The organism is Flavobacterium sp. W1B, assembly GCF_047344965.1.
In the GTDB taxonomy this organism is placed as follows: Bacteria; Bacteroidota; Bacteroidia; order Flavobacteriales; family Flavobacteriaceae; genus Flavobacterium.
Window position 1 is genome coordinate 2,537,546 of sequence record NZ_CP178845.1, and the last position, 57,671, is coordinate 2,595,216.

The 57,671-nt window shown below is 34.0% G+C and carries 47 protein-coding genes and 1 tRNA gene (2 of these 48 running past the window's edge); 28 read left to right on the forward strand and 20 right to left on the reverse strand.

The genetic code is table 11. From position 1 onward, the window contains the following. From ACMDB5_RS10975 to ACMDB5_RS10990, 4 genes are all read left to right on the forward strand, one after another. Positions 1-316, forward strand: partial view of a M14 metallopeptidase family protein gene (locus ACMDB5_RS10975; RefSeq protein WP_413998299.1) — the 3' portion only. 839 nt of this gene lie to the left of the window's left edge; the window shows 316 of its 1,155 coding nt (coding positions 840-1,155); its start codon lies beyond the left edge, outside the window; the stop codon is at positions 314-316. A gap of 77 nt (positions 317-393) precedes the next feature. Continuing rightward, on the forward strand, positions 394-873 hold the full coding sequence (locus tag ACMDB5_RS10980; RefSeq protein ID WP_072943262.1) for an Lrp/AsnC family transcriptional regulator: 480 nt from the start codon (positions 394-396) through the stop codon (positions 871-873). A 97-nt stretch (positions 874-970) separates the two neighbouring features. Beyond that, positions 971-3,556, forward strand: a complete 2,586-nt coding sequence (locus tag ACMDB5_RS10985; protein ID WP_413998300.1) for a phosphoenolpyruvate carboxylase — start codon at positions 971-973, stop codon at positions 3,554-3,556. A 10-nt stretch (positions 3,557-3,566) separates the two neighbouring features. Beyond that, positions 3,567-4,082, forward strand: a complete 516-nt coding sequence (locus ACMDB5_RS10990) for a DinB family protein (RefSeq protein WP_413998301.1) — start codon at positions 3,567-3,569, stop codon at positions 4,080-4,082. 5 nt (positions 4,083-4,087) lie between these two features. Here ACMDB5_RS10990 and ACMDB5_RS10995 read toward each other — a convergent pair whose 3' ends face one another. The 6 genes from ACMDB5_RS10995 to aroB all read right to left on the reverse strand — a co-directional run bounded on the left by ACMDB5_RS10995 (position 4,088) and on the right by aroB (position 10,979). Next, a complete protein-coding gene (locus ACMDB5_RS10995; protein WP_413998302.1) occupies positions 4,088-4,561 on the reverse strand; it encodes a DNA-deoxyinosine glycosylase in 474 nt (157 codons plus the stop codon). A gap of 5 nt (positions 4,562-4,566) precedes the next feature. Next, the gene (recQ, locus tag ACMDB5_RS11000; RefSeq protein ID WP_413998303.1) at positions 4,567-6,681 is read right to left on the reverse strand and encodes a DNA helicase RecQ; all 2,115 of its coding nucleotides are present in this window, start codon (positions 6,679-6,681) and stop codon (positions 4,567-4,569) included. 94 nt (positions 6,682-6,775) lie between these two features. Next, entirely contained in the window at positions 6,776-7,141 is a 366-nt protein-coding gene (locus ACMDB5_RS11005; protein ID WP_413998304.1) for a DNA primase, read from the reverse strand. Positions 7,142-7,151: 10 nt separating this feature from the next. Further along, positions 7,152-8,123, reverse strand: coding sequence for a deoxyhypusine synthase family protein (locus ACMDB5_RS11010; protein ID WP_413998305.1), 972 nt, complete (start codon positions 8,121-8,123; stop codon positions 7,152-7,154). A 99-nt stretch (positions 8,124-8,222) separates the two neighbouring features. Next, positions 8,223-9,620 (reverse strand): arginine decarboxylase, encoded by a 1,398-nt coding sequence (locus tag ACMDB5_RS11015; RefSeq protein ID WP_413998306.1) that lies wholly within the window; start codon positions 9,618-9,620, stop codon positions 8,223-8,225. 291 nt (positions 9,621-9,911) lie between these two features. Then, positions 9,912-10,979: a 3-dehydroquinate synthase gene (gene aroB, locus ACMDB5_RS11020; protein ID WP_413998307.1), complete on the reverse strand. Its 1,068-nt coding sequence runs from the start codon at positions 10,977-10,979 to the stop codon at positions 9,912-9,914. Positions 10,980-11,071: 92 nt separating this feature from the next. On the opposite strand from aroB, the gene ACMDB5_RS11025 reads away from it, so the two are divergent. Beyond that, the gene (locus tag ACMDB5_RS11025; RefSeq protein WP_413998308.1) at positions 11,072-12,244 is read left to right on the forward strand and encodes a proline dehydrogenase family protein; all 1,173 of its coding nucleotides are present in this window, start codon (positions 11,072-11,074) and stop codon (positions 12,242-12,244) included. A gap of 110 nt (positions 12,245-12,354) precedes the next feature. Here ACMDB5_RS11025 and ACMDB5_RS11030 read toward each other — a convergent pair whose 3' ends face one another. Continuing rightward, positions 12,355-14,142, reverse strand: a complete 1,788-nt coding sequence (locus ACMDB5_RS11030) for an ABC transporter ATP-binding protein (RefSeq protein ID WP_413998309.1) — start codon at positions 14,140-14,142, stop codon at positions 12,355-12,357. 206 nt (positions 14,143-14,348) lie between these two features. On the opposite strand from ACMDB5_RS11030, the gene ACMDB5_RS11035 reads away from it, so the two are divergent. From ACMDB5_RS11035 to ACMDB5_RS11050, 4 genes are all read left to right on the forward strand, one after another. Continuing rightward, positions 14,349-14,426, forward strand: a tRNA-Val gene (locus tag ACMDB5_RS11035). Positions 14,427-14,915: 489 nt separating this feature from the next. Then, positions 14,916-15,611, forward strand: coding sequence for a pseudouridine synthase (locus ACMDB5_RS11040; protein ID WP_413998310.1), 696 nt, complete (start codon positions 14,916-14,918; stop codon positions 15,609-15,611). Positions 15,612-16,022: 411 nt separating this feature from the next. After that, positions 16,023-17,165, forward strand: coding sequence for a helix-turn-helix domain-containing protein (locus ACMDB5_RS11045; RefSeq protein WP_413998311.1), 1,143 nt, complete (start codon positions 16,023-16,025; stop codon positions 17,163-17,165). Between the two features lie 155 nt (positions 17,166-17,320). Further along, on the forward strand, positions 17,321-19,702 hold the full coding sequence (locus ACMDB5_RS11050) for a TonB-dependent receptor domain-containing protein (RefSeq protein WP_413998312.1): 2,382 nt from the start codon (positions 17,321-17,323) through the stop codon (positions 19,700-19,702). Between the two features lie 255 nt (positions 19,703-19,957). Here ACMDB5_RS11050 and ACMDB5_RS11055 read toward each other — a convergent pair whose 3' ends face one another. The 4 genes from ACMDB5_RS11055 to ACMDB5_RS11070 all read right to left on the reverse strand — a co-directional run bounded on the left by ACMDB5_RS11055 (position 19,958) and on the right by ACMDB5_RS11070 (position 25,875). After that, complete coding sequence (locus ACMDB5_RS11055; RefSeq protein ID WP_413998313.1) at positions 19,958-20,470, reverse strand: ankyrin repeat domain-containing protein; 513 nt, start codon at positions 20,468-20,470, stop codon at positions 19,958-19,960. Positions 20,471-20,532: 62 nt separating this feature from the next. Next, positions 20,533-22,056, reverse strand: coding sequence for a catalase (locus ACMDB5_RS11060; RefSeq protein WP_413998314.1), 1,524 nt, complete (start codon positions 22,054-22,056; stop codon positions 20,533-20,535). 549 nt (positions 22,057-22,605) lie between these two features. Beyond that, positions 22,606-24,054, reverse strand: coding sequence for an FAD-dependent oxidoreductase (locus ACMDB5_RS11065; protein WP_413998315.1), 1,449 nt, complete (start codon positions 24,052-24,054; stop codon positions 22,606-22,608). A gap of 372 nt (positions 24,055-24,426) precedes the next feature. Further along, complete coding sequence (locus ACMDB5_RS11070) at positions 24,427-25,875, reverse strand: TlpA family protein disulfide reductase (protein ID WP_413998316.1); 1,449 nt, start codon at positions 25,873-25,875, stop codon at positions 24,427-24,429. Positions 25,876-26,292: 417 nt separating this feature from the next. Between ACMDB5_RS11070 and ACMDB5_RS11075 the strand changes: the two genes are divergently transcribed. Then, positions 26,293-27,303, forward strand: a complete 1,011-nt coding sequence (locus tag ACMDB5_RS11075; RefSeq protein ID WP_413998317.1) for an LLM class flavin-dependent oxidoreductase — start codon at positions 26,293-26,295, stop codon at positions 27,301-27,303. 10 nt (positions 27,304-27,313) lie between these two features. Here the strand turns inward: ACMDB5_RS11075 and ACMDB5_RS11080 are convergent, their stop codons facing one another. The 3 genes from ACMDB5_RS11080 to ACMDB5_RS11090 all read right to left on the reverse strand — a co-directional run bounded on the left by ACMDB5_RS11080 (position 27,314) and on the right by ACMDB5_RS11090 (position 30,795). Next, positions 27,314-28,246, reverse strand: a complete 933-nt coding sequence (locus tag ACMDB5_RS11080; protein WP_413998318.1) for a transglutaminase — start codon at positions 28,244-28,246, stop codon at positions 27,314-27,316. Between the two features lie 21 nt (positions 28,247-28,267). Next, a complete protein-coding gene (locus tag ACMDB5_RS11085) occupies positions 28,268-29,119 on the reverse strand; it encodes a substrate-binding domain-containing protein (protein ID WP_413998319.1) in 852 nt (283 codons plus the stop codon). Positions 29,120-29,274: 155 nt separating this feature from the next. After that, positions 29,275-30,795 (reverse strand): succinate CoA transferase, encoded by a 1,521-nt coding sequence (locus ACMDB5_RS11090; protein ID WP_413998320.1) that lies wholly within the window; start codon positions 30,793-30,795, stop codon positions 29,275-29,277. A 163-nt stretch (positions 30,796-30,958) separates the two neighbouring features. On the opposite strand from ACMDB5_RS11090, the gene ACMDB5_RS11095 reads away from it, so the two are divergent. Continuing rightward, a complete protein-coding gene (locus ACMDB5_RS11095) occupies positions 30,959-31,777 on the forward strand; it encodes a helix-turn-helix domain-containing protein (protein WP_413998321.1) in 819 nt (272 codons plus the stop codon). 81 nt (positions 31,778-31,858) lie between these two features. On the opposite strand, the gene ACMDB5_RS11100 is transcribed toward ACMDB5_RS11095, so the two are convergent. The 3 genes from ACMDB5_RS11100 to ACMDB5_RS11110 form a co-directional block, all read right to left on the reverse strand. Then, positions 31,859-32,728, reverse strand: a complete 870-nt coding sequence (locus ACMDB5_RS11100; RefSeq protein ID WP_413998322.1) for a nucleoside phosphorylase — start codon at positions 32,726-32,728, stop codon at positions 31,859-31,861. A gap of 52 nt (positions 32,729-32,780) precedes the next feature. Then, entirely contained in the window at positions 32,781-33,110 is a 330-nt protein-coding gene (locus tag ACMDB5_RS11105) for a translation initiation factor (RefSeq protein ID WP_413998323.1), read from the reverse strand. Positions 33,111-33,252: 142 nt separating this feature from the next. Continuing rightward, positions 33,253-34,203 (reverse strand): isopenicillin N synthase family dioxygenase, encoded by a 951-nt coding sequence (locus ACMDB5_RS11110; RefSeq protein ID WP_413998324.1) that lies wholly within the window; start codon positions 34,201-34,203, stop codon positions 33,253-33,255. A 175-nt stretch (positions 34,204-34,378) separates the two neighbouring features. On the opposite strand from ACMDB5_RS11110, the gene ACMDB5_RS11115 reads away from it, so the two are divergent. Beyond that, positions 34,379-36,355 carry a thiamine pyrophosphate-dependent enzyme gene (locus ACMDB5_RS11115; protein WP_413998325.1) on the forward strand — a complete coding sequence of 659 codons (1,977 nt, stop codon included), beginning with the start codon at positions 34,379-34,381 and terminating at the stop codon, positions 36,353-36,355. A gap of 128 nt (positions 36,356-36,483) precedes the next feature. Here the strand turns inward: ACMDB5_RS11115 and ygiD are convergent, their stop codons facing one another. Next, positions 36,484-37,362 carry a 4,5-DOPA dioxygenase extradiol gene (gene ygiD / locus ACMDB5_RS11120; protein WP_413998326.1) on the reverse strand — a complete coding sequence of 293 codons (879 nt, stop codon included), beginning with the start codon at positions 37,360-37,362 and terminating at the stop codon, positions 36,484-36,486. A gap of 263 nt (positions 37,363-37,625) precedes the next feature. Then, on the reverse strand, positions 37,626-38,519 hold the full coding sequence (locus ACMDB5_RS11125; RefSeq protein ID WP_413998327.1) for a LysR family transcriptional regulator: 894 nt from the start codon (positions 38,517-38,519) through the stop codon (positions 37,626-37,628). Positions 38,520-38,615: 96 nt separating this feature from the next. Here ACMDB5_RS11125 and ACMDB5_RS11130 point away from each other — a divergent pair, with 96 nt between their 5' ends. The 4 genes from ACMDB5_RS11130 to ACMDB5_RS11145 all read left to right on the forward strand — a co-directional run bounded on the left by ACMDB5_RS11130 (position 38,616) and on the right by ACMDB5_RS11145 (position 41,579). After that, the gene (locus ACMDB5_RS11130; protein WP_413998328.1) at positions 38,616-39,218 is read left to right on the forward strand and encodes an NAD(P)H-dependent oxidoreductase; all 603 of its coding nucleotides are present in this window, start codon (positions 38,616-38,618) and stop codon (positions 39,216-39,218) included. Next, a complete protein-coding gene (locus ACMDB5_RS11135; RefSeq protein ID WP_413998329.1) occupies positions 39,208-39,498 on the forward strand; it encodes a putative quinol monooxygenase in 291 nt (96 codons plus the stop codon). Before ACMDB5_RS11130 ends, ACMDB5_RS11135 begins: the two co-directional genes overlap by 11 nt. Before the next feature lie 62 nt (positions 39,499-39,560). Then, positions 39,561-39,782: a hypothetical protein gene (locus ACMDB5_RS11140; protein WP_413998330.1), complete on the forward strand. Its 222-nt coding sequence runs from the start codon at positions 39,561-39,563 to the stop codon at positions 39,780-39,782. 48 nt (positions 39,783-39,830) lie between these two features. After that, on the forward strand, positions 39,831-41,579 hold the full coding sequence (locus ACMDB5_RS11145) for a DUF885 domain-containing protein (RefSeq protein WP_413998331.1): 1,749 nt from the start codon (positions 39,831-39,833) through the stop codon (positions 41,577-41,579). Positions 41,580-41,628: 49 nt separating this feature from the next. Here ACMDB5_RS11145 and ACMDB5_RS11150 read toward each other — a convergent pair whose 3' ends face one another. Then, on the reverse strand, positions 41,629-43,173 hold the full coding sequence (locus tag ACMDB5_RS11150) for a hypothetical protein (RefSeq protein WP_413998332.1): 1,545 nt from the start codon (positions 43,171-43,173) through the stop codon (positions 41,629-41,631). Between the two features lie 155 nt (positions 43,174-43,328). Between ACMDB5_RS11150 and ACMDB5_RS11155 the strand changes: the two genes are divergently transcribed. From ACMDB5_RS11155 to ACMDB5_RS11210, 12 genes are all read left to right on the forward strand, one after another. Continuing rightward, entirely contained in the window at positions 43,329-44,504 is a 1,176-nt protein-coding gene (locus ACMDB5_RS11155) for a 2-isopropylmalate synthase (RefSeq protein WP_413998333.1), read from the forward strand. Positions 44,505-44,525: 21 nt separating this feature from the next. Beyond that, complete coding sequence (leuB, locus tag ACMDB5_RS11160; protein ID WP_413998334.1) at positions 44,526-45,644, forward strand: 3-isopropylmalate dehydrogenase; 1,119 nt, start codon at positions 44,526-44,528, stop codon at positions 45,642-45,644. Between the two features lie 282 nt (positions 45,645-45,926). Continuing rightward, complete coding sequence (gene ilvD, locus ACMDB5_RS11165) at positions 45,927-47,600, forward strand: dihydroxy-acid dehydratase (protein ID WP_413998335.1); 1,674 nt, start codon at positions 45,927-45,929, stop codon at positions 47,598-47,600. A 60-nt stretch (positions 47,601-47,660) separates the two neighbouring features. Continuing rightward, a complete protein-coding gene (ilvB, locus tag ACMDB5_RS11170; protein WP_413998336.1) occupies positions 47,661-49,355 on the forward strand; it encodes a biosynthetic-type acetolactate synthase large subunit in 1,695 nt (564 codons plus the stop codon). A 4-nt stretch (positions 49,356-49,359) separates the two neighbouring features. After that, complete coding sequence (gene ilvN / locus ACMDB5_RS11175) at positions 49,360-49,884, forward strand: acetolactate synthase small subunit (protein ID WP_413998337.1); 525 nt, start codon at positions 49,360-49,362, stop codon at positions 49,882-49,884. A gap of 14 nt (positions 49,885-49,898) precedes the next feature. Next, positions 49,899-51,365 (forward strand): ketol-acid reductoisomerase, encoded by a 1,467-nt coding sequence (gene ilvC / locus ACMDB5_RS11180; protein ID WP_413998338.1) that lies wholly within the window; start codon positions 49,899-49,901, stop codon positions 51,363-51,365. A gap of 494 nt (positions 51,366-51,859) precedes the next feature. Then, positions 51,860-53,767 carry an acetate--CoA ligase gene (gene acs, locus ACMDB5_RS11185; RefSeq protein WP_413998339.1) on the forward strand — a complete coding sequence of 636 codons (1,908 nt, stop codon included), beginning with the start codon at positions 51,860-51,862 and terminating at the stop codon, positions 53,765-53,767. 104 nt (positions 53,768-53,871) lie between these two features. Further along, positions 53,872-54,996, forward strand: a complete 1,125-nt coding sequence (locus ACMDB5_RS11190; RefSeq protein WP_413998340.1) for an NAD(P)/FAD-dependent oxidoreductase — start codon at positions 53,872-53,874, stop codon at positions 54,994-54,996. 11 nt (positions 54,997-55,007) lie between these two features. Then, positions 55,008-55,721: a methyltransferase domain-containing protein gene (locus tag ACMDB5_RS11195; protein WP_413998341.1), complete on the forward strand. Its 714-nt coding sequence runs from the start codon at positions 55,008-55,010 to the stop codon at positions 55,719-55,721. Next, positions 55,718-56,770, forward strand: coding sequence for a type III polyketide synthase (locus tag ACMDB5_RS11200; protein WP_413998342.1), 1,053 nt, complete (start codon positions 55,718-55,720; stop codon positions 56,768-56,770). The genes ACMDB5_RS11195 and ACMDB5_RS11200 overlap by 4 nt, the downstream gene beginning before the upstream one ends. 13 nt (positions 56,771-56,783) lie before the next feature. Continuing rightward, positions 56,784-57,212: a 3-hydroxyacyl-ACP dehydratase FabZ family protein gene (locus ACMDB5_RS11205; RefSeq protein WP_413998343.1), complete on the forward strand. Its 429-nt coding sequence runs from the start codon at positions 56,784-56,786 to the stop codon at positions 57,210-57,212. A gap of 47 nt (positions 57,213-57,259) precedes the next feature. Then, a protein-coding gene (locus tag ACMDB5_RS11210) for a beta-ketoacyl-[acyl-carrier-protein] synthase family protein (protein WP_413998344.1) crosses the window boundary here: on the forward strand, positions 57,260-57,671 show its 5' portion. The gene runs 863 nt beyond the window's last position; 412 of the gene's 1,275 nt are visible here — the first part of the coding sequence; its start codon is at positions 57,260-57,262; its stop codon lies beyond the right edge, outside the window.

Consider the following 57,671-nt stretch of genomic DNA (forward strand, 5'->3'; position numbering starts at 1 on the left):
TTATCTGAATATTCCTCAAAATAATATCGTTTTTTATGATTTTATATATAAAAATATCAATATAAATTATGATGGTATTGAAAAAATTACGAATTTTGCTTCACAATACAAAGAAGAGTTAATTGAAGGCAAAATTTGTTTCAATGCATATATTGTAGAGATTGGGGAATTGAAGGGTTGTTTTGGTCATTTTGAATACGATGCCAAAGGAGCACATTTTGAAGCAAGGTATGGTAAAGCTCCAATTCTAAATCAAAAAACCGATTTTTATTTAGATAATGACGTTAAATTTGTTAACGGATTGCTAAATAATTAATGATTTTGGTTTTTTTATCATTTTTATGCATAATTTTACACTTTGTTTTGGTAAATAATAATATTAATTAAGAAATTATGAGTAAGTTCCGTTTAGATGAAGTAGATCACCAGATCTTAGATATGTTGATAGATAACACAAGAGTTCCGTTTACGGATATTGCAAAGAAATTATTGATTTCTGCAGGAACTGTGCATGTTAGGGTAAAAAAAATGGAAGATGCCGGAATCATAATGGGATCCTCTTTGGTGCTTGATTACGATAAATTAGGGTATTCTTTTATAGCTTACGTTGGTGTTTTTCTTAATAATACTTCTCAAACAAAGTTTGTTTTAGAGCGAATTAATGAGATTCCTTTTGTAACTGTAGCCTCTGTAACTACAGGAAAGTTTAATATTTTTTGCAAGATTAGAGCAAAAGATACAAAGCATGCAAAGGATGTCATTTTTATGATTGATGATATTGATGGAGTATATAGAACTGAAACTATGATTTCATTAGAAGAAAGTATTAATGATAAAAAGCGTTTGATGCATACCATATTTAAGAACATGTAATATTCTTGAACGCTATATTTTTATATAACCTCAAGTTAGTTCTTGGGGTTATTTTTTTGTAAAATTATTAACTAACCAACCCAACTATAATCAAATTATGTATACCCTTCCTAAAATAGAGCGCTTTAATCAAAACGTTCTTTCTAAATATAATATTTATAATAGTGTTTTTATTACTTTGCCATTTGACGCTATAGATAATACAGGTGTTTTACTTCCTTTGTTTACAGATGTTTGTGAAAATGGCTTCAAAAAACAAAAAACACCTAAGGAAATTGTAGAATTTTTCTCTGAAAAATATTTGCACAGCTCTAATGAGGCTGATAAAATAGACTTAATGTTTCGTTTTATTCAGTATATCGAACGTCAAATTGTTTTATTTGATGCGGTTGAAGATGCGGCTTTTCCGGTTGTTAATAACATGGAGGGAAGAGGATCTTTGAGGGATATTAAAGAAAAAACGGATGCTCTAGACAAGAGAGAAGAGTTGATTGATTTTCTTGAAAATTTCAATGTTAGAACTGTTTTAACGGCTCATCCAACTCAGTTTTATCCTGGCGCAGTATTGGGTATCATCAACGATTTAACAGAAGCGATAAGAGAAAACAATCTATTTAGTATTAAACAGCTTTTGGCTCAGTTAGGAAAAACACCTTTTATCAAAAGCGAAAAACCAAATCCATTTGATGAGGCGGTCAGCTTAATTTGGTACCTCGAAAATGTGTTTTATAACACTTCGGGAGATATGGTTCAATATCTTCAGAAGAATATTTTTAACGGAGATTCAATTCAAAATTCATTAATTAAGCTTGGTTTTTGGCCGGGTGGTGATCGTGACGGGAATCCTTTTGTGACAACTGATATCACATTAAAGGTGGCTGAACGTTTGAGAACTTCAATTTTAAAGTGTTACTATATTGATATTAGAAATTTAAAAAGAAAGTTAACGTTCTCAGGAGTAGATGCTTTGATTGTTGAACTTGAATATAAGCTTTACAGGTCGGTGTTTTATTCTCGCGGAGAGATTTATATTACTTTAGAAGAGTTTAAATTGAAACTTAATGAGATAAAAACGATTTTAATCGAAGTGCATCAATCGCTTTATTTAGATGAGTTGGAAGCGCTTCTTATCAAAGTTAATTTGTTTGGTTTTCATTTTGCGACCTTAGATATTCGTCAGAATAGCAAAATTCATGACGCTGTGTTTAAAGATATTTTTGATTTTTATCTAAAATCAGGCGAATCTGTTTTTCCTGAGAATTATTATGAATTGAGTGAAGAAGAAAAATTCAAGGTTTTATCAAGTGCTAAAGGCGCTTTAAATCCTGATGATTTTCAAAATGAAATGACTCGACTGACTATTGAGTCGATTCAAGCGATAAAGCTTATTCAAGAGAAAAATGGTGAGTTAGGGGCAAATCGTTACATAATAAGCAATAACGAAAATGCACTCAATGTAATGGAAACTTTTGCGCTTATTCGTTTGAGTGATTGGGAAAATCCAACAGTTGATGTAGTGCCTTTGTTTGAATCGGTTGATGATTTGTTGAATGCACATAACGCTATGGAACAATTGTACAGCAATCCTGTTTATGCGAATCATTTAGTCAATAGAGGAATGAAGCAGACAATTATGCTAGGTTTTTCGGACGGAACAAAAGACGGCGGATATTTGATGGCAAATTGGAGTATTTACAAAGCGAAAGAAGAGCTTACGGCAATATCTAGAAAGTACGGAATAAAAGTTATTTTCTTTGACGGTCGTGGTGGGCCTCCGGCTCGTGGTGGCGGAAAAACACATAAGTTTTACGCTTCTTTAGGTCCAAAAATCGAAAATAATGAAATTCAGATAACGGTACAAGGACAAACGATAAGTTCTAACTTTGGAACATTGGATTCTTGTCGCTATAATTTGGAGAATTTATTGAGCGCTGGTGTTACAAATCAGGTGTTTAATAAAGATCAGAATAAATTATCAAGCGATGATAAGGAGGTTTTGGGTCAATTATCAGAATTAGGATATCAAAAATATTTGAATTTCAAGAATCATCCAAAATTCATTCCTTATCTGGAGCAGATGAGTACTTTGAAATATTATGCGAAAACTAACATTGGAAGCCGACCATCTAAAAGAAGTAAGTCGGAAAAATTAGATTTCAAGGATTTGAGAGCTATTCCTTTTGTTGGTTCATGGAGTCAATTGAAGCAAAATGTACCGGGATTTTTTGGAGTTGGTTCCGCCTTAAAACATTTTGAAGACTGCGGACAATGGGATAAGGTTCAGAATTTATATGATAATTCTATGTTTTTCAAAACACTGTTGGAAAACAGTATGATGTCTTTGGCAAAATCATTTTTTCCATTGACGGCTTACATGAAAAAAGATCCTGAGTTTGGAGCATTTTGGCAAATTATTTATGACGAATTTTTAGAAACAAAAAGATTGTTATTGAAAATTGCGGGGCATACTGAACTTATGGAAAATTATCCTGATGGTAAAGCATCCATTCAAGTAAGAGAACATATTGTATTGCCGTTGTTGACAATACAGCAATATGCTTTATTGAGAATTAATGAGCTAAACAAAGAAAAAACACCTGATGAGAACTTAATAAAAGTTTACGAAAAAATTGTGATGCGTTCTCTTTTTGGGAATACAAACGCAAGTAGAAACTCAGCTTAAAAATGAAGATATGAAATCAAATCAATTGCCGGTTAATGAATACGCCCAATATTATTCGGGTTATATTCAGGTTTTGGATAATGTAGACTTAATTGAGGAATTAGAAATTTGTCTGCACGATTTTATCCGATTTGTACAAAATATTCCGATGGATAAATTTGATTATCGTTATGCCGAAGGAAAATGGACGATAAAAGATATTATTCAGCATCTTATTGATGCGGAACGCGTATTTAGTTATCGCGCTTTGCGGATTTCTAGAAATGATAAAACACCTTTGCCGGGTTTTGAGGAAAATCTTTATGTAGATAATGCCAATGCTAATAAGAGAAAACTCCAGGAATTGCTGACCGAGATGGCTGTTGTGAGACAATCTACGTTGGCTCTTTTCAAAAGTTTTTCGGAGGAACAATTAAAAAGAATCGGACTAGCTTCGGATAATGCAGTTTCTGTTCGCGCTATTGGCTTTATTATTATTGGTCACCAAAAGCATCACCAGAAGATTTTTCAAGAAAGATATTTGTAAATTATTTAAAAACAATTGGACCAAATTTCCAGTTTTTTTTCAAAAGACATAGTATTAGCAGGACTTGTTGAAGGCATTACATAGTAAGTAATGCCTTCTATTTGTCCGAATTTTTTAATAAAATAGCGATGGCTCTCTTTTCCGTTAAAAATGATTTTTGTGATTCGTGGAAATTCCTTAAGCAGCGTTTCAAAATCATTTTCCTTGTAGTTTTTGATGTGAATATCCAAACTTCCTTTTCTTTCGCAATTTTCCAAAACATCCCATACTCCAATTTTGTTGGCTTGTAATACTTTTATTTTTTCCTCAAAAACCTCAGAAATGGGTAATTTATCAAATAAGGTATAGATTATTTTCCAAAAATGATTTCTTGGATGAGCATAATATTCCTGTTTTTCTAGAGAGGCAATCCCAGGCATCGTTCCTAAAATTAAAATTTCTGTTTGGGAATTTACAAAATAAGGGAACGAAGTTATCATTTGTATTAATTTGTGCTGTTTTCTTTTTCGATAATTGCCAAAGCCAATCTTATTTTGTCGTAAGCTATTTTTTCATCAAGATAATCAAAATAAGGTTTTAATACATTTGGGTTTTCGAGTTTTATTCGTGCCTTGGCAATTAGATCAACTTCGGCTTTAGAGACAAATTGGTACAAATCGATAGCTGCGCCATCCAGATATAATTTGGCCAAGTGCGACATAATGGTTCCTAGACTTAATTTTCTTTTTGAAGCAATTTCTTCAGGAGTTAAACCATTCTCGAATAACTGCAGGGTTTCTTTATAGGTGCTTGCTTCCTTTTTTTGTTTGACTGGCTTGTTTTTTTGAAAAGCAATGATTGCCTTTATAAATTCATCTCCATATTTTTCTAATTTCGCTCGTCCAACCCCGTCAATGCTAATTAATTCCTCTTCGCTCATGGGTCTGTTGATTTCCATTTGGCGCAAAGCGGCATCACTGAAAATCACATAAGCGGGAACAGCTTCCTCTTTGGAAATTTCATAACGCAATTTTTTTAGGGTTTCAAAAAGAGAATTGGAAATAGCTTTGCTTTTTAATTCCTTAAGAGCTGTTTTTTCGATATTAATTTTTGGAACGGTGGTGAGTTGTACTTTTTCTCCTTGAAATAATACTTCATGTGCTAGTGGAGTTAGTCTTATTTTATTTTGTTGATGAAAAGCAATTTCGCAAAGTCCCTGGTTGATCAATTGGATGATGTATTGGTTCCAATCATGCCAAGAAATATCGCTGCCCACAGCATAGGTTTTCAGATTTTGATATTCTTTTTCGAAAATGTAGGCATTTTTTGAACCTCTCAGAAAATCCACAATCACCGGCAATGGCTCCGATTCTTTTAAACGCATAATTGCAGATAGTGCTTTTTGCGCTACAACCGTACCGTCAAAAAAAGCGGGAGGATTTTTGCAAATATCACAATTACCACAATTTTCAGTGACCAATTCTCCAAAATAGGATAGTAATATTTTTCTGCGACAACTCAAGGCATCGGCATATTGCTTCATTCTTTCGAGTTTGGCAAGCTGCACTTCGGTATTTAAACCTTGAGAGGCAAATTTTTGCAATTGAATCACATCGCCATAACTTTCGAATAAAATGGTTTCTGAAGGAAGACCATCCCTGCCGGCACGTCCGATTTCCTGATAATAGCCTTCAATGTTTTTGGGTAAATTATAATGAATTACCCAGCGTACATTTGATTTGTCAATCCCCATTCCAAATGCAATGGTGGCACAAACCACTTGGCAATCATCGTTGATGAATTCATCCTGTGTTTTGGAGCGAACTGTATTGTCTAAGCCGGCATGATAAGCTTTCGCATTTATGCCGATTTTCTGAAGTTTCTCAGCAAGTTCTTCGGTGTTTTTTCTGCTTAGGCAGTAAATAATTCCGGATTCATTTGGTTTCTCTTTTATAAAATCTATGATTTGTTTGACTCTGTCCAATGCCGGACGAACTTCTAAACTTAGGTTTTTTCTATCGAAAGACGATATAAATTGTTTCGGATTTTTTAAGTTTAACTGTGAGCTAATATCCTTGCGTGTAGCCTTATCGGCTGTCGCAGTTAAAGCTAAGATTGGAGTAGAAGGGAAGCGGTTTTTTAGATAACCTAAGTTAGTATATGCCGGTCGAAAGTCATGCCCCCATGACGAAATGCAATGGGCTTCATCGATGGCAATAAGGCTTAGGGTAATTTGGCTGAATGCATTTTCTAAATAGGATAAACTTTCTGGAGCTATATAAACCAGTTTGACTTTATTTTCTATTAGATTCTGAATATTTAATTGCTGTTCTGCATCACTCTGGCTGCTGTTGATGAAACAGGCTTGAATTCCGTTGGCTCTCAAGCTGTCAACTTGATCTTTCATCAAGGCAATTAAAGGAGAAATGACAACGGTAATTCCGGGAAATAGCAAAGCTGGTAATTGAAAACAAATCGATTTTCCGCCACCCGTAGGCATAATTGCCAGGGTGTCCTGACCTGATAAAATAGTATTTATGATATTTTCCTGATTGGGTCTGAATTTTTCAAAACCAAAATTTATTTTAAGTGTTTCGTGTAATATTTGGGAAGCAATCATTATAGCGTATTAATTGTGTTCTTTTAGACAGAATCAAAAGTAGTTGAACTAAAAAAAGGAACTCTTTTGGAGTTCCTTTTGTATTTTAATGGGATTAATCGTCTTCCTCATCTTCGTCTTCATCATCCGTGTCTGGTCTGTCAAGATTTTCTTCCTCTTCGTCGTCATCGTCGTCCAAATCATCGTCCATGCCAAGTGCTTTCATTGGTGCAATCGGTTCGATAACGTCATCGATTTCATCATCTTCATCAAAGTTTTCTATACGATCAGCAAGTTTAGTACTTACTTTCACTAGGTAAATAGTGTCTTCAGTACGCACTTCAACAGCTTCAACTAATTCGTTTTTAGCATTTCTAAAACGGATTATATCCTCATCATCATATCCGTCAGGAAATTTTTCAACTAGTAAGTTTAAAATTTCATTTGTTAGTTTGGCATACTCAACAATAACTCTTTTCATAAAAATGGTATTATAAATCTAATAAATAAGCAAAAATTAAAGGTGCTACAATTGTAGCATCAGATTCGATAATAAACTTTGGAGTTTTGATATCTAATTTACCCCAAGTGATTTTTTCATTTGGAACTGCTCCGGAATAAGAACCATAACTAGTTGTTGAATCTGAAATTTGACAGAAATAGCTCCAAAATGGTACATCATGCATTTCCATATCTTGGTACAACATTGGTACAACACAAATTGGGAAATCTCCAGCAATACCACCACCAATTTGGAAGAAACCTACACCATTGGCACTGTTTTTTGGATACCAATCTGACAAGTAAATCATGTATTCAATACCTGATTTCATTGTAGAAGCCTTCAAATCTCCTTTTATTACATAAGAAGCAAAGATATTACCCATGGTACTATCTTCCCATCCTGGTACAATTATAGGTAAATTTTTCTCAGCTGCAGCATACATCCAGCTATCTTTTAAGTCAATTTCATAATATTCTTCAAGAACGCCTGAAAGCAACATTTTGTACATGAATTCATGAGGGAAATATCTTTCTCCTTTATCATCAGCATCTTTCCAGATTTTGTAGATGTGTTTTTGCAAACGACGGAATGCTTCATGCTCCGGAATACAGGTATCTGTAACACGGTTTAATCCTCTTTCCATTAAATCCCATTCGTCCTGTGGAGTCAAATCACGGTAATTTGGAACTCTTTCATAGTGAGAGTGAGCCACTAAGTTCATGATGTCTTCTTCAAGGTTTGCACCTGTACAAGAAATAATATGAACTTTATCCTGACGGATTATTTCGGCAAAAATCTTTCCAATTTCAGCTGTACTCATTGCTCCAGCCATACTCACCATCATTTTGGCACCACTGGCTAATTGTTCTTCATATGCTTTTGCAGCATCAACTAAAGATGCAGAATTGAAATGTAAATAATGCTTTTCAATAAACTGACTGATAGGTCCTTTACTCATTTTGTTGGATTTAAATATTTAAAAATCAATATGTTGAATCGGGGGATTCAAATATAATCAATTTTTAAAATTGGCTAATACTTGTAATTTAATTATTTTTTATTTATTGTAACCTAATATTTTTAAAACGTCATCTGATGTTTGTTGTTCTGAAAATACTTCCGTTGCCAGAATGCCATTTTCGTCTCTGTCAATCAAAATATGTTTTGGTTGCGGAATCAAGCAGTGGTGCAGACCACCGTATCCTCCAATGGTTTCCTGATAAGCTCCTGTGTTGAAAAAACCAATGTATAATGGTTTCTCTTTATTGTATTTTGGCAAATATATGGCATTCATATTTTGCTCAGAATTGTAATAGTCATCACTATCACAAGTTAAACCTCCTAATAATACTCTTTCGTAAGTATCATTCCAACGGTTTACGGCAAGCATGATAAAACGTTTGTTTATTGCCCAAGTATCAGGAAGTGTGGTAATGAAAGAAGAATCGATCATGTTCCATTTTTCCCTGTCGTTTTGTTGTTTTTGATATAAAATTTGGTAAATCGCTCCACCGCTTTCTCCTACAGTAAATGAACCAAATTCAGTAAAAATGTTTGGCACATCAACTTCGGCTTCGTCACAAGCAATTTTTATTTGATTGATAATTTCGTCAATCATGTATTGGTAATCGTATTCAAAAGCCAATGAATTTTTGATTGGAAAACCACCTCCAATATTCAAACCATCTAGACTAGGACATTCTTTTTTAAGAGCGATGTAAACTTTGATACATTTTACTAATTCATTCCAATAATAAGAAGTGTCATTTATTCCTGTATTGATGAAAAAATGCAGCATTTTTAATTCAAGGTTGTTATTTTCTTGAATTTGTTTTTTGTAAAAGTTAACGATGTTCTTGTAACCAATCCCTAATCTTGAAGTATAAAATTCAAATTTAGGTTCTTCTTCGGCTGCAATACGAATTCCAATTTTGAACTTGCCTTTGATTTCTGCTTGCAATAAATCTAGTTCTTCGTAATTGTCAATAATCGGAATGGTATTCTTATGACCATTATTAATCAAGCGGGCAATATTTTCTATGTATTGGTCTCTTTTAAAACCATTACATATAATATAAGTGCTTTTGTTGATTTTCCCGTTTGTCATTAAATTTTCTACAATATTAATGTCAAAAGCAGAAGAAGTTTCAATGTGGATATTGTTCTTAAAAGCTTCATTCATAATGAATTCAAAATGAGAGCTTTTGGTACAATAGCAATAATAGTATTTTGCCTCGTATTTGTTTTTTTCCATCGATTTACGAAACCAGCTTTTGGCTTTGTTGATGTTATTTGAAATCTGAGGTAAATAAGTGAACTTTAATGGCGTTCCGTATTTTTCAACCAGTTTCATCAAATCAATATTATGAAACTGAAGGTTGTCTTTGTTTAAAGTGAATTCTTCTTGTGGGAAATAATAAGTTTGATTTATTAAGTCAGAATATTTTGTGTTCATTTTAGTTTTAGGATTTTAGATTGATTTAATTGAAAAAAATAAAGCAAACTAAAATTCAAACTCTAATATTGGCGTATATAATCTGAAGTTCCTCAGGATCTAATTTTAAATATTGAAATAAATCAAAACTAAAGTTGCCCTTAATGGAATAGAAACGTTTCAATAATCTTAAAAAAGACCTATTGTTTCTGTTCGCATTAGTGCGGAATTTTCGTTGATTTTGATTATTTTTCATTGCGGCAAATGTAAAAAATAAAATATACGTAATGCAATCCTTTTTGAAAAAAATAATTAAGATTTATAATCATCAAACGCATTGATAATCAATTCATTTTCAACTGATTGGTCTATTTTTATTTTACCAATACCTTGTATTAAAGCAAACTGAATAGTACCGTACTCATTTTTTTTATCATGAATGAGTAATTCAAGTATCGGATCGATGTCATTATCGTTAAATGTGATGTCATCAAAGATGGACTTTATCGTAGTCTTTATTTGTAAAAACTCTTCTTCTTTGATTAATTTTTTATGCAAAGAAATATAACTTTCCAAAATCATTCCCGCAGCAATAGCTTCGCCATGTAGTAAGGTTGTCTTGTCTTTATTTTCTAAAAAGTAGCTTTCGATTGCATGACCTAGGGTATGACCAAAATTTAATGATTTTCGGATATTCTTTTCTGTAGGATCCTGGGTAACGATTTCATTTTTGATTACAACAGAGCGGTATATCAATTCATCGAAATCGGCAAAATCAACAGCCTTTAGATCTAAAAATTGTTCCCAATATGCTTTATCGTATATCAAACCATGTTTCAACATTTCGGCAAGACCGGAACGCATTTCGTTTTGCGGAACGGTTTCTAGGTAATGAGTGTCAATAAGAACCATTTTAGGAACATTGATAACACCAATTTGATTTTTTAAATTCCCTAAATCCACACCGTTTTTTCCACCTACTGAAGCGTCAACCATCGATAATAATGTGGTAGGAATATGTATAAAGTTAACACCTCGTTTAAAAGTAGAAGCCACGAATCCGCCTAAATCAGTAACTACGCCACCGCCAAGGTTGATGACAAGGCTTTTTCTGTCAGCGCCAAGTTCAGTCAATACATTCCAAATTTCAACACAGGTTTCGATGTTTTTATTTTCTTCTCCTGCCTCAAATTCGATTATTTCTATAGTCAAATCCGTTTCTAAATAAGGTAGAAATTGTGGTAAGCAAAATTCATTGGTGTTGCTGTCTACAATGATAAACAAATTAGAATATTTATTCTCTTGTAAATGAAGGTTTAGGGCTACATATCCTTTTTCGTTGAAATAGATCGGGTAATTATTGGCTTGAATCGTTTGCATTTTTTTGTATTAATTGAAAGTGCAAAATAAGGTAATTTTTGCTAAACAATATTCGAAACTCTGTTTATATTTGTACAAAAATTTCACAAATAATGGAAAAAATATTTAATAATACACAGGTTGCCTTTTCCTTAAAAAGCGATACAGAACTTGACAGGGCATACTTTCTTTTTAAAATGATTGCCAATCAACCTTTGGTTCGAATTGGGACTGCGGTTACAAATTTTGCTTTGAAGGCTCATCTTCCGGTAGAAAAACTAATTCGCGCAACGGTTTTTGATCATTTCTGTGGCGGAGTAAATGAAAATGATTGTCTTTCTGTGGTTGATAAAATGTACACCAAAGGAGTTTCTTCCGTTTTGGATTATTCTGTTGAAGGAAAAGAGGAAGAGGATCAGTTTGATGCTGCGCTGAAAATGACCTTAAAAACAATTGATTTTGCTAAGGAGCGCCAAGCAATTCCATTTGCTGTTTTTAAACCAACAGGACTTGGAAGATTTGAATTATATGATAAGATAGGTGAAAAACAAACTTTGACTTCTAGCGAACAAGAAGAGTGGAATAGAGTAGTGGCTCGTTTTGATTTGATATGCAGTGAAGCACATAAAAAGAATGTTGCCTTACTTATTGATGCCGAAGAAAGTTGGATGCAAGACGCAGCCGATGATTTGGTTACTGAAATGATGCGAAAATACAATAAGGAAAAAGCGATTGTATTTAATACCCTTCAAATGTACCGTTGGGATCGATTGGATTATTTGAAAAAATTGCATGCACAGGCTAAGGAAGAAGGGTTTTATATCGGAATGAAATTAGTGCGAGGCGCTTACATGGAAAAAGAAAATGTAAGAGCGGAGGAAAAAGGATATGAATCTCCTATTTGTTCTACAAAGGAAGCTACTGATGTTAATTATGATGCAGCGGTGCTTTATATGGTTGAGCATTTAGATAAAATGGCCATTTTTGCGGGTACCCATAACGAATTAAGTACTTATAATTTGATGGACTTGATGGAAAAGAAAGCTATAAAAGCAAATGATGAAAGGATTTGGTTTGGTCAATTATACGGAATGAGCGACAATATCAGTTATAATCTGGCGGCTAATGGTTACAATGTAGCTAAATATTTGCCGTTTGGCCCTGTAAAAGACGTTATGCCTTATTTGATTCGTCGTGCAGAAGAAAACACTTCGGTAGCAGGACAAACCAATCGTGAATTGACATTGATAAAAACAGAAAGAAATAGAAGAAAAGGGAAGTCTTAAATTCTAAGTTTGAAATTTCAATAACAAAAAAAACTCCAATTGTAAAATTGGAGTTTTTTTATGAGATATTTTTTAATGGTTTCCTCTTTTGAAGAGTGTCGGGGAGAGGATCAAGAATTACTAAACTGTAAGTTACTTAGGTTTTTATAGATTCCGTTTTCCAGAGCTATTAATTCCTGATGGGTTCCCTGCTCTGTGATTTCGCCATTATCAAGAACCAAAATTTGATCGGCACTGCGAATGGTAGAAAGTCGGTGGGCAATTATAATACTCGTTCTACCTTCCATTAAAATTTCCAAGGCTTCCTGAACTAGTTTTTCGCTTTCACTGTCTAATGATGAAGTCGCTTCATCAAGAATCAATATGCTTGGATTTTTAAGCAATGCACGAGCAATTGCAATACGTTGTCTTTGACCTCCAGATAATTTAATTCCTCTTTCTCCTACAACGGTTTCGAATTTTTCAGGAAAGCTTTCGATAAAATTAAAGGCATTGGCTTGTTTTGCTGCCAATAGAATTTCTTCTTCTGTTGCATCGGGTTTTCCATAAGCGATGTTCTCTTTGATGGTTCCGCCGAATAAAATAACATCTTGGGGAACAATGCTCATGTTTCCGCGAAGGTTTTCCAAGTCGAAATCATAAATACTTTTCCCGTCTATTATTATTTCTCCGCCTTCTATATCGTAAAAACGAAGTAATAAAGAAGCGATAGTTGATTTTCCTACGCCACTTGGTCCTACAATGGCAATCTTCTGTCCGAAATTAGCGGTAAAATTGACATTTTTCAAAACTTTGATTTCCTTTCTGGAAGGATAGCTAAAAGCTACATTTTTGAAGGTGACATTTCCTTTTATTTTTTCAAGTGAAGTAGTATTTTGAGTTGCATTAATTTTCTCGGGTGTTTCGTCCAATAATTCAAAAACACGTTCCGTTGCGCCAATTGCTTTTTGAACTTGGGCATATAACTCTGCAATCCCGCCTGAAGAAGCACCTACATAACTAGAATATAAAATGAAGGTGAATAATTCTCCTACGGTGATTTCGCCTGCAATACTTAATTGTACGCCATACCAAACTACAGCTACGATAGTTCCGAATAAACAAATAATTATAAAGGATGCAAAATAGCCCCTAAGTTGTCCTCCTTTGATAGCTATTTTGACAACTTCTTTGATTTTTCCTTTATAACGTGCTATTTCATACCATTCATTGGCAAAAGCCTTTACGATGCTTATTCCTTGCATGGTTTCTTCAACGACAACCTGACTTTCGGCTACTTGATCTTGTACTTTTTTGGAATATTTTCTAATAAATCGACCAAAAAATACGGCTGCAACTCCCACTAATGGCACCACGGAAACCATCATGATGGTCAACTTAATATTGATGCTGGCTAGCATTATGAAGCTTCCAATAATCAATATAAACTGACGTAAGAATTCGGCAATTGTAGTCGTTAAGGTATCTTGAATTTGGGTTATGTCATTACTTATGCGGCTGTTTAGTTCTCCAACACGTTTTTGTGAAAAAAATGTCATCGGCAGTTTTACAAGATTGGTATAAAGTGCCAATCGAACATTTGCCAAGGTGTTTTCGGTAAAATTAACAAACAAGTATAATCTAAAAAATGAAAAAACAGATTGTAAAACCAGAACTAATCCCAATCCAAGTGCAATCTGATTTGCCAGATGACCGTCTTTTTTATTTACACAATCCACCAGCATTCCCATAAATTTAGGAAAAGCCAATGCGGTTACACTTGTAAGTAATAAAAAGATTAGCCCTACATAGAATTTCCAAGTATTATTGCCTGCATATCTAAAAATAATTTTTGCTTTATTGAGAGAACTTGCTGTAATTTTTGATTTTGGTAAATCGTTTTCTTTGAACCTTGCCATTATTTGCTGTTTATATTGCAAATGTAATACTATAACGATTCATTACAAAAAAACATTCTCGGCGAAGTATTTTGTAAAATACTGTTTGTGAGGGTTAAAAGATTTTCATGTGAAATTTTATTAATTTATTTTTAAATTATGCTTGCAGAATCAAAATCTAGCTGTATATTTGCACTCGCAATAACGCAAGACATTGCAACCCGAAAGGGCGATTAGCTCAGCTGGTTCAGAGCACCTCGTTTACACCGAGGGGGTCGGGGGTTCGAACCCCTCATCGCCCACCATAAGAGACAAAACAGAAATATTCTGGTTTGTCTCTTTTTTATTTGAACCTAATTGCTTGTTAATCAAGTAGATTAGCTGAATTTATTCTTGTGGTTCGAAATCCAATTCCATCATATATCAGATTCTCAGGATATATTGAGCCAATCAAATCCCTACATGCCACAAATTGAGAATTATCATAGATTGAATTCTAAATAAATTTTCAATCCCCTGATTAAGTAATTTTTCAATATCATCTTGATCAGTATCAAGACTTGAATATCCTGCTTAAAGTCTCGCTAATGTATCTCCATAATCAGATTTTATGTCAAGACATTTGCACAGCGTTTCATTAGAACTGTTCGTTGAGCGGAACATTGGGATGGGTTTTAATAACCGTTTTTGCAATGGTAATCTTTTATTTTTCGATCTAAAATAAAAAAAGAAAAGTATAGAAATAAATAAGTCCTAAAAGTGATTTTAATCGAAATCTCTTTTATTTTTGCCAAATGTTAGAAATTCTTTACCAAGACGAATATATTATAGCAATTAATAAACCAAGTGGATTGTTGGTTCACAAATCATTTCATGCGCGCGATGCAAAAGTGTATGCTATTCAAGAATTGAGAAATCAAATTGGGCAACACGTTTATCCTATTCATCGGTTAGACAGAAAAACATCTGGCGTCTTGTTATTTGCGTTAGATAAAGAGGTTTTGAAAATTATGAATGATCGTTTTGCCACACGTGAAGTCGAAAAAAAATATTTAGCAATTTTACGTGGTTGGTCACCCGAAGAACTAACGATTGATTATGATTTAACTAATGATGATGACATTACACAAAATGCAATAACCTACTTTCATCGTTTGCAAAATGCCGAAGTTGCCTTAGAATTTAACAATAAACCTACGTCGCGATATTGTTTGGTAGAAGCGATTCCTGAAACTGGACGTATGCATCAATTACGGAAACATTTCAAACATATTTTTCATCCTATTTTAGGAAGTCGTCCACATGGTTGTAACAAACAAAATAAATTATGGTTGGAGAATTATGAGCTGAAAGGAATGATGCTTCATGCACATCAGTTAATTTTTAATCATCCAATAAAAAATGAACAACTAATCTTGAATGCAAAGATTAATGAAGAGTTTAGCAGAGTAGGTACTATTCTTAATCTAGATTTGAGTAAGTATAAATAGAATAATAATTTGTAAATTATTGTTCTATATTGAAATTTAAGATGCACATGCTAAAATACTATAATAATCCTCAAAAACTGCTTAGCTATTTGAATGCTTCCCACTACTAAAAGAAGCTTTACTATGAATCATTTTTTAACATCACGGAAGTAATACATATTATTAAAATGCTTCTTTATATTTTTTTATAGTAGCGGTAACAGGACACTCTAAGCGATGTTTGTTTTTTCTGTTTTTAAATATATTTCGAAGAAAGCTTCTTCAAATCCTGTAGAAAATGGTTCATAAACAAGTTCTTAAGAACAACAAAGAAACTCCTTAAGAAATTAAGGAGTTTTTTTATGCCTTATATTTTCCTACAATTTTTGAATTGGATTCCAATTAAATACTATTTTTGAAGAAAAAACAGAAATGGATAGATTGGTGTTTTTAAATATTATAGCCGCAATTGGTGTTTCTGTTTCGCTGCTACTTGCTTTTTTCTTATTGTCTGTAAAAACAGGTAATAAACAAGCAAACAGGCTATTTGCCACTTTTCTTATATTAACAGCCGTTGATCTTGGTGGTTTTTTTATTTATGATTTCATAATTAGCAACCTAGATTTAGAGATTTTCAGATGGACAACATGTCTGTTAATTATGCCTTTATTCTACCTTTACGCTTTATCAATTTGTTATAGTGATTTTCAATTAAAGCCTAAACATTTACTACACACAATTCCTTTTATAGTGGTAAATTTAGTCTTAACCCCTCGATTTTATTTGGCTACAGGCATAGATAAAGAACTTATTTTTGAGATTCATAGGAGAATGCCAGAATTGTATTTTTTTCGGATTTTAATTGAAGTTCAGTATCTTTTTTACATCATAAGTGTGTTGCTGGTTTTAAAAAAATATAGAGAAATATATCTTGAAAATTATGCTAACGCCAGTACCTCGACCTATAAATGGCTATTACAAATGACAATTGCTTTTTTAGTCTCCCATGTTTTTGTAGTTAGCAAAAATTTATTAAGATATACTACTTACAGCGATCTGTTTCTTTCGGCAAATGTATTAGTAGGAATTATTGCTTTATGTATAACCTTTTGGTTTGTTTTAAAAGCACTGAATTATCCTGAACTTTTTAGAGGAATCGATTCCAAATTAGAATTAACGAAAGATATTCTTCCTAAAGCTAATTTGAACTTAACGGAATCCAAAAACAGTCAGGATCCAGTTATTAATTCTCAAATCGAAACATTAAAAAAATATATGGCTAATGAAGAACCCTATCTGGATCCTTCACTTAGCATTCAGCAGCTTTCAAATCAAATTAATATGCCTGTTCGCGATTTATCGGTTTTGATTAATCATCATATGAATCAGCACTTTTTTGATTTTGTGAATGAATATCGCATTCAAAAAGCAATGGGGATTTTGAAAAATAAGACTAAAAATAGTCTGACGATTTTAGAAATCTTGTATGAAGTTGGTTTTAACTCCAAATCATCTTTTAATACTTCATTCAAAAAATATACAGATCTAACGCCAACTGCTTATAGAAATAGCTAATTATAAGCTATTTGTAAAAAGTCATACTTCTATCTTTTAAAAGTCGAACCAATTTCTTAAGATGAAATTGGTTCGACTTTTTTTTGTCGGTCGCCTAACGAGGGTTTCTAAAGCAACTTTGTCTCAAATTAATCACAACTTTAAAATTAGAAATCATGAAAAAAACGAATCTCTTTATTTTTTTAGTACTGCCTTTATTTTGTTTAGCACAATCGACATTAAAACTAAAAGGAAAATTATCCGACGGAACAACTCCATTAGCTTTAGAAAACATTGTTGTTTCAACTCCCGAAGGCAAAATTGTTAGCGGAACAATAACTAAAGACGATGGTACTTTTGAAATAAAGATCAGCAAAGGCTTTTATAAAATAAAGATTACTTCTTTAGGTTTGATGGAGTTTGAAAAAGAAATCACTATTGAAAAAGATACCGATTTAGGTTTGATACTTTTAGCTGGAAAAACAAACGATCTAAATGAAGTTATTGTTAAAACGAAAAAAAGAACAGTAGAGCAAAAAATAGATCGATTGGTTTATAATCTCGAAAACAATGTTTCGACAACTGGAGGCGATGCACTTAGTGCGATAAACACGGCGCCAGGAGTTGTGGTGCAAAACAATGCCATAAACATATTAGGAAAAGGTTCTTCCCGCGTGATGATTGATGGTAGAATCGTTGAATTATCAGGAGAGGAATTGAATGGTTTTTTAAAGTCAATTTCGGCAAGTGATATCAAGAATATTGAAATCATTACAACTCCACCTGCAAAATACGATGCAAACGGAACTGGCGGACTTATAAATATCAATTTAAAAAAGGGAACTCGCGATTCTTGGAAAAACACTACGACACTTTCTTACGATCAAAACAAATATGGTATTTATACTTTTAGAGATAACTTTTTCTACAATAAAAATAAATTCAGATTTAGCGCTAGCGTGAATACAAAATCAGGTCACAGAAATTCTGAAGAAAATTTAGCGCTTTATTTTCCTGATGGATTGCAACAGATGAAGGCTCAATTAAAAATAAACGAAGAAAATTTTTCAGGGAAATTGGCAGTTGATTATGATATTTCGGATCGTACTACTATTGGATTTCAATATTTGAATGACCGTAATAATCCAAATTTTAAATCAAATGTCGCCATTAATAATTATGACACTGAAAACACTCCTAAAAGCATCATTTTGAATAATGGTTTCAATGATAGAGGTATAGGAAATCAAACCTATAATGCACATTTATTGACAAAATTGGATACTTTGAATAGAAAACTTTCTGTAGATGTTGATTACTTTAAATACGATTCAAAATTTGATTTTGATTTTACAACCAAAACCTATACACCAGATATGACATTCCTAAGTACGAATCAATCTGGAAGAAATATTTCGAATCAGAATATTGAAAATAAGAGTTTAAAAGTAGATATGGAACATCCTTTTGAATTTGTAAATTTATCTTATGGAACTAAAATAAGCTTTACAAAAAGCAACAGTAATTTGCAATTTTATGACAATATTACAGGAACTCCAATATTAGATCTTACTCAATCTAATGAATTTGAATATTACGAAAACAATCAGGCTGTTTATATTAATGCAAATAAAGAAATAAACGATCAGTTTACTATTCAATTAGGAATAAGAGTTGAAAATACTCAGACCGAGGGATATTCCGCAAACTTAAACCAACGAATCAAGAATAATTATTTTAAATTATTCCCAACATTTTATCTTACTTATAAAAAGAACGAGAATAATAGTTTTAATTTTAATTATGGAAAAAGAATAAATAGACCGCGCTTTGATTTACTAAATCCTTTTCGAGTTTACATCAACAGCAATAGTTATTCTGAGGGAAATCCGTTTTTAAAACCTTCTTATAGTGATAATTTTGAGTTATCCCATTCTTATAAAGAAGTTTTAAGAACGAGTGTTTATTTAAATAGGATAACTGATGGTTATGGTGTGATATTCACTTCAGATCCGGCAACAAACACACAAGTAGTAACCAGAGAAAACTATTACAAAGGAATTAATTATGGTGTTGGAGAAAGTTATTCGGCAGATATTACCAAGTGGTGGTCAACTGAAAATACATTGTATCTTTTAGGCTCAAAAACCAAATTTACTTCAGGAATTAATGCAACTCCAACAAACGGTCTTCAACTAAGTTTTTCGACAACTAATACTTTTTCGTTAGCTGAAGTAACAAAATTACAAGTAGATTACACTTACAGTTCTCCTGTAAAAAGTGGTTTGTATACAATTGGATATATGTCGGGTTTAAACATTGCACTAAAGCAAAACCTTTTCAAAAAAAGTATGCAGATTGCTTTTTTAGCTAATGATATTTTTAACACAAATTACTTAAAAGATTTTGTTTCTGTTGTAAATGGTATTAAACAGGTTTACAGCCAAAATGATAGTAGTAGATTTTTTAAAGTTTCCTTGATTTACAATTTTGGAAATACTAAAATAAACATCAAACAAAGAAATTTTGGAAATGAAGAAGAGAAAAGAAGGTTGTAAAAATAAATGCTTTTATAATTGAAGGTTCTTTTTTAAATCATCAATAAAGTGGTTCGAATTTAGGTTTTTAAGAACAACAAAAAATTAAAACCTCCAAAGTCATTGATTTTGGAGGTTTTTTTTAAGCTCTTTGCAGATAAAAATCATGATGGTTTAGAACTTGTCTTTTATTAATTCCATATCAAAATAGATGAATAGGAAGCTAAGCGGTAAAAAAGATAAATTGAAAAGCACACTTAATATGAATTCGCAGGATTATTTCAATAAAGAAATTAAAGCTGTGTTTTCCTGTAAAGTCGCATGATCTAACGCAGTTTTACCTCTATTGTCTTTTATTGTTTTATCTGCACCAGCCTTTATTAACATTTGTACTAAATCTACTTTTCCGAAAGTTGCGGCAAAAATCAATGTTGAAGCTCCGCTAAAGTTTATTTGATTCACATTTGCTTTGTTCTCTATCAATATTTTAACCATATCTGTATACCCTTTAAAAGTGGCTCCCATTAAGGCATTATTTCCTGATTCATCTTGAGCGTTTACATTTGCTCCATTGGCTATCAAAAACGTAACAGCTTCTGAATTATTATTATAAACAGCAAGAATAAGCGGCGAGAATCCTCTATCGTTTACTTGATTTACATCAACTTTTTCTGAAACAAATTTTTGCAATTCTTCAATATTATTAGAACGAGAAGCAGCAAAAATATCCTGCGCTTGAACTAAACCAACTGTTAAGACAAATAAAAGGGTAAAAACTAACTTTTTCATGCGATATTATGTATTTAATTAAAAAAGGAGCGCGACTAAACGCTCCTTTTAATTATTTGAAATTATTTTTTGATATACTCTTGAATATCAGAAACATTTAAGTTTGTAGCTTTCAATAAACGAGTTCCATACTCTACGTCAGCTTGGTAAAAATGAGCAATCATTTTTTTAGTAATCACTTTATTATTCACTGAATTCAAAGCTCCACCTAAGTTTTTGATTAAGTTCTCTTTATCCTTTTTAGAAAAAGAGTGGTATAAATCTCCTGCTTGTTTAAAGTTGTTTTCTTTATCAATTACATGTTGGGTTGTTGTCGTTCCAGCAGAAAAAACTGATTTAGAATATTTGAATTTAGCATTATCAACAACTTCAGGCACATTAGTAGAAGGTTGATAATTCACATCTCCTTTTTGCTCACGTAAAGACATATAACCATCTTGGTTGTACGTTTTTACAGCATTTTTAGAAGCATTAACGAAAATTTGTTGGTAATTAGCCGTTAAACGGTGACGTTGGGTATCCGCATAAGAAAATAAACGACCTTGTAATAATTTGTCTTCAGATGGTTCAATTCCTGGAACTAAGTTGGAAGGTGCAAATGCAGCTTGTTCTACTTGTTGGAAATAGTTTGTTGGATTCATGTTTAATGTCATTGTTCCAACTTTAACCGATTTAGAAACAGTTTCTGGCCAAATTTTAGTAACATCAACTGGATTGAAATCTAAAGCATCAAAATCAGCTTTTTTCAACATTTGAACGTGTAAATCCCATTTTGGAAAGTTCCCTTTTTCAATTTCATTACGTAAATCTAAAGTCGCATGCTCAATTGCAGTTGCTTGGATTTTATTTGCTTCTTCTTGCGTTAAATTTTTAACCTCTTGTTGTGGAACCCATTTGTATTTCACATAAGTTACTTCTCCTTTTGCGTTTACCCATTTGTAGGCATGAACTCCATTACCTTCCATTTGACGAAAGTTTGCAGGAATTCCATAATCAGAGAACAACCATGTTAACATATGAGTTGATTCTGGAAGATTAGAGAAGAAATCAAATACTCGGTTTGGATCAGAAGCTCCGTTTGTAACTGGAGAGGGTTTGAATGCGTGAACCATGTCTGGAAATTTTATAGCATCACGAATAAAAAATACGGGTAAATTGTTTCCAACTAAATCATAATTTCCTTGTTCGGTGTAAAACTTAACAGCAAATCCACGTGGATCACGGTAAGTTTCTGGGGAACCTTGTTGGTGTGTTACTGTAGAGAAACGAACCATTAAAGATGTTTTTTTACCCGCTTGAGATAAGAAATCAGCCATGGTTACATCAGAGAAATCTGCTGCTGCTACGAATTCACCAAATGCACCTGCACCACGAGCGTGCACAACACGTTCTGGTATACGCTCCCGATCAAACGCTGCTAATTTTTCAATTAAATGGATGTCTTCTAATAAAACTTGCCCATTATTTCCAATTGTTTTAGAATTTTGGTTATCACCAACTGGCGTACCCGTATTCGTTGTTAAACTTTGTGCAAATGAAAAAGTAGATGCTAAGATCAATCCTAATGTAAGAACTTTTTTTATCATAAAATTAATATTTAATATTCTGTAGATTATTTTCTACATGACAAAACTAAGTTTTCAACTATCCTTAGAATCGCTTTTACAAGCGATAAAACTTATATGATCATAGTGGCAATTTATTATCAGACTATTTGAGGAAGGAATAATGCTGTGTCAATACTATCGATATACAGAAGGTTTTAAAATTGTAAAATGATAAAAAACAGACACGTTACGACCTTTGTTAAACACATTAAATGCTTTAATTTTATATATTGAAATAACGTTTAAAGAAGTATTAATTTAACTACAATTAATTCGTTTTATCTAGTAAAGTTTTTAGGAGTTGGATATAATTGAGGGAGTATTATGAGAAAATCGATTCTTTAAAAGTTAGTTTATTAGCTATATTTTATAAAAAAGATAATCAGAAAATAGAAAAAAAAGAAAAACTAAAAGATATAAGCTAGAAAATGGGAGGGGTGTAGCAAGATCTGCAAGTAACTTTTATCTTTAGATTTTAAAACAATTCAATATAGAAATACTAAAGAACATCTAAAAATAATCAAATATTTAAGACTCTTTTTTCTTTAAACATCGTCCTCTGGGCTGATCACTCTCATGAAGTACAATTTCGGAATGCAGGAAATCTGCAGCGGCGGCTGAATCTTTTACTTTGGAAGCACTACGTTCTAACATTTCAGATTCAAACTCAGTTAATATGCTTTTTCTTATTCCAGATTTTTTCCATCCAGATGAAGTTCTGCATCCTTTTGTGATTCCACGAGCCAGCCTGAGCGCATCAAGCAAAGCTTGGTTCGCTCCCTGTCCTTTAAATGGACTCATTGGGTGAGCCGCATCTCCGATTAGAGTCACTTGTCCCGCTTTCTCCAGCAATTCTGAATTGAGTAATTCTCGATCATACACAGGATAGCCGGAAATCTGAGATTCCTGAGTTGCCGCTAAAATTTGAGGAATGGGATCATGCCATTGAGTTCTACGACAAGCTTCTTCCTTGAGTGCTTGAGTTCCTTGAGCACTTAACGCCTTGGCTTCTTTTTCGGGCATTGGAAAGCTAAGCTGCCACATCACCGAATCTGACGTATACGGCATAATATAGATTCGCTCATTGCCATTGGCGGTTTGAAATACAGTGGCCGAGTCCAGTAAAGAATTATCAAGACCTTCGAGAGCACTCAAAGGACAAATACCCAATATCACAATGCAACCTAGGTAACGCAAAGGAGTAATGTCTTCACCAATCAGCAGCTTCCGCACCGAACTGCGAATACCATCGGCTCCAACTACAAGATCGGCATTGAAGTTTTTTATTTTCCCGTCGACTTGAAAGCTTAGATCGACACCTTTGCCCTCAGATTCCTTAAAATCGATTAATTGGTGCCCCCATTGTATCGCATCATTTTCGCCGAGTTGCTTCAATAGTGCTAAGCGCAAAGATTGTCGAGAGATATGTACATTTGAGCGTTTGGTCGAGGTCTTAGCATCGGAGGATATCCATTTTCGAACGCCCCATTCACCGACCACCTTTCCATCTGTAGTATGAACCAGATGTCTTGTCGAAATCACGCCATCTTCTAAAGAGAAAATACCCAATCCCTCGATTGCTTTACTCGCTTGTTGCAAAGTGAGTCCGTAACCCTGAGATCGAGTATCGAAGTCTTTATCGCGCTCATAAAGGGTAAAAGGAATCCCGCGGTGCAAACAAGCCACAGCTAGAGCGACTCCTCCAATCCCGCCACCGATAATAGCGATGTGTGGGTAATTTTCTTTATCGGCTATAGGATGGCTAGCAGAATGAAGTAATCCGGATCCGGAACAGTTCAAGCAGGTGTATAAGTGAGCCTTGGGACGAACTGGAGCTACGCCTTCACCTTTTGTTTTTTCAAATTGATCTATTGCTATTTGGTAGCTGCGTCGCGCTTTATCGCTAAGACCTCGACTTTTTTTACCGCGTCCTTGACATTCTTGGCAAATAATCCAGCTTGTTTCTTCCTTTTCCACTTTTTCTCTTTATTTAACTTGATCTTAAATCCCTTCTATAAGAAAAAAATAGTAGATACAATTGATGCTGGGCCTAATAGTAAGGTAGTGATTAGGACTTTCATCACTTCTATAATAATTTAACGTGAGAAACTTATAATTTTAATTACTTTGCTGTTTGTGGCAGTCGTGCAAATTTAAAACAAAAAGATTAGCAGTACAAAACGACTTTAGAATTTTCGGAGAAAACTCCAAAAACAAACTGAATTAGCAATTACTACAATTAAATAGTCTTTTAAATTGAAAGAATTTTTCAGAGCTTTAACTTCAAGTTTCTTTAAATCTTGTAAAAATAGTTCGTAAACAGCTTTGTAAGGCCTTCAAATTGATTGCTTATTTAATGGCTTCAATTATTTGATCATACAATTTTTGTCCTTCCGAAGGTCTTTTAGCATTCTCTAAAATTAGTTCACCATTTTCATTAAAAAGTAAATATCTCGGAATCATCATGTCATTTTTAATGTTTAGAAGCGTCATCAACTCTTTTTTTAATTTCGCCGTTATAAAATAATGATTCCCATATAATTTGTTTTCAACAATAAAATCACTCCATTTACCAACAGCTTTGGTATTGTCAATAGTTAAATACAATAGATCAATATTTTTTGATTTTAAAAATTCAGTTAACTCATTTGAATATTTAAATTCGGCTATGCAAGGAGTGCACCAAGTAGCCCATATATCGACAAAGACTGCTTTCGATTTAAATGTTGATTTTACGAGCTCAGTTATAGTAGGGAATTCTTTAGAAGATATTAATTTTAACTTTTTTTCACCATCGTTGAATGTAGCAAAAGAGCCTGGTATTAACGTCGTTGTTTTTGCCATTTCCGATTGTTTGCGTAATACTTTTATATAAATTCCATTTGGAAGAAGTCTTTTGTAATGATTATACAACGTGAAATCAAAATCATTATTTGTTATTTGATGATACATCAAGAATTCCTGTAATTCTTTTGGACAGAAATTATATTTTTTTAACTCTGCATCCCATAACTTATAATCTTCTTCTTTACCTACTAAAATATTTTGCCTAATAAATTTACATTTATTGATAATATTATGATACTGATTATTCGTTTTTACACTACTGTATTTTTCATCAAAAACATTATACATACTGTCTAATTTTTGGATGGTTTTTATTGTCTCTTCTCTTGATATTTTTGCGCTTTCGTCACCAGACAGAAATCCATCTAAATACAAATAGGACATCATAACAATTTCTGTTTCCTGATAAAGCTTAAGAAATTCAAAAAATTCTTTTGAAATTTTGTTGTTTGCCAATAAACCCTTTAATTGTTCAATATTTCTGTTTTTCAACCCTTCTGTTTTCTCGATAATTTCCGATGAAGACTGACCATCTATATAAACGTAGGCTAGTTCTCTGTTTAATTTAAGAAAATATGGCGAATTATTTAAAAACTCCAATCCTTCTGCGTTCGAACCAACAAAAGTAGTTTCTATTTTAGCATTGTTTTTTTTGAAAAAGACATCAACAACATCGCCATTTTTACAAGGCAAAACTACCCCATATGGTAGATCATTAGTGCGCCATGTTACCACCCTTCCTATATTTTTCTGTGAGAAAGAGATATGGGCAACATTATTTATTATTAAAGCTTCTTCCTTAAAATTAACAAAATGAGAAGGATTCCCATCAAAGGATTTACTATAATAAAGTTTTGTTGAATCTTTAATTCCTTCGAAATGAAGGTTAATTGATACATTCTGTGAATAAGATGAAATGCACAGAAGAAATAATAAGACGATTTTTTTCATTTAAGTTTAATCTCCGCGACTTGCCGACTGTGATATCGGTGAAGCGCGAAACTCTTCAAAAATACACAATTTCTCCATTTAAGCAAGATTTTTCCTAATTATAAAATTCTTAGCCATTGCGGTAAACAGGATATTGGAGTACATAGATAAGAAACAAAATATAATTTTAGATCGTAGAATAAACCTTGCAAAAAATAGTTCGTAAGGGCGAGATAAATCCGTATCAAAGTCATGGATAAAGCATGGATAGTGTATGAAAAAACACAAATTGGGATAACAATTTTGCTTAGAAATTTATTCATAAGAAGTTATCATCATCAACTACTGCTTCACTTTTTTAACTTTGTATTAGTATTTGATTATGGGATAACCAAAATTACAATCCTTATTTTTGCTATTATATAGCAAATAATTCCAATGAATAAAAATAGACTCTCGGAAACAAAAATAGCAGTTCTTGATCTTGCAATAGTTAGAGATGGAGGCACGGCATCGGATACTTTTAAGAATAGTTTGGATCTCGCCCAGCACGTTGAAAAATGGGGCTACAATAGGTTTTGGTTGGCCGAGCACCATAATATGCCCGGAATTGCCAGTAGTGCTACTTCAATACTTATAGGTCATATTGCTTCGGGAACGACTACTTTAAGGGTTGGATCCGGGGGAATTATGCTTCCTAATCACGCTCCTTTGATCGTTGCTGAGCAATTCGGAACCTTGGCTACACTTTTCCCTAATCGTATCGATTTGGGTTTGGGGCGCGCTCCTGGAACAGATCAGTTTACTGCTGCCGCTTTACGCCGTGACGAACATGCCGCAATGGAATTTCCGGCAAACGTTCAAGAATTACAAATGTATTTATCTGAAGGGAATAAAAATGGCCGGGTTCGCTCTATTCCGGGAGAGGGATTAGATATCCCGATATGGATTTTAGGCTCTAGTACCGACAGTGCTTATTTAGCAGCTTCCTTGGGATTGCCTTATGCTTTTGCAAGTCATTTTGCACCGGCGCAACTCCAAACTGCCATAGCGATATATCGCAATAATTTTAAAGCTTCAGCCTATTTAAAGGAGCCTTATGTCTTGGCTTGTGTAAACGTGATTGCGGCCGATTCTGATAAAGAGGCCGCTCGATTAGCCACTTCTTTCAAAAAATTATTCCTCGGAATCATAACAGGAAACAGACAGCAACTAAAGGAACCTGTTGATCCGGATGATGATTTTATGGATCCGATGGAAGAAGCGGCATTACAACAAATGATAGCTTATACCTTTATTGGTGGACCGGAAAAAGTAAAAAATGAGTTGGAACAATTTCTTGAAAAAACTAAAGTTGACGAATTGATGATAGCATCCGCTGTTTATGAGCATCAAGCAAGACTTCGTTCGTATGAAATTTTGGGACAGCTAAAAAACGAATCCCTTTAGATTTAAAAAATTAATTAAGAGTCAATGCTCCAAGGATTTCTTCGGATAGAAACGGACCACCGGGATATTTAGCCGTATAATCTAAATTAAGCCAAACTTGGCCACGCTCATCAATATGATAATGAAGCTGTTTTTTATGACTTTCATTTACAAACAAGATGTTTTTGATCAAATAATTGACAGTTTCAAGGTCATTTAGCGTTCCTATCAATATTTCAGGATAAATATGTCCTTTGGTATGAATAAGTCTTGGCGTGCCTCCAATAGCCCTTACCGCTGCTGCCATCAATATGGAATGGTCATCACAATCTCCCGAAAAATAATCCAAAGATTCACTGGCGGTCGCAATATAATCCCCGTCTTTTGGGTCGCTAACATAATTCCAACGACGGTTTATTTCCTTAAAAACGGCAAAACATTGTATTATGGTTCTGTAATCAGAATAGCCTTTTATATTTTTGAAATTTTTTGATGTAGCCATGATGGCAAAATTCCTTACTTTGGGATTCTTGTACTCAATGGCATTAATAATTTTTGATTTATTGGGAAAAGGGAGCAGTTTGGCAATGATGATATCCTGCGGATTAGGATTATCCGACATGGTGTACATCATCGAATTATAATCTTCAAAAACGCTTTCAAATCCATAATTTCCAAAAACAGTTCCGTAAAACAGCACTAGAAGATACAAAATGATGCAAATAATAATAATGGTTCGCAACAAACGCAATATTAATTGTATAACCACTATAATTAATAAAAAAAGTAGAATTCGGTCAATATTTAAAGGCCATTTTAGGTCTATTAAATTTTGATGTGTTATAATAAAAACAGGAATGGCAATCAGAATGTTTAAAACAAAAATAATAACATCGTCCCAGGGTTTTTTCACCTGAAATTTTTGTTTGAAACCCTGAAAGGAAATTTGTTTTATTTTTATCATACGGACAATAAAAACAGAAATCTAGACTGTTTTTACAATTTGATCAAAAGTACCTATTTTATCTATAATTTTCAGTTGAAATAACTGATTTTGGACATCATTTAGCGTTTTTTCTAATAATGGTTTTTGTGACCACTCCGTTAGACTTAACCATTCTTGTATGTCCTCAATTTTCTGATTGAATTTAGAGGCCAAAATAGTATCAATAGCTGCAATAGCTTTAAATTTATTTGTAGTTTGGTTAATGGTATTTAATAGTGTTGCAATAATTTCGGGATTCTTTTCTAAAACTTCATCACGAACCGCAATAACAAAGCAAGGCCAAGGAGTAGGGCAATCAGCGATTCTTCTAAAAACGCCTTGGTCAACCAAAGGTTTGGTCATAAAGCGTTCCCACATAAAATAATCGGCTGTTTTGTTTGATAAGGCATCAACTGCGCCATCAATGGTATTCACAATTTCGAATTCTAAATTATCCGTTTTCCATCGCTGATTATTCGCATTTACGTAAGCCATCAATTGAGAACCAGAACCCAAACGAGAAATAGCTACTTTCTTGTTTTCTAAATCGGCTAATGTTTTATAATTTGATTTTGCCGCAACGTGAATTCCCCAAATCAAAGGAGTTTCTACATAAACTTGAACAATTTTACTTGGGTTTCCGGCAACAATATCCTTTACAATTCCTTCAGTTAGGATTACGGCAATATCTGTTTCGCCAGAACGAAGCATTTGGCACATTTTTCCGGTTCCTTCTGGAACATCGGTCCATTGTAAATTAATATTTTCTTTCTCAAAATCTCCGTTTTCGATTGCTAAATGCCAAGGAAGGTTAAAATGTTCCGGAACTCCAGCTATTTTCAGTGTTTTCATTTTTGATAAATTTGATGCTAAAGGTACTAACAGAAAATTAGAATTGGCCCAAAAAACAGGAGCAAATTTAGTTATTTCAAGTATTCTAAAAGCAAAAAAGCTTTCTCTGAAACATTTAATTTCAAAGAAAGCTTCTAATAGAAATAGAAAAAAAATTACATCATTTTTTCAAGCTGACGTTCGCTTTTCATGCTTTTATTTTGGGTAAAACGAGTATGCCAAGAGAGTGCTTCACTCAAAATGTGTGGAGTATGACCACCTAATGCTTTAGCTCTATTAAAATAATCTTCCAGTTCTTCTTTATATTCAGGGTGTACGCAGTTTTGAATAATAATTCTAGCGCGTTCAACAGGTGCTAAACCTCTTAAATCAGCCAAACCTTGTTCAGTTACCAAAATATCAACATCGTGCTCAGTTTGGTCTACATGAGAAACCATTGGAAGAACGTGCGAAATAGCGTTGTTTTCTTTTGAAGCTGATTGCGTAACAAAAACACTTAAATAAGCATTTCTGGCAAAATCTCCAGAACCACCAATTCCGTTCATCATTTTTGTACCAGAAATATGAGTAGAGTTTACGTTTCCGTAGATATCAAATTCAATTGCGGTATTAATCGCGATTATACCCAAACGTCTAATTACTTCGGCAGCATTACTGATGTTTTGAGGCCTTAGTATCATTTTGTCTTTATAGAAGGAAAAATTATCCATTATTTTTGAATAACAATTTTTTGAAACCGTAATCGAAGAAGCAGAAGCAAATGTCATTTTTCCAGAATCAATAAGGTCAAAAGTACTGTCTTGTAAAACCTCAGAATACATGGTTAAGTTTTTGAATTCACTATTTATAAAGCCTGAAAGTACTGCATTTGCGACTTTTCCGATTCCGGCTTGAAGTGGTAATAATGAATTTGAAAGTCTTCCAGAAGCGACTTCTTTCTCAAAAAATCGCAAAAGATGATTGGCAATTGCAATTGTTTTTTCATCGGGAGCAGAAATATCTGCAGGACTGTCCTGGGTTTCAGTAAATACAATTCCAATTACTTTTTCGGGATCAATTGTGATGTAGTCGGTTCCAATTCGGGTATCAACTTCAGTTATTGGAATGATTTGTTTATTTGGATATCCTTTTTGAAGGAAAATATCGTGAATTCCTTTGAAATCGACAGCGAAAGAAATATTAATTTCAATGATGATTTTATCTGCTAAAGCAGCAAAAGTAGCTGAATTTCCAATTGATGTTGACGGAATTATATTTCCATTTTCGTTAACTCCGGAAGCCTCAATTATAGCGATATTCATCTTAGGAAGATGCTCGTTTTGAAGTAATTCGGCGGTTTCACTTAAATGTTGATCAATATATAAAATATCATTATTATTAATGTGTTTTCTTAAAGTGGCATCTGCCTGAAAAGGCATTCTTTTAAACAAAGCTCCATTTGCTGCTAAATCTGCATCTGTTGTATGACCTAAAGAGGCTCCAGTGATGAGTGTTATGGCAATATCTTCAATCAAGGCTCTTTTGGCAAATGCAGGCAAAACTGATTTACTATCACCTGCTTTGGTAAAACCACTTGTGCCAACAACATCATTATTTTTTATAAAATTTGCGGCTGTTTCAGCTGAAATTATTCTATCTTTATATTTTTCAAAAAGTAATCTATCGGCTCCTGTCATATTGAATATTTATTAAAAACAAACCTTTATATTTGTGTTTTATTGAATTTAAGTAAGTTATTTTTGAAATATGGTAATTTTAATTTACTAAATTATATTTTTTTTACCTTGTCGTATTATTCAGTAAAGACAAATAAATATTCGTTTAAGACATCTTAAAACTATGCTGCAAGAAAAATATTATTTATCCGAAGTTGATTCAATTGAGAGCAGTATTTATTGTCATCATGATCTAATGGGAGAGTCACTTATAGCGACTCATTCTCATAAAAAAGCGCAATTTCTTTATACAGAAGGAGGTATCGTTTATGTTAAAACTACAACTAAAACATATTTTCTTCCTGCGCGCCATTGTATGTGGATTCCTGCCGGGGTAGAACATAGTATTCATCCAAGTTCGCCTGACGTAATTATGCGAAATCTTTATTTTCCTGTAGATAAAGCTGAGGATGTATTTTATAGAAGCGAAGGGATATATCCGGTTAACGATCTTGTTTTAAATTTAATGTTATTCACCAATCGTTGGAACGGGCACATTTTAAAAAATGATAAAAAACGATTTACAATTGTTCAAGCGTTTAAATTGTTGCTTCCCGAGGTTTTTAAAGTAAATTTAAGTCTTTCCCTTCCTTTGGCAAAAGAAATGCGGTTGCAAAAAATCATCGAATATATGTCTGAAAATTTAGGCGAAACGATACTGTTTTCAGAACTTTCAGAACGATTTGGTTTTAGTGAGCGTACTTTGCATCGTTTGTTTAAAAAGGATTTAGGGATGTCCTTCATGCAATTTTATACCATTCAACGAATTTTGAAGGCTATTGAATTAATCATTGAAAAGAAACTTCCCATTAATGAAGTAGCAATGAAAGTGGGTTATAGTAGCGTGCCCACTTTTTCAAATACCTTTTATAAGCTATTAAGTCAACGACCATCTGATTATTTGAATGGAATTGAAATCTTCAAGAAAAAGAAAACGGATTGAATTTAATTGAATAAAAAACGGCGCTCTTTTTAAGAATTAAATTCCGAAAAGGAGTGCCGTTTAATTTTTATAAAATTTGAATTATTGGCTTATCAATTTATCCAAGGTATATGCGATCAATTCGTCAACGGCTTTGTAAGGATCTTGGCTGAAAGTCCCCGAAGCGCGATTGGCAATAATAGCATTTAAGGATAAAGCATTGTGTCCTAAAAGCGCCGAAAGTCCATAAATAGCAGCCGTTTCCATCTCAAGATTAGTGATTCTATTGTCTTCAAAATTGAAATTATCCATTTTTGAATTCAAAGATTCGTCTTGAATATTCAAACGTAAAACACGACCTTGAGGACCATAAAAACCTCCGGCAGTTGCCGTAATTCCTTTGTGCATGCGATCGCTTTCAATTCGCTTTTCGAGCGTTTCAGAACAGGAAATGACATAAGGCCTTCCCTTTCGTAAATCCCAATTGGTATGCGTTATAAAAGCATCTTCCATTTCGATATTCGAAACTTCATCAATCAAATAGGAGCGAAGCATGTTATCCAAACCTAATCCGAATTTTGACATCACAAAACTATCCACAGGAATATCGGCTTGCAAAGAACCTGAAGTTCCAATTCGGATGATATTTAGCGAAGTCAGCTTTTCTTTTGGCGTTCTGGTTTCTAAATCGATATTTACCAAGGCGTCTAATTCATTCATCACAATATCAATATTGTCAGGGCCAATTCCGGTAGACATTACGGTAATTCGTTTGCCTTTGAGCAGACCGGTTTGGGTTTTGAATTCTCTTTTTTGAGTCGAAAATTCAATACTGTCAAAAGCCTGCGTTATTTTTTCCACCCGATTTTGATCTCCTACAAAGATAATATCATGGGCAATATGCTCCGGTTTCAGGTTTAAGTGGTAAACACTTCCGTCCGGGTTTAATATTAATTCGGATGATTTTATCATTTATTTTTTGTTTAAATGTTTAAGGTTTAAAGTTGCTCAACTGACTACTTTTCTAACCTCCAACACGTTTTACTTTAAACCCTTTTTCTTTTAAAATAACCATTATTTTATCGCGGTAATCCCCTTGAATAATAATGGAATCGTCTTTGAAAGTACCACCAACACTCAGTTTCATTTTTATTTCTTTGGCCAAAATTTTAAAATCTTCGTCAGTTCCTTCATAGCCTTCGATTATCGTTGTAACCTTGCCTTTTCTCTTTTCGAATTTACAAATCATAGGTTCTTTTTGAACGTATAATTCATGAGCAACCTCTTCAATTACTTCTTCTGGAGCTGGCTCGTGATTTGGGAAAAGATTTTTTAATTGGTCTTGTAAGTCCATGTTTTCTTAATTATATATTTATAAACCATTAATAAAATCAAGCTTACTGATCTTTATAAACATTAATTTTTTAATGGTAAAAAAGGAAAAAGACATTAAGCATACACCTAATGTCTTTTTATAGATAGGATAAATTTACAGATTATTTTTTTATTAAACCTAAATCTACCAAACGTTCGTATAAATATTCTCCGGCTGTAATATCTTCAAATTGTTTTGGATGTTCAGCATCGATACAGTTTTCTAAACAATTCAATGGCATATCACTCACAGGGTGCATAAAAAATGGAACTGAATAACGAGATGTTCCCCACAATTCCCTTGGCGGATTAACCACTTGGTGAATAGTAGATTTCAATTTGTTATTAGTATGACGTGATAACATGTCCCCCACATTGATTACTAATTCATCCGGTTCAGCAATGGCATCAATCCATTCGCCATCGTGGTTTTGAACTTGTAAGCCTTTACCTTGAGCACCCATTAATAGGGTAATAAGGTTGATATCACCATGAGCAGCAGCACGAATAGCGTTTGCTGGTTCTGATGTGATCGGTGGATAATGAATAGGTCTTAAGATTGAATTTCCGTCTTTGGCAAAATTGTCAAAATAGAATTCATCTAACCCTAAGTGTAAAGCCAAAGCTCTTAGCACATAAACGCCTGTTTTTTCAAGCATTTGGTACGCTTCTTTTCCTACCACGTTAAAACGGGGAAGTTCTTTAACTTCAACGTTTTCAGGATACTCCGATGCATATTTTGAATCTTCAGACACGTATTGTCCAAAATGCCAAAATTCCTTCAAATCACCTTCTTTTCTGCCTTTGGCATGCTCTTTTCCAAAAGAAACATAACCTCTTTGTCCGCCAATTCCAGGGATTTCATAACTGTACTTTGTTTCTAAAGGTAAAGCGAAAAAATTTCTAATTTCTCCATACAATTCATCAACCAACTGGTCGTCTAAAAAATGCCCTTTGAGTGCTACGAAGCCAATATCTTCAAATGCACTTCCGATTTCATTTACAAATTTTTGTTTACGTTTCGGGTCGTCCGAAAGGAAATCACGCAAGTCAACACTAGGAATGTTTTGCATACTATTAAATATTTTTTAATAACTTAATCAGGGCCTTTAAAAGCCTTGATGATACAAATGTATTGATTAATTTTAAATTTGAATTTTAAAATCGAAGGCAAAATAAAAATATATAACAAATTTAGGTTATACTGTTGTATTTTCTTTATTTTTGATTTAATCAAATCGCCAAAAAATGAATTTTGACAAAAAAAATCTAACCAACGATATATTATTAGACTTATATAAAAGAATTCTAAAACCGAGACTGATAGAGGAAAAAATGTTGATTCTAATTCGTCAGGGAAAAGTATCCAAATGGTTCTCCGGAATAGGTCAAGAAGCAATAGCAGTAGGGCTAACCGCTGCTTTAGATTCTGATGAATACATTTTACCAATGCACCGCAATTTAGGTGTGTTTACCGGAAGAGATATTCCGTTACATCGCTTGTTTTCTCAATGGCAAGGAAAGGCAAATGGTTTTACCAAGGGACGCGATCGAAGTTTTCACTTTGGAACCCAACAATACAAAATTATTGGAATGATTTCGCATCTGGGCCCTCAATTGGGTGTGGCTGACGGAATTGCTTTGGCCAATAAATTGAAAAAAAACGGGAAAGTTACTGCCGTGTTCACCGGAGAAGGCGCAACCAGCGAAGGGGATTTTCATGAAGCTTTGAATATCGCTTCGGTTTGGGAATTGCCGGTATTGTTTATTATAGAGAACAATGGCTACGGACTTTCTACCCCAACCAATGAGCAATACCGATGCAAAAACCTTGCCGATAAAGGAATTGGTTACGGCATGGAAAGCCATATTGTTGATGGAAATAATATCTTGGAAGTGTACAATATTTTGACCGAATTAAAAGCGTCGATGAAAGAACGCCCACGTCCCGTATTGTTGGAATTTAAAACCTTCAGAATGCGCGGGCACGAAGAGGCGAGTGGTACCAAATACGTTCCGCAGGAATTAATGGATTTATGGGCCGAAAAAGATCCTGTAGAAAATTATAAAAAATATTTGACTCAAAACGGAATTCTTACGGCGGATTTTGATACTGCTTTGCAAAGCGAAATAAAGAAAGAAATTGAAGAGAGTTGGGCTTTAACTAATGCTGAGCCGGAGATTAAAGCTACTTATAGTGGTGAATTAGATGATGTTTATAAAACTTTTATTAATGAAGAAGTTAGTCCTTCCGAAGAAATAGAAAACATTCGTTTTATTGATGCCATATCCCAAGGTTTGAAACAGTCTATGGAGCGTCACGAAAATTCGGTTATCATGGGACAAGACATTGCCGAATACGGTGGTGCCTTCAAAATCACCGATGGTTTTGTAGCCCAGTTTGGTAAAGAACGAGTTCGGAATACGCCTATTTGCGAAAGCGCTGTGGTTTCGGCAGCAATGGGCTTGTCCATCAACGGATATAAAGCGATTGTAGAAATGCAATTTGCTGATTTTGTTTCGACAGGATTTAATCCAATTGTAAATTTATTGGCCAAATCGCATTACCGTTGGTTAGAAAATGCCGATGTTGTGGTTCGAATGCCTTGCGGTGGTGGAACACAAGCAGGACCTTTTCATTCGCAAACCAATGAAGCTTGGTTTACTAAAACGCCAGGCTTAAAAGTGGTTTATCCTGCCTTTCCATATGATGCCAAAGGATTGTTGAATGCTTCCATAAACGACCCAAATCCGGTATTGTTCTTCGAACACAAACAATTATACCGAAGCGTTTACCAAGACGTGCCAAAGGATTATTACACGATTCCTTTGGGAAAAGCCGCCATATTGAAAGAAGGAACTGATGTTACGATTATTTCGTTTGGTGCCGCAGTACATTGGGCTTTGGATACTTTGGCTAAAAATCCCCAAATTTCGGCAGATTTATTGGATTTAAGAACACTGCAACCCTTGGATATTGAAGCGATTTATGCTTCGGTAAAGAAAACGGGAAGAGCAATTATCTATCAGGAAGACTCTATGTTTGGCGGAGTAGCCAGTGATATTTCGGCAATGATTATGGAAAACTGTTTTGAATATCTCGATGCTCCCGTGAAACGCGTAGCGAGTTTGGATTCTCCAATTCCGTTTACAAAAGCTCTGGAAGACCAATATTTACCGAAAGGCAGGTTTGAAAAGGAATTATTGGGATTATTACAGTACTAATTAAGCAATTGTTTTGCTATATAAACACAAATTTCACGAATTCTCACTAATCAATTGGTGAGAATTCGTGAAATTTGTCTTTTAAAGCTATAATTTAATCCAGTTTTTGGAAGATTTATTAGGGTCGTTTAACCTATTTTAACCGAAGTCATCGTCAACGAACCACCAACTGCTTTATCGTTAAAAAAGCTAACATCGTCCTTAGAATCCTGCAAAGCCAAAGAATACAACATCGGATAATAATGATCTGGAGTTGGAATCGCTAATTTTGCCGCTTTATCCAAAGTTTCATAAGCAATCAATGCTTTGTGGTTTCCATCTGTAATTTTATTTTTAAAGATGGTATTCATTTCATTTGCCCAATCAAAACCATATTCCGGTTCGCTTAACTTATCCCACGCTACCATTCTAAGATTATGAACCATGTTACCACTTCCGATGATTAATACTCCTTTTTTGCGAAGAGAAGCCAATTGTTTGGCCAAATCATAATGGTATTGTGGTGGTTTGCTGTAATCTATACTTAACTGCAACACCGGAATATCGGCATTGGGATACATATGACGCACTACGGTCCAAGTTCCGTGATCCAGACCCCAATCGTGATCCAAACCAACGTCTGTAGTAGTAATTAATTGTTTTGTTGCTAGCGCTAATTCCGGATTTCCGGGAGCTGGGTATTGCACATCAAATAATTCTTGTGGAAAACCTCCAAAATCGTGAATCGTTTTTGGATTGTTCATTGCCGTAATATGGGTTCCATTGGTTAACCAATGTGCCGAAATTACCAAAACAGCTTTAGGTTTAGGAATTTCGCTTCCCATTTTTGCCCAATTCCTCGAAAAAGCGCTATCTTCAATTCCATTCATTGGTGAACCATGACCAATAAATAATGCAGGAAGCTTTTCGTCCTGCTCTTGTAAATCCTGTGTCCAATTATAAAATGGGTGTAAGCTTGCCATAGTTGCGCCTCCTAATATTATTTTAATAAAATTTGATCTATTCATTTCTATACAATTATTGTATATACAAATGTAGTACTAAAAACGAAATCAGGCTATATTTTAATAAACTTTAACAATACGTAACAATTTACGGAAAATAGATATTAGCTTAACAAAGTGTGTTTTAAATCATAATTTCATAGAAAATACGGTAATTCAAAATGAAATTAGACGGTTAAAATAAATTTTGATTTTTTAGATTTTATGGACTTTACCGAAAGGGAGATTCGAAATTGATTTTACAGTAATGGTTTAGAATGATTGAATTACTTCAATTCCAAAAACAGTTTTTTGATCAAAGCAATTTCTTCCTGATACATTGTTTTCTTTCTAGTGGCAAAATAAAGTGTGTTTTTTAATGGAATTTTTCCTTCCCAAATTAGTTTGATTAAACCGTTTTCAATTGCTTCTCGGCATAAAAAATCAGGCACGACAGCCAATCCTTTGCCGCTACTCAAACAGCGCACAATCGAATTTATATTGGGTACAATATAATTAGGACGGAAATCAGGGTGTTTGTTGAAGTTTAATTGCCAAAAACGGCGTAAATGTTCCATATCACCAGTAGTTCCGTACCATTTTTGTTGTTTTAACCAAAGCTCGATTTCTTCTAAGCTCTCCCTTTTTTCTATAGAATTGAATTCTAAATTGTCAATTTCGCTTCCACCGACAAGGACAATAGTTTCTGATGAAAAGGCTTGATATTCGATTGTGTTTTTAACCACCATTTGTGGTGTAATGATTAAATCCAAAATTCCTTTTTCTAAACTTTCTACCATTTCCGGATATTCGCCAAATTGAATGATAACATTAAATGGTAAGGTCGAAATATACTGTTCTAGTGTGATTTGAAACGTTTCAAAACACATTCCTACGCTTATTGTAGGTGTGTTTTTCTCAGTGCTTCTTTGAAAGTTTTTTTCCGCTTCTTCTAATTTAGTCAATGCTTCAATGATAAAATTGTAGAGTACTTTCCCTTTTTCGGTGGGAACCATTTTTCGACCAGTTCGGTCAAATAGTTTGTAACCTACATAATTTTCCAACGAACTCAAATGCAGACTGACGCCAGGTTGTGAAATAAATAATACTTCGGCAGCATTAGTCAATGTTCCCGTTTTATAAACTGCTTTAAAAGTGCGATACCATTCTAAATTGATCATAACTATTATAATTATGATACAAAGGTATGAATTATGTTATTTTAATAATAGAATTTCTAGTTATAAATTTGCACCATCAAATTAAAAGAAGGAACTATGAAAAAAATATTTATAATTAATGGCGGACAAATATTCGGTCATTCAGGTGGACAGTTTAATCAAACAATTGCAAACGAAACGGCTCGTTTTTTTGAAAAGCAAGAAGGCTTTGAAATAAAAACAACCAACATAAATGAGGACTACAACCCAGCCGAAGAAGTAGCCAAGTTTACTTGGGCTGATGTGATTATTTATCACACGCCAATCTGGTGGTTTCAATTGCCTAATAAACTTAAAAAATATATCGACGTAGTTTTTACCGAAGGTCACGGTACGATTTACAAAAGTGACGGACGTAGATCAGCAAATCCGACTCGAAATTACGGAACCGGAGGATTGCTTCATGGGAAAAAATACATAGTAACGTCATCGTGGAATGCTCCTATAGAAGCGTTTACTTTAGTGGACGAGTTTTTTGACCAACACAGTGTTGACCAAGGTGTTTTGTTTGGATTTCATAAAATGAACTCTTTTGTTGGAATGGAAAAATTAGGAAGTTTTCATTTTTACGATGTGATGAAAAACCCTGCTCTTGAAGAGAATTTAGAAGTGTATAATAATCAATTGTCTGAACTTTTTACAACCGAATATGCAAATTAATTTAACCGTTGTTCTAAAAAGCAAACCCGAAAGTAGAGCAACATTGAAAGCACTTCTACTGGATTTGGTTCAAAATTCGACTAAAGAAGAGGCTTGCGTGCAATACGATTTGCATCAAAGTGGGGAAGACCCAACTATTTTTATTTTTCACGAAGTTTGGAAAAATGAAGCTGGATTAAAGCTTCATAATGAGCAATCGCATCTTATTTCTTTTTTCGAAAATTCGAAAGTACTGTTGCAAGAAGCGCCTATTGTTTACAGAACCGATAAATTAGCATAATAATTTGGGTACTATTGTTCGAAATTTTAATTTTGAAAAGAAAATAATTAGATAAAGTTACAATGAAACCTTTAAGAGAAAAATTGCTTATCAAAGACGCTACTATCAACAAAGTACAGTTTGATACCGAGTGGTTTTTTAGTCTTGAGGACATGGCCTTTTATTTAAAAGAAGACCTCTCCGAAGTAGAATTTGTTCATTTGCCAATACTTATTGATGAGAAATTGGAGCTTGTAAAATGCGCCACTTTTGAAGATATCCTAAGAGGTCGAAAAGAATTATAAGAGTTTTGTGAGTATTTTTATACCTTTAAGACCTCAAAAATACTACTTATGAAAAAAACGCTACTCTGTCTAGTAAGTTTCGTTCTACTAATTTCCTGTAATAAAAAAGCGGAAAAAGTGGATGAAAAAGCTTTAAATGAAAAATTCGAAAAATACAAAGAGGACTTTGTAATTGATCTTTGGTCGCTGTATCCGGATTGGGCCGCAAGTCAGGGTTATCATAAATTGGATAGCGTTTTAGTCGTTCCGGATTTAGCCTATAAAAAAAGACAACTGGATTTCGCCCATGCACAGCTGGATTCCTTGCAACAGTACCCTATAGAGAATTTGACGGACAATAATAAAACGGATCTTTATATTATTCAAAATCAGTTAAAGAGTTCTATTTTCAGTCTTGATAAAATGAAATCCTACCAATGGAATCCTTCTGAATATAATGTTTGTGGTTCTTTTGCAGAGATTTTGAACGGAAATTATGATGCTTTAGAGAATCGTTTGCAGAATTTTAATAAAAAAATGAATGCAATTCCGGCTTATTATGAAGCCGCTAAAAAGAATATTAAGAATCCAACTTTGGAACATACGGCTTTGGCAATTGACCAAAATTTGGGTGGGATTTCTGTTTTCGAAAAAGACTTGCATGAGGCTTTAAACAAAAGTAGATTGCCTGAATCCGAAAAGAAAGCAATTAGTGAAAAAGCTAAAATAGCTGTTAATGCCATTACGGATTATGCCAATTGGTTGAAAGGATTAGATAACAAAACTCCTCGTTCTTTTCGATTGGGGGCAGCCTTATATGCTGAAAAATTTGATCTCGAAATTCAATCGAGTTATAGTGCGGACATGATTTTTCAAAAGGCAATCACTCATAAGAAAGAATTGCATAAAAAAATGTTTGCCTTGGCAGATAAATTGTGGGCAAAATACCTGAAAAACACACCAAAACCAGCAGATAAATTAGAAGTTGTTAAAATGGTGATCGATAAGATTTCTTTGCAACATACTACACCAGCAAAATTCCAATCGGAGATAGAAAAACAAATTCCGGAACTTGTTGCTTATGTAAAAGCCAAAGACTTGCTTTATATCGATCCTTCAAAACCTTTAGTGGTGCGTAAAGAACCGGCGTATATGGCGGGTGTTGCCGGTGCATCAATTTCAGCTCCGGGTCCTTACGACAAGAACGCCAATACTTATTATAATGTAGGAAGCATGGCGGGTTGGTCTGCCGAAAATGCGGAAAGTTATTTAAGAGAATACAATGATTATATCTTGCAAATATTGAATATCCATGAGGCTATTCCAGGACATTATACCCAATTGGTTTATAGCAATCAGTCGCCAAGTATCATCAAAGCCATTCTTGGAAATGGCGCCATGGTTGAAGGTTGGGCGGCTTATACCGAACTGATGATGCTAGAAAGCGGATATAAAAATTCTGATGAAATGTGGTTGATGTATTACAAATGGAATTTAAGAACAACTTGTAATGCCATTTTAGATTATAGTGTTCATATCAAAAATATGAGTAAAGAAGCTGCTTTGGATTTATTGATCAAAGAAGCGTTTCAGCAAAAAGCAGAAGCCGAAGGAAAATGGAAACGTGTTACCTTAACACAAGTTCAATTGTCTTCCTATTTTACGGGTTATACCGAAATTTATGAATTAAGAGAAATGCTGAAAAAGGAGCAGGGAGCAAAATTCAATTTGAAAGAGTTTCATGAAAAATTCCTAAGCTATGGTAGTGCTCCCGTGAAGTACATCAAAGAATTGATGTTGAAAGAAGCTAAAAAATAAAAACAGTAAACAATAAAAAAGGAGGCTAGGCCTCCTTTTTTATTTAAACTTATCTACTGATTAGCTTTGATTTTTCCTTAATGATATCGCTTATTTTTCGGTTCTCGATTTTGCTTTCCAGCCAAGAAATAATATCTAAATAAAGGAAAGCTCGCTTTTCGTAAGTGTTTTTTTCCAATTCGATAAAACGTGCTCTCATTTTTACAAATTCTTTTTTGATATCACTCGGATAAATAGAGTTTAAGTTTTTCATAAATCGAATGATCTCTTTTTGTACTTCATGCAAGTCATTCATTTTAATCAAAAATTTATAGGTGTTTTTCAACTGATTTTCCAAGTAATAATCATTGCCCAATTCATAATGGGCAATTAAACTCAGTAATCGGGAAAAACACATTAAATCTTCTCGCATCGAAAGATTTTTGTTGTTGATGATTTTCTCTAAATAAAATATAGATTCCTCGTATTTTTCGACACCAAAATAAATAGAAGCAAATTTGTAATAAAACAACATTTCGTGATGCTCATCAAGATGTTCGCTGTGCAGTTTTATTTTCCCTAAGATTATCGGGATCAAATATTCACTCTCGGCAAAAGTGCCCTCCAGAATATGAAAATTTAATTTATTGTTATATAAATACAAAAAGGATAAAGAAGCAACATTGTCATTCACCGGAAATTGAGGATTTCCGATAGTTTCTTCCAGTAATTCCAAATACTTTTTGAATTTAGATTTGTACTTGAGCATGAATAAAGACTCTAACAAATAATGGTTCCCTTTTAAGAAAAACACTGGATTAAGGTAAATCATGTTTCTGTCATCATAAAAAAGAGTCACCCATTTATTGGCATATTTATAACAAGCTAAGAAATCCTGAACCAAAAAACTGCGCCAAAGATTGGCATTATAAAACCAGTATTTTTCTCTAAAACCAAATTTAGTTTCGTCTAATTTCGAAATGTGTTTCGTGAAATAGTTGTCAATGTATTTATATTCTTCATCGTTTTTTACATAGCCCGTTTTAAGCATGATTCCATACAGCTGCAAGGATAAATTAGACAGTTTGCTGGAAATGGTATTCTGATAATTTAATTCTTTGGCTTGTACGACCAATTCGTCTGCTCGACCTTGGATACTTCGGGTGATGTATTGCGATTCAATCAGTTTTTCAAATTCAACAACCTCATAGGCAATGTTTTTCTCGTCATGCTCTAATGCTTGAATTTTGGTTTTATCCAAGATTTTCAAACTCTGTCTGTACAATCCTTTGTTGTATAAAATAGTAGCAAAATCAATTTGTTCCCTTAGCTGGTAACGAAGATTTTGACTGGGAATATTCAATCGAATACTCACTAAGATTTGTTTGTATAAATAGGACTTTAAATTGGATAATTGCACTTTTTTGATGACACCGCTTTTCAAAATAAGCTTTTCATCATATGCTTCTGATTTGTCTAAAATGTTGAATAATTCAATAAACTTTGTATTAGAACTGGTCTCTAGTCGGCTTGCAAAAATCTTAAATTGTCTTTTTTCTGATTTTGACAAAGACTTTATTAATACAAATAAAAAATCTTTTTGATGGTTAGCCATTGTAAAATAAAATATAATAACTACATTGTTATCAGGTAGTTATGGTGTTTTTGTTGGTTTTACAAATAGTATATTTCATTAAAAGCTGTTTTATAAAAAAGCTAATGAAATCTACTTTTGCTCTCGAGATGTGAAATTACATTAAATAAATGAAAATGAATAGAGAGAAAGTTCAAATTTTTGATACCACTTTGCGAGATGGAGAACAGGTTCCGGGATGTAAATTAGATACCAATCAAAAACTCGTTATAGCAAATCGATTGGATGAAATGGGAGTCGATATTATTGAAGCCGGTTTTCCCGTTTCTAGTCCAGGGGATTTTTTGTCTGTTTCCGAAATAAGCAAAATTGTTAAAAATGCCACTGTATGTGGTTTGACAAGAGCCGTAAAAAATGACATTGACGTTGCTGCAGCAGCACTGAAGTTTGCCAAAAAACCGCGTATACATACGGGAATTGGAACTTCAGATTCACATATAATTCATAAACTTCAAACTACCAAAGAGGATATCATCGCCAGAGCAAAATTTGCTGTTGCGCATGCTAAATCGTATGTAGAGGATGTTGAATTTTACGCCGAAGATGCAGGAAGAACTGATAATGCTTTCTTGGCTAAAGTTTGTGAAGAAGTAATAAAATCGGGTGCTACAGTATTGAATATTCCTGATACTACAGGTTATTGTTTGCCGGAAGAATATGGTGCAAAAATAAAATACCTTAGAGAAAACGTAAAAGGTATTGAAAACGTGATTCTTTCTTGCCATTGTCATAATGATTTAGGAATGGCAACAGCCAATTCTATTTCGGGAGCCATTAATGGCGCAAGACAAATAGAATGTACTATAAACGGAATTGGGGAAAGAGCAGGAAACACGGCACTTGAAGAAGTGGTAATGATTTTCAAACAGCATCCTTATTTGAATTTATATACCGATATTGATACAAAGCAATTGAATGAAATGAGCCGTTTGGTTTCTGAAAGTATGGGGATGATGGTGCAACCCAATAAAGCGATCGTAGGAGCTAATGCTTTTGCACACAGTTCAGGAATTCACCAAGATGGAGTGATAAAAAACAGAGCCACTTATGAGATTATGGATCCTTTGGATGTGGGTGTCAATGAATCTTCGATAGTTCTTACAGCTAGAAGCGGTAGAGCCGCATTGGCTTACAGAGCTAAAAAAGTGGGTTATGAACTTACAAAAGTACAATTGGATATTGTATATGTTGAGTTTTTAAAATTTGCAGATATTAAGAAAGAAGTGCTTGATGGCGATATTCATCAAATTATTGCCGCTTGCAAAATAGAAAGTGATTTAGTTAGAAATTAGTATCCTTAAACGAATCTAGCCATGAATTTAAAAATAGCAGTATTATCAGGAGACGGAATAGGCCCTGAAGTAATATTACAGGCAAAAAAAGTTTTATATGCTGTAGGCTCGGTATATGATCATGAATTTGTGTTTGAAGATGCTCTTATGGGAGCTGTCGCCATCGACAAAACAGGAAGTCCACTTCCGGAACAAACCCTCAATTTGTGTTTAAATACAGATGCCGTTTTGTTTGGAGCTATTGGAGATCCTAAATATGATAATAATCCAGATGCAAAAGTGCGTCCTGAACAAGGATTACTTAAACTGAGAAAAGAACTTGGTCTTTTTGCAAACATTCGACCTATAAAGCCATACAAAGCATTATTGAATTCCTCTCCATTGAAAAGAGAAATTATCGAAGGAGCTGATTTTACTATTTTCAGAGAACTTACCGGTGGCGTTTATTTTGGTGAAAAAAAATTAAATGAAGCAGGAACAGTGGCCTCTGATTTATGCGAATATTCAGAAGAAGAAATTAGCAGAATCGCACATTTGGCATTCAAATCAGCACAAAATAGAAGAAAAAAAGTGACTTTGGTCGATAAGGCGAATGTGCTTGAAACTTCCCGTTTGTGGAGAAAAGTAGTTAAAAATGTTAGCGCAGCTTATCCTGATGTAGTTTTGGATTTCTTATTTGTAGACAATGCCGCAATGCAAATTATATTAAATCCAAAACAGTTTGATGTCATCTTGACCGAGAATTTATTTGGCGATATTTTATCAGATGAAGCAAGTGTAATTACGGGATCAATAGGATTATTGGCCTCAGCATCTTTGGGAAAAACGAATGCTTTATTTGAACCAATTCATGGTTCTTATCCACAGGCTGCCGGAAAAAACATTGCAAATCCGATTGCTTCTATATTATCTGCGGCCCTTTTATTAGAGCATTTTGGTCTTTATGAAGAGGCTAAAAAAATATATGAAGGTGTAGAAAAAGCCATTGAATACCAAGTGGTGACGATTGATTTAAATCCGGACTCAAAATTTGGAACCAACGAAGTCGGTGAATTTGTCTCAAATTTCATTTTGAATAAAGATGACTTACTCTATTTTAACAAAAACAATGTCTATATAGGACAATCTACTATTGTTTAGTAGATAATAATCAGAAAAAATGCATTGAATAATCCGGAATGATATAAATTTTAGTTGATATTATTTTTTTGTTTCATTTGTTTTTATACTTTTGGCACATCTAAAAAAAGAGATAAATGAAACTATTTACTATTATTCCTTCAATTATTATTAATGTCAATGTAATTATTACATGTGCAGAGGGAATGGTATAGATATATTTAAAAAAGATATTTAGAACCTCCCATTTATTTGGGAGGTTTTTTTTTGGAATAAACTTAAAATACACAAACAACAATAAAAATGGAATTAAATAAATACAGCAAGACAATAACCCAAGACGAAACACAACCAGCTTCTCAAGCTATGTTCTACGGAATTGGATTGACAGAAGAAGATTTAAAGAAAGCTCAAGTTGGAATTGTGAGTATGGGTTACGATGGAAATCCTTGTAACATGCACTTAAACGATCTAGCAAAAGATATTAAAACTGGCGTCTGGAAAGAGGATTTAGTTGGTTTGATTTTTAATACTATTGGTGTAAGTGATGGTATTTCTAATGGAAATGACGGAATGCGTTTTTCTTTGGTTTCTCGTGATGTAATTGCTGATTCTATTGAAACGGTTATGGGAGCGCAATGGTATGATGGTTTGATTGCTGTTCCAGGTTGTGACAAAAATATGCCAGGGGCGCTGATGGCTATGGGTAGAGTAAATCGTCCTTCTATTATGGTTTATGGTGGATCAATTCATCCAGGAAAATGGAAAGGAGAAGATTTGAATATTGTTTCTGCTTTTGAAGCTTTAGGAAAAAAAATCAAGAATACCATTACACCTGAAGATTTCAAAGGTGTAATTCAAAATGCTTGTCCAGGTGCTGGTGCTTGTGGTGGAATGTACACTGCAAATACAATGTCATCAGCGATTGAAGCATTAGGAATGAGTTTGCCTTATAGTTCTTCTAATCCTGCTTTGAGTCCAGAAAAAAAACAAGAATGTGTTGATGCTGGTAAAGCGATCAAAATATTATTAGAAAAAGACATCAAACCAAGAGATATTATGACTCGTAAAGCATTCGAAAATGCAATTACGATAGTAGCTGTTTTAGGAGGTTCAACCAATGCGGTGATGCACTTAATTGCAATGGCGCACTCTGTAGGTATTGAATTGACATTAAAAGATTTCCAAGATATTAGTGATAAAACGCCATTATTAGCTGACTTGAAACCAAGTGGTAAATACTTAATGGAAGATTTACATAATGTAGGTGGTGTTCCAGCAGTAATGAAATATTTATTGAAAGAAGGTTTCTTACATGGAGATTGTTTAACTGTAACCGGAAAAACAATTGCTCAGAATTTAGAATCAGTTCCTGCTTTACACGATGGTCAAGAAGTGATTCATGAAATCCAAAAAGCATTAAAAGCAACTGGAAATATTCAAATTTTATACGGAAATCTTGCTTCAGAAGGTTGTGTAGCTAAAATTTCTGGAAAAGAAGGAGAATTTTTTGAAGGTACAGCGGTAGTTTTTGAAGGCGAAAAAGAGGTAATCAGAGGAATACAAGCAGGTGAAGTGAAGCCAGGAAATGTCGTCATCATCCGGTACTGTGGTCCAAAAGGAGGTCCTGGAATGTCTGAAATGTTAAAACCAACCTCTGCAATTATGGGAGCTGGTTTAGGAAATTCAGTGGCTTTGATTACTGATGGTCGTTTCTCAGGAGGTTCTCACGGATTTGTAGTAGGACATGTTACTCCAGAAGCTTACGAAGGCGGAGGAATTGCTTTAATCGAAAATGGAGATGTAATTACAATTGATGCTGTTAAAAACACCATTGACATGAAAATTTCTGATGAAGAATTTGCAAAACGTAAAGCCAATTGGAAACAACCAGAATCACCAATTAAACAAGGAGTGTTACTTAAATATATGCGTTCGGTCTCCAGTGCCTCTGAAGGATGTGTTACTGATAAATAATCGACAAAAAAATGAATTTGAATAAAAATTTCTTCAAATTCTAAAAAATAAATTTACCAAATGGGAACAATTAAAATATCTGGCGCCGAAGCTGTTATTAGATGCTTATTAGAAGAAGGAGTAGACTTGGTTTACGGATATCCGGGCGGAGCCATAATGCCGGTTTACGACGAATTATATAAATTTCAAGATCAATTACACCATGTTTTAGTACGTCACGAACAAGGTGCAACACATGCAGCTCAAGGGTATGCAAGAGCTACAGGAAAAGTTGGAGTTGCAATTGCAACTTCGGGGCCGGGAGCCACAAATTTAGTTACCGGAATTGCAGATGCTCAGATCGATTCAACACCAATGGTTTGTATTACCGGTCAGGTTGGAAAACACTTATTGGGTTCTGATGCTTTTCAGGAAACGGACATTATCGGAATTTCAACTCCGGTAACCAAATGGAATTATCAAATTACTGACGCTTCAGAGATTCCTGAAATCATTGCCAAGGCATTTTATATCGCAAAATCAGGGCGTCCAGGTCCGGTTTTGATTGATATTACCAAAAATGCTCAATTTGACGAATTCGAATTCAGTTATAAAAAATGTACTGCTATTAGAAGTTACAATCCAAAACCGACTTTAAATCTTGAAAAAGTAAAAGAAGCTGCGGAAATAATAAATAATGCTAAAAAACCTTTTATCGTATTTGGTCAAGGTATTATCCTTGGTGAAGCCGAAGCCGAACTAAAAGCTTTAGTCGAAAAATCAGGAATTCCGGCGGCTTGGACAATTTTAGGTCTTTCGGCTATACCTACAGATCATCCTTTAAATGTAGGAATGGTAGGAATGCACGGAAATTACGGACCTAATGTATTGACAAATGAATGTGATGTTTTAATTGCTCTGGGAATGCGTTTTGATGATCGTGTTACCGGGAATTTAGCCACTTATGCCAAGCAAGCTAAGGTAATTCACTTTGAGATTGACCCTGCCGAAGTAGATAAGAATGTGAAAACTACAGTAGCAGTTTTGGCCGATGTCAAAGAGGCGTTGGCGGCTTTACTGCCTTTTATTGAAGAGAAGAAGCACGAGTCTTGGCACAATGTGTTTAAAGAAAAATACAAAATTGAATTAGAAACTGTAATCAATGACGAGTTGAAACCAAAGAGAGAAGGAATTTCGATGGGAGAAACGATAGAAATGATTAATAAGCACTCTAATGCCGATGCAATTATGGTTTCGGATGTGGGACAACACCAAATGTTTGCTTGTCGTTATGCTAAATTCAATTCGACAAAAAGCAATGTAACTTCCGGTGGATTAGGAACCATGGGATTTGCTTTGCCGGCGGCTATTGGTGCCAAAATGGGTAGGCCAGATCGCGAAGTGGTTGCTATTATTGGTGACGGAGGTTTTCAGATGACAATTCAGGAATTAGGAACGATTTTTCAAACCAAAGTTCCCGTTAAGATTGTGGTACTGAATAATGAGTTTCTTGGAATGGTACGTCAATGGCAACAATTGTTTTTTGACAGAAGATATGCTTCTACCGAGATGACCAATCCAAACTTTGTCGCCATTGCGGAAGGCTATTATATCAAAGCCAAGAAAGTGACCAAACGTGAGGATCTGGATGCTGCAGTTGCCGAAATGATGGCTTCAAAAGAATCTTATTTTCTTGAAGTTATGGTAGAAAAAGAAAATAATGTATTCCCAATGATCCCAACAGGAGCTTCGGTTTCGGACATTAGATTAAGTTAATATTATGGAAAATAAAACATTCACCATTTCTGTTTATTCAGAAAACAACGTGGGCTTACTGAACAGAATATCCGGAATATTCTTAAAGCGTCACATTAATATACTGAGCTTAAATGTTTCAGAATCAGAGATAGAAAAAGTTTCTAGGTTTATCATCGTAGTGAATACTACCGAGAAATGGGTTCAGAATATTGTAGGTCAAATCGAAAAGCAAATTGATGTGATCAAAGCATTTTATCACATTGATGAAGAAACTATATTTTTAGAAAGTGCTTTGTTCAAAATACAATCCAACTTATTATTTGACGAAAGACGAATTCAAAATATCATAAAAGAAAGTCATTCGGAAATAGTTACTGTATCGAGAGATTTTTTCGTGATTTCAAAATCAGGAAGACGTTCAGATATTGAGGAATTATACTCAAAATTAAAACCTTTCGGAATCATGCAATTTGTACGTTCAGGAAGAATTTCTGTTTCCAAAGAAAAAATGGAAATATCAACATTATTAGAAGAATTAGAAAAATAAATAAATATAAAAAAATGGCAAATTATTTCAATACATTACCACTTAGATTACAATTAGAACAATTAGGCGTTTGCGAATTCATGGATCAATCTGAATTTGCTGATGGCATTGAAGCATTAAAAGGAAAGAAAGTAGTTATCGTAGGTTGCGGTGCTCAAGGATTGAATCAAGGTTTAAACATGAGAGATTCTGGCTTAGACATTTCTTATGCTTTGCGTGCTGAGGCTATCGCTCAAAAAAGAGTATCCTATATGAATGCTGCCGATAATGGTTTTAAAGTGGGAACTTATGAAGAATTAATTCCAACTGCTGACTTGGTTTGTAACCTTACACCAGATAAACAACATACTGCTGTAGTTACGGCGATTATGCCATTGATGAAGCAAGGATCTACATTGGCTTATTCTCACGGTTTTAATATTGTTGAGGAAGGAATGCAAATTCGTAAAGATATCACTGTAATTATGTGTGCTCCAAAATGCCCAGGTTCTGAAGTACGTGAAGAATACAAAAGAGGTTTTGGTGTACCAACTTTAATCGCGGTTCACCCAGAAAACGATCCAAACGGAAAAGGTTTAGCTCAAGCAAAAGCTTACGCTGTAGCCACTGGAGGTCATAGAGCAGGAGTTTTAAACTCTTCTTTTGTAGCCGAAGTAAAATCGGATTTAATGGGAGAGCAAACTATTCTTTGTGGAATGCTACAAACGGGTTCTATTTTATGTTTTGACAAAATGGTCGAAAAAGGGATTGAACCAGCTTATGCTTCAAAATTAATCCAATATGGATGGGAAACGGTAACCGAAGCCTTGAAACATGGTGGAATCACTAATATGATGGATCGCTTGAATAATCCTTCAAAGATAGAAGCTTACAGATTAGCCGATGAATTAAAAGACATCATGCGTCCTTTGTTTCAAAAACACATGGATGACATTATTTCGGGTGAGTTTTCAAAAAATATGATGATTGACTGGGCAAATGACGATGTTAATTTATTGACTTGGAGAGCTGCAACAGCCGAAACTAACTTCGAAAAAACAGCGCCAACAGCAGCACATATTTCAGAGCAAGAATATTTTGACAATGGTGTTTTGATGATTGCTATGGTAAAAGCGGGTGTCGAATTGGCTTTTGAGACAATGACTGAAACAGGAATTATCGAGGAATCGGCTTATTATGAGTCTTTACACGAATTACCATTGATTGCTAACACTGTAGCCAGAAAGAAATTATATGAAATGAACAGAATCATTTCGGATACAGCAGAATATGGTTGCTATTTATTTGATCATGCTTGTAAACCTTTATTGACTGAATTCATGAAAACGGTTGAAACAAATGTAATTGGTAAGCCTTTCTCTACCTCAAATAGTACTGATAACACTGTTCTTATTGCAGTTAACAAGAGTATTCGTCAACACCCAATTGAAGAAATTGGTGAGTGGTTGAGAGAATCAATGACTGCGATGAAAAAAATATAAAGATTAAATTTAGGAGTTACGACACATAGTAATGTGTTGGGATTTGCACTATATCATTTATTTATACAATATTTTGAATTAGTTACACAATTTATTTAAGTTTCAAAAATGGATATAGTTGCTTATTACATCGCTTAGCTAGCAAAGGAGTTGCAAACTAAGTGAAGTAATTCCTTTTGAAGTTACGCTGTTAAAGGGACTATATTCTTAAATTATTACAGCACTACTTTATTTTAAATCCAGAATATTCTAAATAGTATAGGTTTGGTATTTTTTTACTGCATGTTGAAATTGTTGTTAATATAAAAAGGCGAGTAGTAAATCTACTGCGCCTTTTTTGATATAAAGGATTCGGTTAAAACAACCTAATATTAAGCAATATGAATTAAATCAGTTATTTTTATACAAAATACATTTTTTTTTAGTACAATTAATGAATTAAATTGTTTTAAGAATAGAAAGGGATTTAATACATTTATAAAAAATTAAAAAGCATGAGTTATTATAAAATTGAAAATTTAGAACAATACTTTAAACACTATAATAAATCTGTTCGTGAGCCTAGAAAATTTTGGGGTAAAATTGCCGAAGAAAATTTCACTTGGTACCAATTATGGGATAAAGTTGTAGATTTTAATATGGCAGAAGCCGAAATAAAGTGGTTTACCGAAGCGAAAGTAAATATTACAAAAAACTGTATAGACAGACATCTTAATAAAAGAGGGGATAAAACGGCGATTATTTTTGAACCGAACAATCCAGATGAAGAAGCATTACACATTAGTTATAATGAACTACATCAACGCGTTTGCAAGATGGCAAATGTTTTGCGCGAGCAGGGAATAAAAAAAGGAGACAGAGTTTGTATTTATTTGCCTATGATTCCTGAGCTTGCTGTTTCAATTTTAGCTTGTGCAAGAATTGGAGCAATACATTCGGTTGTTTTTGCAGGCTTTTCTTCTTCGGCTGTCGCAAGCAGAATTATAGATAGTGAATGTAAAATGGTAATCACCTCAGACGGTGGTTATCGTGGGAATAAAACAATTGAATTAAAAGTAATAGTAGACGAAGCATTAGAAAAATGCCCATCTGTAACTAATGTTTTGGTTGTAAAAAGAATCAATACCCAAATCAATATGAAAGAGGGCCGCGATCAATGGTTGCAACCGCTTTTAGACGAGGCTTCAGATAATAATGTTGCCGAAATTATGGATGCCGAAGATCCTTTATTTATATTGTATACTTCTGGTTCTACCGGAAAACCAAAAGGAATGGTACATACTACCGCTGGTTATATGGTTTATACGGCTTATACATTCAAAAATGTATTTAATTATGAAGATAATGATATCTTTTGGTGTACTGCTGACATTGGTTGGATAACAGGACATTCTTATATTCTTTATGGACCACTATTGAACGGAGCTACAACCGTTATTTTTGAGGGTGTTCCTTCGTATCCGGATTTTAGCCGTTTTTGGGAAACTATCGAGAAGCATAAAGTAACTCAATTTTATACCGCACCAACAGCTATTCGTGCCTTGGCCAAAGAGAGTTTGGAATATGTGCAAAAATATCCTTTGAAATCTTTAAAAGTGATAGGATCTGTTGGAGAACCTATTAATGAAGAGGCATGGCATTGGTATAATGACCACGTGGGAGGGAAAAGATGCCCTGTGGTTGATACTTGGTGGCAGACAGAAACTGGTGGAATAATGATTTCTCCAATCGCCTTTGTAACTCCTACAAAACCGACTTACGCTTCTTTGCCATTACCGGGAATTCAGCCCGTTCTTATGGATGATAAACGAAATGAAATAGAAGGCAACCAAGTTACTGGAAGCCTTTGCATCAAATTTCCATGGCCAGGAATTGCAAGAACGATCTGGGGTGATCATCAACGTTATAAGGATACCTATTTCTCTGCTTTTCCAGGTAAATATTTCACTGGAGACGGTGCATTGAGAGATGAAGTAGGTTATTATAGAATCACGGGACGTGTAGATGATGTTGTTATTGTTTCGGGACATAATCTAGGAACAGCACCTATCGAAGATGCTATCAACGAGCATCCGGCTGTTGCCGAAAGTGCCATTGTTGGATTTCCTCATGATATTAAGGGGAATGCTTTATATGGTTTTGTAATTTTGAAAGAAACAGGAGAATATCGCGACCGAGAAAATTTAAGTAAGGAAATTAATCAACTGATCTCAGATCATATAGGACCGATTGCAAAACTGGATAAAATTCAGTTTGTTTCCGGCTTACCAAAAACACGTTCAGGAAAAATCATGCGTAGAATTTTGCGTAAAATTGCAGAAGGCGATTTTTCTAATTTTGGAGACACCTCTACTTTATTAAATCCAGAGATCGTTGACGAAATTAAAGACGAAAGAATTTAAAACCAAAAATAATTAACCAACTCAAAACTGCTCCGCAAAACGGAGCAGTTTTTTTATTTTAAAAAACATTTCTGTTGCAAGAAATTGCTTAAATTAGCAGAGCTATGAAAACAAAAGCTCCTGTAATTATCGTTGGCGGAGGTTTAGCTGGTCTCACAACAGCTATTCATTTGTCAAAAATAGGATTAAAAGTAATTTTGATAGAGAAAAATGAGTTTCCCAAGCACAAAGTTTGTGGAGAATACATTTCAAATGAAGTTTTGGCTTATTTTAAATGGTTGGATATAAATATTGCCGAATTACGACCTGTTTTCATTAGTAAATTACAATTTTCAATAGCAAATGGTAAATCCGTTTTTTGTGATTTGCCGCTGGGAGGTTTCGGTGTCAGTCGATATGCTTTGGACGAATTTCTATATAAAAAGGCTTTAGCAAATGGTTGTCAAATAATGCAAGACAATGTTGAAAATATTGTTTTTAACGAAAATCAATTTACTGTAATCACAGCAAATAATAGCGTTTTGAAATCCGAAATAGTGCTGGGTGCTTTTGGAAAACGGTCTAATATAGATCAAAAATTAGACAGGAATTTTATTCATAAAAAATCACCGTGGTTAGCTGTAAAAGCGCATTATCAGGGAGATTTCCCCGATGATTTGGTAGGTTTGCATACTTTTAAAGGAGGCTATTGTGGGGTTTCAAAAGTAGAGAATAACAATGTTAATATTTGTTATTTGGCAGATTACAGCACTTTTAAAAAATACAAGAATATAGAGGAATATAAGAATAATGTAGTTTCTAGAAATCCACAATTAAAAATTATTTTTCAGGATTGTAAAATGCTTTTTGAAAAGCCTTTAACGATAAGCCAGATTTCTTTCGAAAAGAAGAAGGCTGTTGAAAACCACATGCTGATGATAGGGGATACCGCAGGTTTGATTCATCCTTTGTGCGGAAATGGTATGGCTATGGCGATTCACAGTGCAAAAATTGCTTCGGAGTTGATTGGAGATTATTTCAATACTAAAATTAAATCCAGAACCGAATTAGAACAACAATACATTCAAAGTTGGGAAACTAATTTTGGCAAAAGATTAAAAACAGGTCGATTATTGGCTAAAGTTTTACAAAGGCCAAAATTAGCCGAAATAATGATGTATTTGTTGATTCCATTTCCCTTTTTATTGTCTATGATAATAAAAAAAACGCACGGCAAACCTATTCTTTAAAACTTAAATAAATGGTTCTAGATACTAAATATCGAATAGATAAGCAGGAGATCATTGATGATTTTAATATGGAAGGTGAGGTTTTGCGCGAAGCCTTGGATAAAATTGCCCGAATCAACCAACTTTTAGGAGGAAATAGACTAACTTTATCTGGAGTCAAAAAGCTGATTTCGAACATGTCAGATGTTTCAGAAATCACGATTGTTGATGTGGGCTGCGGCAATGGAGATATGTTGCGGATATTGGCGGATTATGGCAGCCGAAACAATTTTAAATTTAATTTAATTGGAATTGATGCTAATAATTTCACAATCAATCATGCTGCTGATTTATCACGGCAATATTCCAATATTTCGTATCGTTGTGTGAATATTTTTGATAAAGTTTTCGAGGAGTTAAAATGCGATATTGTTTTATGCACCTTGACTTTACACCATTTCAAGGATAAGGAAATTTTAAAATTAATGGCTGTTTTTTATAACAAAGCAAATCTTGGAATAGTGATTAACGATTTGCACAGAAGCAGCATTGCTTATCGATTGTTTCAAATGCTCTGTTTTATTTTTAAATTGAATGCTATTTCGAGAGAAGATGGTTTGACATCAATACTGAGAGGGTTTAAAAAACAGGAGTTGTTTTATTTTTCGAAAAAAAATAATTTCGAAAAATACAGCATTCAATGGAAATGGGCTTTTAGATACCAATGGATAATTTCAAAAATATGAAGGTAAAAATACATTCGCTAAGCAAACAACTTCCAAAATATTCAAGAACCACCGCCGAAATAATTCCGTTTTTGGATGCTTGGCTTTTGGGACAAGACGAACGCTTCATTAAAAAAGTAAAGAAAATTTTTGAAGGCGCAGCAGTAGATAAACGCTATTCGATCATGAATCCGATTGATGTGTTTACCAAAACCTCATTTGAAGAAAGAAATGCCATTTATGTTCGTGAAGTCATCGATTTGGGCGAAAAAGTACTGGAAAAAGCCTTGTTAAAATCCAAATGGAAACCGGAAGACTTAGATTATATTATTACGGTGAGCTGTACCGGAATTATGATTCCCTCATTGGATGCTTATTTGATCAATAAACTCAAATTGCGTCAGGATATTGTACGACTTCCTGTGACCGAAATGGGTTGCGCAGCCGGAATTTCGGGGATTATTTATGCCAAAAATTTCCTGAAAGCTAATCCCGGAAAGCGTGCTGCGGTAATTGCGGTTGAAAGTCCAACAGCAACCTTTCAACTCAATGATTTTTCGATGGCTAATATTGTTAGCGCAGCTATTTTTGGAGATGGAGCGGCCTGCGTTTTGCTTTCTTCTGATAAAACCGATGAAGGACCCGAAATTCTAGACGAAGAAATGTATCATTTTTATAATAATGAACACATGATGGGTTTTAAACTCACTGATTCAGGCTTGCAAATGATTTTGGATGTCGATGTTCCTGATACAATAGCTTCCCATTTTCCGGATATTATCCATCCCTTTTTGAAAAAGAACAATTTGGAAATTACAGATATAGATCATTTGATTTTTCATCCCGGAGGGAAGAAAATCATTCAAACCGTTGAAAATCTATTTTTGGATTTGGGTAAAAATATTGATGACACCAAGGAAGTTTTGCGTTTGTACGGAAACATGTCGAGCGCGACGGTATTGTATGTTCTCGAACGATTTATGGATAACTTACCACCAAAGGGGGAAAAAGGATTGATGTTGAGTTTTGGACCAGGATTTTCGGCTCAAAGAGTATTGTTAGAGTTTTAGCCAAAAGGAAAAGATGAAAAGTGAAGAAATTATATCAAAATTGCCTTATACTAAACCTTTTTTGTTTGTTGACGAAATAAGCGAAATCAATGAAGATAGAGTAGAGGGCAGTTATAGATTTGATGAAAATTCAGATTTTTATAAAGGGCATTTTAAAAATAACCCTGTTACTCCGGGTGTTATTCTCACAGAAGTAATGGCGCAAATCGGTTTGGTATGCTTGGGGATTTATTTATTGAATGATTCATTTAATAAAAAGACTGCAATAGCCTTAACTTCAACTGAAATAGAATTTTTAAATATTGTTTTTCCCGGAGAAAAAGTTAGTGTTATTTCAGAAAAGTTGTATTTTAGATTTGGGAAATTAAAATGTAAAGTCACCATGAAAAATGAAAAAGGAATTGATGTTTGCAAAGGAATAATTGCAGGAATGATTTTTTGAATTTGATTTTGTTCGAAAGTAGTTTTTAAAATAATAACTGGCAATAAATGAGCAGGAGGGTAGTAATAACAGGACTTGGTGTTGTAGCTCCAAATGGAGTTGGACTCGATGCGTTTACCCATGCCATTAAAAACGGAGTTTCAGGCATTAAACACGATTCTGAATTGGAACGATTGCAATTTTCTTGTCAGATTTCGGCAACACCGGTAATCACTACCGAATTGGCTTTATCTTATTTCTCCGAATTAGAACTAAGAGGTTTCAACTCAACAGGAATTTTGTACGGAGTAATTGCAGGAATAGATGCCTGGAAAGATGCGGAGTTACCGATGGAAATCAATGAAGAACCCGATTGGGATAGCGGAACTATTTTTGGAACGGGGACATCAGGAATCAATAAGTTTCGCGAAAGCATTTATAAGATTGACGATTTTCAAACCCGTAGATTAGGAAGTACAG

Excerpts from the sequence above, each read along its gene's own strand:
- ilvD (WP_413998335.1), top strand. The coding sequence starts at position 45,927 with ATGGAATTAAATAAATACAGCAAGACAATAACCCAAGACGAAACACAA.
- ACMDB5_RS11205 (WP_413998343.1), top strand. The coding sequence starts at position 56,784 with ATGAAAAGTGAAGAAATTATATCAAAATTGCCTTATACTAAACCTTTT.
- ACMDB5_RS11135 (WP_413998329.1), top strand. The coding sequence starts at position 39,208 with ATGCAAATTAATTTAACCGTTGTTCTAAAAAGCAAACCCGAAAGTAGA.
- ACMDB5_RS11140 (WP_413998330.1), top strand. The coding sequence starts at position 39,561 with ATGAAACCTTTAAGAGAAAAATTGCTTATCAAAGACGCTACTATCAAC.
- ACMDB5_RS10985 (WP_413998300.1), top strand. The coding sequence starts at position 971 with ATGTATACCCTTCCTAAAATAGAGCGCTTTAATCAAAACGTTCTTTCT.
- ACMDB5_RS10990 (WP_413998301.1), top strand. The coding sequence starts at position 3,567 with ATGAAATCAAATCAATTGCCGGTTAATGAATACGCCCAATATTATTCG.
- ACMDB5_RS11095 (WP_413998321.1), top strand. The coding sequence starts at position 30,959 with ATGCTGCAAGAAAAATATTATTTATCCGAAGTTGATTCAATTGAGAGC.
- ACMDB5_RS11025 (WP_413998308.1), top strand. The coding sequence starts at position 11,072 with ATGGAAAAAATATTTAATAATACACAGGTTGCCTTTTCCTTAAAAAGC.
- ygiD (WP_413998326.1), bottom strand. The coding sequence starts at position 37,362 with ATGAATAGATCAAATTTTATTAAAATAATATTAGGAGGCGCAACTATG.
- ACMDB5_RS11195 (WP_413998341.1), top strand. The coding sequence starts at position 55,008 with ATGGTTCTAGATACTAAATATCGAATAGATAAGCAGGAGATCATTGAT.
- ACMDB5_RS11190 (WP_413998340.1), top strand. The coding sequence starts at position 53,872 with ATGAAAACAAAAGCTCCTGTAATTATCGTTGGCGGAGGTTTAGCTGGT.
- ACMDB5_RS11070 (WP_413998316.1), bottom strand. The coding sequence starts at position 25,875 with ATGAAAAAAATCGTCTTATTATTTCTTCTGTGCATTTCATCTTATTCA.
- ACMDB5_RS11005 (WP_413998304.1), bottom strand. The coding sequence starts at position 7,141 with ATGAAAAGAGTTATTGTTGAGTATGCCAAACTAACAAATGAAATTTTA.
- ACMDB5_RS11125 (WP_413998327.1), bottom strand. The coding sequence starts at position 38,519 with ATGATCAATTTAGAATGGTATCGCACTTTTAAAGCAGTTTATAAAACG.
- ACMDB5_RS11090 (WP_413998320.1), bottom strand. The coding sequence starts at position 30,795 with ATGACAGGAGCCGATAGATTACTTTTTGAAAAATATAAAGATAGAATA.
- ilvN (WP_413998337.1), top strand. The coding sequence starts at position 49,360 with ATGGAAAATAAAACATTCACCATTTCTGTTTATTCAGAAAACAACGTG.
- ACMDB5_RS11045 (WP_413998311.1), top strand. The coding sequence starts at position 16,023 with ATGGATAGATTGGTGTTTTTAAATATTATAGCCGCAATTGGTGTTTCT.
- ACMDB5_RS11100 (WP_413998322.1), bottom strand. The coding sequence starts at position 32,728 with ATGATAAAATCATCCGAATTAATATTAAACCCGGACGGAAGTGTTTAC.
- ACMDB5_RS11010 (WP_413998305.1), bottom strand. The coding sequence starts at position 8,123 with ATGAGTAAAGGACCTATCAGTCAGTTTATTGAAAAGCATTATTTACAT.
- aroB (WP_413998307.1), bottom strand. The coding sequence starts at position 10,979 with ATGCAAACGATTCAAGCCAATAATTACCCGATCTATTTCAACGAAAAA.
- ACMDB5_RS11050 (WP_413998312.1), top strand. The coding sequence starts at position 17,321 with ATGAAAAAAACGAATCTCTTTATTTTTTTAGTACTGCCTTTATTTTGT.
- ilvB (WP_413998336.1), top strand. The coding sequence starts at position 47,661 with ATGGGAACAATTAAAATATCTGGCGCCGAAGCTGTTATTAGATGCTTA.
- recQ (WP_413998303.1), bottom strand. The coding sequence starts at position 6,681 with ATGATTGCTTCCCAAATATTACACGAAACACTTAAAATAAATTTTGGT.
- ACMDB5_RS11015 (WP_413998306.1), bottom strand. The coding sequence starts at position 9,620 with ATGAACACAAAATATTCTGACTTAATAAATCAAACTTATTATTTCCCA.
- ACMDB5_RS11105 (WP_413998323.1), bottom strand. The coding sequence starts at position 33,110 with ATGGACTTACAAGACCAATTAAAAAATCTTTTCCCAAATCACGAGCCA.
- ACMDB5_RS11130 (WP_413998328.1), top strand. The coding sequence starts at position 38,616 with ATGAAAAAAATATTTATAATTAATGGCGGACAAATATTCGGTCATTCA.
- ACMDB5_RS11075 (WP_413998317.1), top strand. The coding sequence starts at position 26,293 with ATGAATAAAAATAGACTCTCGGAAACAAAAATAGCAGTTCTTGATCTT.
- ACMDB5_RS11030 (WP_413998309.1), bottom strand. The coding sequence starts at position 14,142 with ATGGCAAGGTTCAAAGAAAACGATTTACCAAAATCAAAAATTACAGCA.
- ACMDB5_RS11040 (WP_413998310.1), top strand. The coding sequence starts at position 14,916 with ATGTTAGAAATTCTTTACCAAGACGAATATATTATAGCAATTAATAAA.
- ilvC (WP_413998338.1), top strand. The coding sequence starts at position 49,899 with ATGGCAAATTATTTCAATACATTACCACTTAGATTACAATTAGAACAA.
- ACMDB5_RS11060 (WP_413998314.1), bottom strand. The coding sequence starts at position 22,056 with ATGATAAAAAAAGTTCTTACATTAGGATTGATCTTAGCATCTACTTTT.
- ACMDB5_RS11155 (WP_413998333.1), top strand. The coding sequence starts at position 43,329 with ATGAATAGAGAGAAAGTTCAAATTTTTGATACCACTTTGCGAGATGGA.
- ACMDB5_RS11080 (WP_413998318.1), bottom strand. The coding sequence starts at position 28,246 with ATGATAAAAATAAAACAAATTTCCTTTCAGGGTTTCAAACAAAAATTT.
- ACMDB5_RS11085 (WP_413998319.1), bottom strand. The coding sequence starts at position 29,119 with ATGAAAACACTGAAAATAGCTGGAGTTCCGGAACATTTTAACCTTCCT.
- ACMDB5_RS11110 (WP_413998324.1), bottom strand. The coding sequence starts at position 34,203 with ATGCAAAACATTCCTAGTGTTGACTTGCGTGATTTCCTTTCGGACGAC.
- ACMDB5_RS11150 (WP_413998332.1), bottom strand. The coding sequence starts at position 43,173 with ATGGCTAACCATCAAAAAGATTTTTTATTTGTATTAATAAAGTCTTTG.
- ACMDB5_RS11145 (WP_413998331.1), top strand. The coding sequence starts at position 39,831 with ATGAAAAAAACGCTACTCTGTCTAGTAAGTTTCGTTCTACTAATTTCC.
- acs (WP_413998339.1), top strand. The coding sequence starts at position 51,860 with ATGAGTTATTATAAAATTGAAAATTTAGAACAATACTTTAAACACTAT.
- ACMDB5_RS10995 (WP_413998302.1), bottom strand. The coding sequence starts at position 4,561 with ATGATAACTTCGTTCCCTTATTTTGTAAATTCCCAAACAGAAATTTTA.
- ACMDB5_RS11115 (WP_413998325.1), top strand. The coding sequence starts at position 34,379 with ATGAATTTTGACAAAAAAAATCTAACCAACGATATATTATTAGACTTA.
- ACMDB5_RS11200 (WP_413998342.1), top strand. The coding sequence starts at position 55,718 with ATGAAGGTAAAAATACATTCGCTAAGCAAACAACTTCCAAAATATTCA.
- ACMDB5_RS11055 (WP_413998313.1), bottom strand. The coding sequence starts at position 20,470 with ATGAAAAAGTTAGTTTTTACCCTTTTATTTGTCTTAACAGTTGGTTTA.
- ACMDB5_RS10980 (WP_072943262.1), top strand. The coding sequence starts at position 394 with ATGAGTAAGTTCCGTTTAGATGAAGTAGATCACCAGATCTTAGATATG.
- leuB (WP_413998334.1), top strand. The coding sequence starts at position 44,526 with ATGAATTTAAAAATAGCAGTATTATCAGGAGACGGAATAGGCCCTGAA.